This window comes from Bacteroides sp. 1001136B_160425_E2 (assembly GCF_015559655.1).
Taxonomy (GTDB): domain Bacteria; phylum Bacteroidota; class Bacteroidia; order Bacteroidales; family Bacteroidaceae; genus Bacteroides; species Bacteroides luhongzhouii.
This window is the reverse complement of record NZ_JADMQH010000018.1, coordinates 1-57,671: the sequence shown is the minus strand read 5'-3', so window position 1 is coordinate 57,671 and position 57,671 is coordinate 1. Positions and strand designations below refer to the sequence as shown.

Annotated in this window: 32 protein-coding genes and 2 pseudogenes (1 of these 34 running past the window's edge); 30 read left to right on the top strand and 4 right to left on the bottom strand. The window is 41.7% G+C overall.

Going from position 1 to position 57,671, the window contains the following annotated elements:
• The 12 genes from I2I04_RS17845 to I2I04_RS17790 form a co-directional block, all read left to right on the top strand.
• Positions 1 to 645: the 3' end of a PKD-like family lipoprotein gene (locus I2I04_RS17845; protein ID WP_195655545.1), read on the top strand. 1,050 nt of this gene lie to the left of the window's left edge; the window shows 645 of its 1,695 coding nt (coding positions 1,051-1,695); its start codon lies off the left edge, out of view; the stop codon is at positions 643 to 645.
• Between the two features lie 80 nt (positions 646 to 725).
• The gene (locus tag I2I04_RS17840) at positions 726 to 3,071 is read left to right on the top strand and encodes a S9 family peptidase (protein ID WP_195655544.1); all 2,346 of its coding nucleotides are present in this window, start codon (positions 726 to 728) and stop codon (positions 3,069 to 3,071) included.
• 13 nt (positions 3,072 to 3,084) lie between these two features.
• Positions 3,085 to 5,823: a prolyl oligopeptidase family serine peptidase gene (locus I2I04_RS17835; protein WP_195655543.1), complete on the top strand. Its 2,739-nt coding sequence runs from the start codon at positions 3,085 to 3,087 to the stop codon at positions 5,821 to 5,823.
• Positions 5,824 to 5,828: 5 nt separating this feature from the next.
• Positions 5,829 to 6,245 carry a lipocalin family protein gene (locus I2I04_RS17830; RefSeq protein WP_195655542.1) on the top strand — a complete coding sequence of 139 codons (417 nt, stop codon included), beginning with the start codon at positions 5,829 to 5,831 and terminating at the stop codon, positions 6,243 to 6,245.
• Between the two features lie 230 nt (positions 6,246 to 6,475).
• Positions 6,476 to 7,045: an RNA polymerase sigma-70 factor gene (locus I2I04_RS17825; protein ID WP_143256651.1), complete on the top strand. Its 570-nt coding sequence runs from the start codon at positions 6,476 to 6,478 to the stop codon at positions 7,043 to 7,045.
• An 89-nt stretch (positions 7,046 to 7,134) separates the two neighbouring features.
• Positions 7,135 to 8,319: a FecR family protein gene (locus I2I04_RS17820; RefSeq protein ID WP_229127010.1), complete on the top strand. Its 1,185-nt coding sequence runs from the start codon at positions 7,135 to 7,137 to the stop codon at positions 8,317 to 8,319.
• Positions 8,320 to 8,357: 38 nt separating this feature from the next.
• Positions 8,358 to 11,738 carry a SusC/RagA family TonB-linked outer membrane protein gene (locus tag I2I04_RS17815; RefSeq protein ID WP_143256653.1) on the top strand — a complete coding sequence of 1,127 codons (3,381 nt, stop codon included), beginning with the start codon at positions 8,358 to 8,360 and terminating at the stop codon, positions 11,736 to 11,738.
• 23 nt (positions 11,739 to 11,761) lie between these two features.
• Entirely contained in the window at positions 11,762 to 13,195 is a 1,434-nt protein-coding gene (locus I2I04_RS17810; protein ID WP_074705678.1) for a RagB/SusD family nutrient uptake outer membrane protein, read from the top strand.
• Positions 13,182 to 13,910, top strand: a complete 729-nt coding sequence (locus tag I2I04_RS17805; protein ID WP_317192948.1) for a DUF4843 domain-containing protein — start codon at positions 13,182 to 13,184, stop codon at positions 13,908 to 13,910. Before I2I04_RS17810 ends, I2I04_RS17805 begins: the two co-directional genes overlap by 14 nt.
• Before the next feature lie 19 nt (positions 13,911 to 13,929).
• Entirely contained in the window at positions 13,930 to 15,567 is a 1,638-nt protein-coding gene (locus I2I04_RS17800; protein ID WP_195655541.1) for a PKD-like family lipoprotein, read from the top strand.
• A 74-nt stretch (positions 15,568 to 15,641) separates the two neighbouring features.
• A complete protein-coding gene (locus tag I2I04_RS17795; RefSeq protein ID WP_195472423.1) occupies positions 15,642 to 18,227 on the top strand; it encodes a zinc-dependent metalloprotease in 2,586 nt (861 codons plus the stop codon).
• Between the two features lie 8 nt (positions 18,228 to 18,235).
• Entirely contained in the window at positions 18,236 to 20,842 is a 2,607-nt protein-coding gene (locus I2I04_RS17790; RefSeq protein ID WP_195472351.1) for a zinc-dependent metalloprotease, read from the top strand.
• Between the two features lie 176 nt (positions 20,843 to 21,018).
• Here I2I04_RS17790 and ybeY (I2I04_RS17785) read toward each other — a convergent pair.
• Positions 21,019 to 21,195: pseudogene (ybeY, locus tag I2I04_RS17785) on the bottom strand (rRNA maturation RNase YbeY); the annotation flags it as partial.
• Between the two features lie 27 nt (positions 21,196 to 21,222).
• Here ybeY (I2I04_RS17785) and I2I04_RS17780 point away from each other — a divergent pair.
• Positions 21,223 to 21,916: pseudogene (locus I2I04_RS17780) on the top strand (reverse transcriptase domain-containing protein); the annotation flags it as partial.
• 119 nt (positions 21,917 to 22,035) lie between these two features.
• Here the strand turns inward: I2I04_RS17780 and I2I04_RS17775 are convergent.
• Positions 22,036 to 23,580, bottom strand: a complete 1,545-nt coding sequence (locus tag I2I04_RS17775) for a family 43 glycosylhydrolase (protein WP_195655540.1) — start codon at positions 23,578 to 23,580, stop codon at positions 22,036 to 22,038.
• A gap of 465 nt (positions 23,581 to 24,045) precedes the next feature.
• Between I2I04_RS17775 and I2I04_RS17770 the strand changes: the two genes are divergently transcribed.
• The 12 genes from I2I04_RS17770 to I2I04_RS17715 all read left to right on the top strand — a co-directional run bounded on the left by I2I04_RS17770 (position 24,046) and on the right by I2I04_RS17715 (position 48,711).
• Positions 24,046 to 27,216, top strand: coding sequence for a SusC/RagA family TonB-linked outer membrane protein (locus I2I04_RS17770; protein WP_195655539.1), 3,171 nt, complete (start codon positions 24,046 to 24,048; stop codon positions 27,214 to 27,216).
• Positions 27,217 to 27,228: 12 nt separating this feature from the next.
• Positions 27,229 to 28,968, top strand: coding sequence for a RagB/SusD family nutrient uptake outer membrane protein (locus I2I04_RS17765; RefSeq protein ID WP_117809485.1), 1,740 nt, complete (start codon positions 27,229 to 27,231; stop codon positions 28,966 to 28,968).
• Positions 28,969 to 29,008: 40 nt separating this feature from the next.
• Positions 29,009 to 31,855, top strand: a complete 2,847-nt coding sequence (locus I2I04_RS17760) for a SusC/RagA family TonB-linked outer membrane protein (RefSeq protein ID WP_195655538.1) — start codon at positions 29,009 to 29,011, stop codon at positions 31,853 to 31,855.
• A gap of 19 nt (positions 31,856 to 31,874) precedes the next feature.
• On the top strand, positions 31,875 to 33,566 hold the full coding sequence (locus tag I2I04_RS17755) for a RagB/SusD family nutrient uptake outer membrane protein (RefSeq protein WP_229127009.1): 1,692 nt from the start codon (positions 31,875 to 31,877) through the stop codon (positions 33,564 to 33,566).
• Positions 33,567 to 33,594: 28 nt separating this feature from the next.
• Positions 33,595 to 35,019, top strand: a complete 1,425-nt coding sequence (locus I2I04_RS17750; RefSeq protein WP_195655536.1) for a DUF5013 domain-containing protein — start codon at positions 33,595 to 33,597, stop codon at positions 35,017 to 35,019.
• Positions 35,020 to 35,089: 70 nt separating this feature from the next.
• Positions 35,090 to 36,634 carry a family 43 glycosylhydrolase gene (locus I2I04_RS17745; RefSeq protein ID WP_195655535.1) on the top strand — a complete coding sequence of 515 codons (1,545 nt, stop codon included), beginning with the start codon at positions 35,090 to 35,092 and terminating at the stop codon, positions 36,632 to 36,634.
• A 73-nt stretch (positions 36,635 to 36,707) separates the two neighbouring features.
• Complete coding sequence (locus I2I04_RS17740) at positions 36,708 to 38,273, top strand: family 43 glycosylhydrolase (RefSeq protein ID WP_195655534.1); 1,566 nt, start codon at positions 36,708 to 36,710, stop codon at positions 38,271 to 38,273.
• 1 nt (position 38,274) lies between these two features.
• A complete protein-coding gene (locus I2I04_RS17735; RefSeq protein WP_195655533.1) occupies positions 38,275 to 40,005 on the top strand; it encodes a right-handed parallel beta-helix repeat-containing protein in 1,731 nt (576 codons plus the stop codon).
• 21 nt (positions 40,006 to 40,026) lie between these two features.
• On the top strand, positions 40,027 to 41,154 hold the full coding sequence (locus I2I04_RS17730) for a glycoside hydrolase family 43 protein (RefSeq protein ID WP_195655532.1): 1,128 nt from the start codon (positions 40,027 to 40,029) through the stop codon (positions 41,152 to 41,154).
• Between the two features lie 5 nt (positions 41,155 to 41,159).
• On the top strand, positions 41,160 to 42,899 hold the full coding sequence (locus I2I04_RS17725) for a right-handed parallel beta-helix repeat-containing protein (RefSeq protein ID WP_195655531.1): 1,740 nt from the start codon (positions 41,160 to 41,162) through the stop codon (positions 42,897 to 42,899).
• Between the two features lie 13 nt (positions 42,900 to 42,912).
• Positions 42,913 to 44,652, top strand: a complete 1,740-nt coding sequence (locus tag I2I04_RS17720) for a right-handed parallel beta-helix repeat-containing protein (RefSeq protein WP_195655530.1) — start codon at positions 42,913 to 42,915, stop codon at positions 44,650 to 44,652.
• 69 nt (positions 44,653 to 44,721) lie between these two features.
• Positions 44,722 to 48,711: a two-component regulator propeller domain-containing protein gene (locus I2I04_RS17715; protein WP_195655529.1), complete on the top strand. Its 3,990-nt coding sequence runs from the start codon at positions 44,722 to 44,724 to the stop codon at positions 48,709 to 48,711.
• A gap of 88 nt (positions 48,712 to 48,799) precedes the next feature.
• Here I2I04_RS17715 and ybeY (I2I04_RS17710) read toward each other — a convergent pair whose 3' ends face one another.
• The gene (gene ybeY / locus I2I04_RS17710) at positions 48,800 to 49,213 is read right to left on the bottom strand and encodes an rRNA maturation RNase YbeY (protein ID WP_195655528.1); all 414 of its coding nucleotides are present in this window, start codon (positions 49,211 to 49,213) and stop codon (positions 48,800 to 48,802) included.
• A 16-nt stretch (positions 49,214 to 49,229) separates the two neighbouring features.
• Complete coding sequence (locus I2I04_RS17705; RefSeq protein ID WP_195655527.1) at positions 49,230 to 50,462, bottom strand: nucleoside recognition domain-containing protein; 1,233 nt, start codon at positions 50,460 to 50,462, stop codon at positions 49,230 to 49,232.
• Between the two features lie 127 nt (positions 50,463 to 50,589).
• On the opposite strand from I2I04_RS17705, the gene ruvB reads away from it, so the two are divergent.
• The 5 genes from ruvB to I2I04_RS17680 are packed head-to-tail and all read left to right on the top strand — an operon-like array spanning position 50,590 to position 57,482.
• On the top strand, positions 50,590 to 51,621 hold the full coding sequence (gene ruvB / locus I2I04_RS17700; protein WP_004313748.1) for a Holliday junction branch migration DNA helicase RuvB: 1,032 nt from the start codon (positions 50,590 to 50,592) through the stop codon (positions 51,619 to 51,621).
• 38 nt (positions 51,622 to 51,659) lie between these two features.
• Entirely contained in the window at positions 51,660 to 52,436 is a 777-nt protein-coding gene (locus I2I04_RS17695) for a dienelactone hydrolase family protein (protein WP_185911580.1), read from the top strand.
• A 30-nt stretch (positions 52,437 to 52,466) separates the two neighbouring features.
• The gene (locus I2I04_RS17690) at positions 52,467 to 53,963 is read left to right on the top strand and encodes a polysaccharide biosynthesis C-terminal domain-containing protein (protein ID WP_143256658.1); all 1,497 of its coding nucleotides are present in this window, start codon (positions 52,467 to 52,469) and stop codon (positions 53,961 to 53,963) included.
• 2 nt (positions 53,964 to 53,965) lie between these two features.
• Complete coding sequence (locus I2I04_RS17685; RefSeq protein ID WP_143256659.1) at positions 53,966 to 55,321, top strand: TIGR00341 family protein; 1,356 nt, start codon at positions 53,966 to 53,968, stop codon at positions 55,319 to 55,321.
• Between the two features lie 19 nt (positions 55,322 to 55,340).
• On the top strand, positions 55,341 to 57,482 hold the full coding sequence (locus I2I04_RS17680; RefSeq protein WP_195655526.1) for a S46 family peptidase: 2,142 nt from the start codon (positions 55,341 to 55,343) through the stop codon (positions 57,480 to 57,482).
• The last annotated feature ends 189 nt before the right edge of the window (positions 57,483 to 57,671 follow it).

The following is a 57,671-nucleotide window of genomic DNA, read 5'->3' as shown; positions in this document are numbered from 1 at the left end:
GATAATGAAGGAGTAATTGATTCACGTTTCCAGAAGATGGAATATGAGATTATCACTATGGTGCCGGCAGCTACAGGAAACGATAACGGGTATGATAGTTGTACGCCGAGATGGATAGCCTTGATGAAAAAAGACGGTAATTATTATATGCGTAATTTTTCATTGAATACTTATTATGAGGATCCCCCTGTAAGAGTTGGAGATTATTTGGAGAAGAGCATCAAAGGAGAAATGTTTACTGATTATAAGGATATGGTGGTTTTTCAAAATAAGCGATATGCAGTGATCGCGAATGGTGCTGAATTATGGTATTGTTCAACTACTGATGAAGGGGACAGTGGTATGAAAATAAAGCTGGAAAATGGAGATACATTGCCTGGTGATATTGTTTCATTGTCTTATTTGGATATGAATTACTACTCACCGGAGAAATATGTGAACGGGCATTTGGGGGTTGCATTTGATAATGGTGAGTTCCGCATTTACGAAGTTATAGAGCATAAAACAGGTGGTACAGTTAATGAGGTTACTTTAAAGAAACTATATCCTAATGAAGTTTCAAATTCGCGGGGAGATAATAAATTTGGTACTATTGTTGATGCAATATACAAGTTTGGAGATTGTCTTAAAATCACATTATTGTAAATAAACTAAAGCAGAAAATAGGGTAAATATCTGTTCACATAGATATTCACCCCCTTTCTATTTTTATCAATATAAAAAGTATGACTTTAAAGAAAATAGTTTTTGTTGTTTTTGGAGTATGTCCTTTCCTGATACAACTACAAGCTCAAGAAATTGCACAGCGACAAGCCAACTATGAATTGACTGATAAATTCCAGGATTTCACTTTAGGAGGCAAATTGTCTAATATTAGTTTATTGGTTTACCCTCGAGAAATAAACAATACAGATAATTTCTGGTTTGAGTTTCAAACAACATCAGGCAAGGAATATTATTATGTGATGCCTGCTGCAGGAAAACGTGAACCTTTATTTGACAAAGGGAAAATGGCTATGCAGTTAAGTGAATTTACCAAAGGTGTAGTAGATAGAAATAAACTGGATATCTCATCTGTGACTTTTGCTAAAGACCAAGGCTCGTTTGAATTTGATTATAAGAGTAAACGATACAGCTATAATCGTCTGACGGGCAAGTTGACATTAGTAGAGAAGAAGGAAGAAAAGAAGGAGCCGGAAGAACCCGTATATAGCTGGATGACTTTTTCACCTGATAAAAAGTATATTCTGTATGCTAAGAATCACAACCTGTATGTAAAAGGAAATAAAGCATTGGGAGTGGATACAACCGAGGTACAGTTGACTACGGATGGAGTGGAAAACTTTTCTTATGCTCGTGAAGAAGAGGCCGGGGAGAACGGAGAAGTGCCGACAACAGCACTTTGGTGTCCGGATAATCGTCATATTTATGTGGTACGTGATGATAACCGTTTGTTGCGGGATTTTTGGGTAATTAATTCATTGGAAGATTCTCCTTCATTGATAAAGTATAAATATGAGTTTCCAGGTGACAAGTATGTTACTCAAAATGAATTGGCGATTATCGATATTGTAGAAAAAACGGTAAAGAAGGCGAAGATAGATAAATGGAAAGATCAATATATAAAGCCTCTTCATGTTACTTCGGATAGCAAATACTTGTTTTTTGAACGTACTAAGCGTACTTGGGATGAAGTAGATGTATGCTCTGTTAATCTGTCAACTTTGGAAGTGAAAGAAATTATTCACGAAGAAGATAAGCCATATCGTGACCCGCATGCTCGTAATGTTGCGATCTTAAATGATGGAAAAGATATTCTGTTCCGTTCAGAACGTACTGGTTGGGGGCATTATTATCACTATGATGGAGAAGGAAATCTCAAGAATGTGATGACTTCCGGTGAATGGGTAACAGGATATATTAATTCTATTGATACGTTGAAACGCAAAGTTTATCTGTATGGATATGGAAAAGATAAAAAAGTAAATCCTTTCTATTACATGCTTTATGAGGTTGACATTGACAGAGAAGGAGTAACTCCTTTGAGCACGGAAGACGGACAGCATAATGTGAATTTCTTGAAATCTCATAATTACTATGTTGATACCTATTCAAGAGTGGATATGGAGCCTAAGATTATGTTGAAGGATCGAAGAGGCAAGGTGATTATGGAACTGGCAAAACCGGACCTGGACCTGGTCTATGCGTCAGGTTGGAAAAAACCGGAACGTTTTGTCGTGAAAGCTGCTGATAATATTACCGATTTGTATGGGGTGATGTGGAAACCGTCTAACTTTGACCCGGAAAAGAAATATCCGATTATTTCAGTCGTTTATCCCGGACCTTATTTTGGATTTGTACCTACAAGTTTTACGTTGGATGATAGTTATTGTACTCGTATGGCGCAGCTTGGTTTCATTGTAATTACAGTAGGACATAGAGGTGATACGCCGATGCGTGGCAAAGCATACCACCGTTATGGTTATGGCAATATGCGTGATTATCCGCTGGCAGATGATAAATATGCGATTGAACAGTTAGCTCAACGTCATGCGTTTATTGACGGTAAGAAAGTCGGTATTTATGGGCACTCTGGTGGTGGATTTATGGCTGCGGCTGCTATTTGCACTTATCCGGACTTTTATACGGCTGCTGTTTCTTGTTCCGGTAACCATGATAATAATATCTACAATCGTGGTTGGGGAGAGTGTTATAATGGTGTGAAAGAAGTGGAAAAGGTAGTGAAAGACAGTCTGGGTAATGAGACAAAAGAGTACGAGTATAAGTTTAGCGTGAAGTCGAATGCAGAAATTGCCAAGAATCTGAAAGGTCATCTGATGCTTGTAACAGGAGATATGGATAAGAATGTGAATCCAGCACACACTTATCGTATGGCTAAGGCACTTATTGAAGCTGGTAAAGACTTTGATATGTTGGTGATACCAGGGGCTGGTCATGGATATGGTTCTGCTGATAAGTATTTTGAAAGGAAAATGTATCGCTTCTTTGCCAAACATTTACTGGGCGATGCTCGTGCAGACTGTTGGGAAGACATAAACCGTAGTAAATAAGACAATAAACTATATGAAGAACTCTTTCTTTAGCTATTTGTGTTTGGTAGTTGTGCTGCTATCATACACCTCTGCCGGAGCACAACAAAAAGCGAAAGATCAGCCTGCGGAACAACAGTCTCATTTATTGAAACCGTTGGATATAGCAGCTTGTATGTCGTGGAAGCGCGTTGAATCACCAGATATTTCCCCGACAGGTCGATGGGTGACCTATCGCATTGCTCCCATGGAATATAATCCGGATGACAAGGAGTCGAAAATATTGCATTTGTTTGATTCGCGTACACGAAAAGAAATGGTATTGCCTGATGTCGAACAGATCCAATATTATGATGCAGACCGAGCTGTTTATTACGAACAAGCGGATACTGCCGGAAATATGAAGACCATATTGATGTCGTTACCTTCCGGAGTGAAGACGGAGTGGACGTATAAAGAATCTTTCCGCCCTGTGGAAGGGGGTCCTTATTCGGTGTCTGTGACCAATGTACCGGAAGATACGGTCAACCATATTCCGTCTTTCGATTGTTTGGTGGTACGTCACCTTAAGACTGGAACTGCATTTCAGATTGATAGTATAGGTTATTATACGCTGTATAATCAGAATCGTTCGATTCTTTTTATTCGTAAACAAGCCAAAGGAAATGCTTTGTGTTATGGCCCGTTGGTAGGTCCCTACCGAACTATTTATCAAAGTTCTGTCAAGAAAGAACCTTCTTCTTTCAGTCTTGACAAAGAACGGATGACCGGAGAGTTTACGGTGAAGGATTCATTATGGTATAATTTCTCTTTGAAGAATAATACTTGCGACCTTGTATTCGACCGTAAGGGGATTGTCATTCCTGCGGGAATGGAACTTGTCCGGGCTAATCTGTCAAGTAGCCAGAAGTTTCTGACAATGGAACTCAGACCTTATCAGGAAAAAGTAAATAAAGCTAAGAAAGAAGAGGAAATAAAGCCGGATAAGAGTTTTGAACTGGAGTTGTGGACTTGGGATGAATATGAAGTACCTACTTTGCAGACGCGCGACCGTTATTCCCATCCTCAATATTCGAAATATATCTATGATGTTGCTTCCCAAAAATTGACGGAAGTAGCTCCCGGGCATGCTGATTTGTTGGAGCCGGATCGTGCGGAAGAGATTCATTATGTACTTTATACAGACGAAACGCCTTATCGTGCGCAGAAAGACTGGCTTAATGAAATGCCGTTTGACATCTATTCTGTGAATATACATACGGGAGAAAAGCAATTGGTAGGACGTAGCTACCGGACAAGACCGAGGTGGTCGGTGAACGGCAAATGGGCTGTGATGTATGATCCTGTTGCACAAGTATGGAATAAGTTTGATGGAAAAACGGGTGAGGTTACTGATATTTCAACAGCTATTGGTTATCCGGTATTCGAGGAAACTTATGACAAACCGAATCCTGCACCAGCTTATGGTATTGCTGGTTGGACTGCTGATGGTAATAATGTGTTGATTTACGACGCTTATGACTGGTGGAAGATAGATTTGACCGGAGAACGTCAGCCGGAATGTATCACTAAGGGGTATGGTCGCAAAAATCAGAGATCTATCCGTAAAATGACTAGCAATATTGATAAAGAAGTATTCAATCCGGACGAGACGATTATAGTTAGTGTATGGGATGAAAACACAATGGATGAAGGTATTTATTCACTTGACATGAAAGGTCGCTTGAAGAAGCTCACAGAAGGTCCTTATATCTATTCAATTCATCGTTTTTCTGACAATCAGAAGTATTGTATCTGGAATCGTCAGAATATATCAGAATTCCGTGATCTGTGGTGGAGTAAATCGGATTTCTCTGATCCGGTTCGTATAACGAATGCTAATCCTCAACAAAGTGAATACAAATGGGGTACTGCAAAGTTAGTGGAATGGACTAATTATGAGAATAAGCCTAACAAGGGAATACTTTACCTGCCGGAAGATTATGACGCTAAGAAAGAATATCCCGTATTGGTACAGTTCTATGAAACACATTCCGGAGGACTGAACACTTATCACGCTCCTATGTTGAGTAGCGCAATGGCGGATGTGATGTACTTTGTAAGTAATGGGTACATTGTATTTATGCCGGATGTGCATTTCACCATAGGAACACCGGGACAGAGTAGTTATGATGCAGTAGTGAGCGGTACGAAATACTTGATAGAGCAGGGGATAGCGCACCCGGGAAAGATAGGTCTTCAGGGACATAGTTGGTCAGGTTTCCAAACTAGTTATCTGGTGACGAAGACGGATATATTCGCTTGTGCTAATATCGGGGCTCCTATTACTGATATGGTAACCGGTTATTTGGGTATTCGTGGTGGAAGTGGTTTACCGCGTTATTTCATGTATGAAGAATGGCAAAGCCGTATGGGAAAGAGTCTGTGGGAAGCCAAAGATAAGTATTTGGCAAGCTCTGCTATCGTGGAAGCTGATAAGATACATACTCCATTATTAATTTGGCATAATGATAAGGATGAGGCTGTTGCCTATGAACAAGGTCGTGCACTTTATTTAGCTATGCGTCGTTTACAACGTCCGGCATGGCATCTTAATTACAAAGGTGAAGGGCATTTTCTTGGTAATCAGGCTGCACAGAAAGACTGGACTATCCGGATGAAGCAGTTCTTTGATTATTACCTGAAAGGAACAAAAGAGCCGCGTTGGATGAAAGAGGGTATTCATCTAAGAGAACGCGGAATTGATCAGAAATATGATTTACTAGAAAAATAAATAAAATGAAGAAACTATTAATGACAGTTATGGCTCTGTCTTGCTTTGCATTCAGCAGCTATGGACAGAAAGTGGAGAAACAAATTATTGGTAAATGGTGCAATCCTTATACCTATGAATCTACAGGGGAACTCAAAGGGTTTGAGTTTAAAAAAGGCGGTAAATGTTCTGCTATCAATGTACCGTCTTTAGACCTTAGAACATGGAAGATAGACAATGGCTATTTGATTATAGAAGGATTTAGCAAAGAAGACAACGGAAAAGTAGAAGTGTATAAAACACGTGAACGTATTGGTTATGTAACCTCAGATTCATTGGAATTGGTTGTTCAGGAAGCACAGCCGCGGCTAGCCTTTCTGTATCTGAACATGAAATCAATCAAGAAATTGGTTACTCCAGAAGTAGCCCCTGATAAGAAGTAATAAATCTCTCTCTTAAATATAATTTAGTGTTTAATATTAGCATGTTGTTGCTAATGAAAGCGCCTCGTCGTAGTGATTACGATAGGGTGCTTTTTATTTTTTTAGTATCAGAGTTGTAACTTATTATGTAAATCTTTATCGAATTCTTGCGATATGCTCTGAACGATTTTATAGTGTATTTAGTATGGAATATCGCTATTTAATTGTATTTTTGGCACAAAATACCCAAAATGGATAGCAAAGAGATTTCCATAGAACAGATAAATAAACTGGATGCTACAGCTTTCCGTATGCTTTATAAGACTTATTATAAGGCATTGGTTTGTTATGCAATACAGATAACAGGGGAATCTGGAGTTGCGGAGGATATTGTGCAAGAACTGTTTTCTACCATTTGGGAAAAGCAAATGTCATTTAAGTCATTGGTGTCATTTAAGGCCTATTTATATAATTCCGTTCGGAATGCTTCAATTGATTATCTCAAGCATAAGGATGTTGAATTTGATTATTTGCAAAAGATTATCGAATCACATCAGGCATACAGAGTCGGAGATGAGGAAGAAGATGATTTCTTCACAGAGGAGATTTTTCGTCAACTTTTTATGACCATTGACTCTTTGCCGGAACGTTGCAAGCAAGTCTTTTTGTTGTATATGGAAGGTAAGAAGAATGAGGAAATAGCAGCCGCACTTTATGTTTCTCTCGAGACCGTTAAGACACAAAAGAAACGGGCAATGTCTTTTCTCAGGAAAAAATTAGGCTCATATCATTTTGCACTGCTTTTGTCTATTCTTCCATAAAAAAAGATGTTTTCTGAAAAAAAATAGCTTTAACTTGTCCCTCATTTTATTTGTTTAGTCGTCTTTTATATAATAATGCAAAATATATAATGGAACGCAAAAGAAATATAAATTCTGTAATTCATGATCAGCTACTAGGACAGCTTTCAGAAGAAGAAAAGAAACGATTGCAGGCTTGGATTGAAAGTTCTCTAGACAATAAAAAGAATTATGAATGTCTAATGCAAGATACTGAGTTGTCTGAAAGATATCGTCAGTTTGCAACAGTAGACGAGGAACAGGCTTGGGAAATCTTTCAGGAAAAACATTTTCAAGTTCGTGGAATCTATCGCAGGATGCTTTGGAAATATGCGGCTATCCTTATGATACCTATAATTATTGGTGCTGCTATTTGGATGGGAATGTGGCGAAATGCCGATACCGGACCCGTAAGAGTACAGGACGATCAATTGGCAATGTTGCGGTCGGAAAAGATGGGAAAGCAGAAAGCTACTCTTGTATTGCCCGGTGGGCAGAAAATTGAATTGAAATCAGTTACCAATCAATCATTGCAGGACTCGGCTATCTTGTCGGTGCCGTCTCCTAAAGTTGTGAAAGAAACGCAATCAGAAAATGAAGAAGTCTCTGTTACTGACAATAATAAATTAGTCACTTACGATGATAGTGAATTTTGGCTCACCTTTGAGGATGGAACAAAAGTTCATTTGAATTATAATACGACTTTAAAGTATCCGTCGCATTTTAGCGCAGTTAGCCGTACTGTTTATCTGGACGGAGAGGCTTATTTTCAAATAGCTAAAGATGATAAACGTCCGTTTCGGGTTATAACGGCAAATGGGATTGTCAAGCAATATGGTACCTCTTTTAATGTCAATACACATGTAGCCGGAGTCACGAAAGTGGTACTGGTGGAAGGGTCTATCAGTGTTCTTCCTAATCAAGGAGATGAACATAAGATACATCCGGGAGAACTGGCTGTACTAAATGGAGTAACACAGGAGGTTCAAATCAGTAAGGTAGATATAGAGCCTTATATTGCTTGGAATAGTGGACGTTTTGTATTTGATAATTGTTCTTTGGAAACCCTTATGGAGGTGATATCTCGTTGGTATGATAAGAAAGTTATGTTTGAAGATGAAGATATAAAGACAACACGTTTTACAGGTGATCTTGATCGTTATGGTTCCATAATTCCTATATTAAAAGCAATTCAAAGAGTTACTCATCTGAAAATGGATGTTGAAGGCGAAGCTATTATTATTAGAAGAGAATAAACAATTATTAACCACATTTACTAAAAAAGGAGGAGTCCATGCAAATAAAAAGGGCCAGAGAGCGTATTGTGATGTCTCTCTGTATTATTTTTCTGTTGTTCGCACCGATATCGGCAACAGCGCAGTCTAATTCAATGAAAGTATCCCTTAATTTAAAGTCTGCATCAGTTAAAGAGTTTTTTGATGCAGTGAAAGCTCAGACAGGCTTGAACTTTATTTATAACACTGAGCAAGTAAAGAGTATGTCTCGTATCACGATCCAAAGTAAGGGGCAACCTATCACTGAAGTTTTGGATAAAGTATTGGCTAATACAGGCTATACTTACGAGATTGAAGGCAATATTGTGACTATTGTATATCAACAGCCAAAAGAGAAGAAAAAAACTTTCACTGGAGTTGTTGTAGACGAAGGAGGGGAACCCTTGCCCGGTGTTACTGTTCTGATTATAGGGAAAGAGAAGAATATCGGCACGATGACAGATGCGGAAGGGGCTTTTTCTTTGGGGCTGCCTAACAAGGAGGTTATTGTGCGTATTTCTTTCGTCGGGATGCAACCGATAGAGATTAATACCGCAAAGTTGAATTTGGACAAGACGCATACATTTCGGTTGAAACCGGACTCAAAGCAATTGGATGAAGTGGTGGTGACCGGCTATGCGAAAATCAGTAAGAACAGTTTTACAGGTACGTCTGTAACGGTATCTGCCGATCAATTGATGTCCGTTTCAAAGACAAACGTACTGGGTGCTTTGCAGGTGTTCGACCCTTCATTCCGTATTGCGGAGAACAATTTAGCCGGCTCGAACCCTAACAATGTCCCCGAGCTTTACATCCGTGGACGTTCCGGTATCGGGACAACAGAACTGGACGCGGAGAGTCTCTCAAAATCGGCATTAAAGAATAATCCGAATCTTCCTACGTTTATTATGGACGGTTTTGAAATCAGTGTACAAAAACTGTATGATATGGACCCGAGCCGTATTGAAAGTATAACAATTTTGAAAGATGCGGCCGCTACAGCTATGTATGGTTCACGTGCTGCTAATGGGGTGGTTATTATTACAACTGTGACTCCGAAGCCGGGAAAAATTAATGTAAATTATAATTTTACCGGTACATTGGAATATCCGGATCTAACGGATTATAATTTAATGAACGCCCGGGAGAAATTGCAGACAGAAGTTGCGGCAGGACTGTTTAAGGCCGACCCGGAAAGTAATACATTTGTTTCCGATCAAGCGTCATTGGATGGAGTTTATAATAAGAAATTGAATAATGTAGTTCGTGGTGTAGATACTTATTGGTTGTCAAAGCCCTTGCGTACTGTGTTTAACCACAAGCACAGTCTTTATTTAGATGGTGGAACAGATGATTTACGATGGGGAGTTGACCTTTCTTATAATAAGGATGCCGGTGTGATGAAGGAATCCTATCGCGACCGTATGTCTGCCGGTCTGTCATTATCTTATCGTTTGGGCTCTTTCCAGCTACGTAATTATTTCTCATATACTTACACGAATTCGGCAGATTCTCCTTATGGCAGCTTTTCTGATTATACGTCCAAACTGCCTTATGATGAATATCAGGATGAATTTGGAAATTATCTGAAGACAACTTATGGCTGGAACGGCACAAGCGGTTCGGAAAATCCTTTGTATGAGGCTACACTTGGTAATTATAGCCGCGATAAATCATGGGAGTTAATCAATAATGTTGAGTTGTTGTGGAATATTAATCACTATTGGCTGTTAAAAGGGCAATTTAGCATCACAAAGTCCAATTCGGAAGCAAACGACTTTTTGGATCCGCGTTCAAAAAAGAATGCTGAGATTCTAGGGCTTACCAATGTGATATCCGGACAGTTGGATGTTACGACAAATAAAAGTGTAGGATGGGATGCTACAATGACATTGTCTTATAATCGTACTATTAAAAAGAATAGTTTGAACTTCCTGGCAGGTGTAAATGCTACTTCAAGTACTGGAGACGGGCTTGCGATTTCTTATCGTGGTTTTCCTTCTGGTTCCCTTTCTTCTCCAGGATATGCGCATTCTATTTATGGTAACCCTTCTGCTTCCGATGCAAAGAGCCGTTTGTTAGGTGCGTTGGGGACTTTCAACTATTCGTACGATGATGTTTATCTGGCAGACGTATCTGTTCGTTTTGATGGTAATTCGGAATTTGGCTCTGATAAACGTTTTGCTCCTTTCTTCTCTGGTGGTGTTGGGCTTAATGTTCACAACTATAAGAGTCTGAAGGATTGGGAATGGCTTAATCGTTTCAAGATACGTACTACTTATGGTGTGACGGGTAAGGTTAACTTTTCTCCTTATGATGCTCAGACCATGTACCGGATTGTGAATGATAATTGGTATAAAACAGGTGTTGGCGCTTCTCTGATTGCATTAGGTAATTCCAATCTGGGATGGGAAAAAACAGGTAACTGGGATATAGGTGTTGATCTGGATTTATTCAATGGTTTGTTTCAAATGGATTTTTCTTATTATCGTAAGAAAACGGTAGATTTGGTGAACAATGTTACTTTGCCAAGTTCGACAGGCTTCACTTCCTATAAGGATAATATTGGTGAGGTGATGAATAAAGGTGTCGAAATTCAGTTGAGGAGTACAATTCTGAATACAAAAAACTGGTTTGTTGCTGTATTTGCGAACATCGCCCACAATAAAAACGAGATACTGAAAATCTCTGATAGTTTGAAAGACTATAATAACAAAGTGTTAGCTAAATATGACAACTATGATGATGCCTGGAACAGAACCAACGTAGATTATGCCAATACACATCTGCAGTATGTGGAGGGTGGCTCATTGACTTCTATATTCGGAGTTCGTTCTTTAGGTATTAATCCGGCAGATGGTCAGGAAATCTTTGTTAAGAGAGACGGATCCATAACATACGATTGGAGTGCAGCGGACCAAGTGGTTATCGGTAACGAAGAACCTAAGGCACAAGGTACATTCGGGGTGAATCTGCGATGGAAGAATTTTACATTATTTTCCACCTTTATGTATGAATTTGGCGGGCAGCGTTACAATTCAACATTGGTAAGTAAAGTGGAGAATGCCCGTATTTCTTCTCAGAATGTAGACCGCCGCGTATTGGACGGTCGTTGGCAGAATCTGGGTGACCGGACACCTTATGGTAAATTGCAGACAGAACTGATTGCAACGACACGGCCTACCAGTCGTTTTATTCAGGACTATAATGTTTTGTCGTTCAACTCATTGACGCTAGGGTATGATTTTAATACTTCTTGGTTGAAGAAGTATCATTTGGGCATGTTGCGATTGGAACTTTCAGGTAATGATTTGTTTCGGGCATCAACTGTTCGTGCGGAACGTGGGTTAGATTATCCTTATTCACGTTCATTTGCATTATCATTAAAAATGAGTTTGTAAGTTGATTTATTTTAAGTAGAACAATGATGAGTAGAAAAAGAAATATAGTGTGTTCGTTGTTTGTTATGTTACTGACGATGAGCAGTTGTAGCTGGTTGGATGTTTCTCCAAGTAATGAAGTGAATGAGGAAGACATGTTTAGCAAAGGCGATGGATATCGTAATGCGTTGAATGGGCTCTATTTGAAACTTAGCGAAAGTTCTTTTTATGGACGGAACTTGAGTTGGGGATTTATAGAGGTACTTGGTCAGCAATATCTGACAGATTTTATGGAGAGGACTTCTACCTACTATAAGGCTGCCGGATATAAATATGACGATGCAGATGTGAAGTCTGTTATTTCCGGTTTTTGGTCTACTGCTTATAATGGGATCGCCGGTTGTAATCACTTGATATTCAAGGTAAGTGAGGCGGATTTGTCTGTTTTCCAAGAGCGGGAAATGGAAAGAAATATGATTTGGGGTGAAGCATTGGCCTTACGTGCGTTGTTTCATTTTGACATCATGCGTTTGTTCGCTCCTTCTATGGAAACGGATGACGGGAAGAAATATATACCTTATGTAGACTCATATCCTGTGATTAGCACTACATATTATACAAATACGGAAATATTAAAGAAGATAGAGAGCGATTTGCTACAAGCAAGAGATTTGGTGGCGAAATGTGATATCGAAGAGCATCCCGAATGGATGGAGACTAGCTATCGCATGTTTGCTCGCGGTATGTCCAGTGAGCTTCCGGAAGAAGTGTTCTTTGCTTACCGTGGCTATCGTATGAACTATTACGCAATTACAGCTTTATTGGCAAGAGTCTATTTGTGGGAGAAGGAATATAAAAAGGCTTTTGATTGTGCGGAAGCAGTGGTGAAAGCTACTCATAATGATAGGCTTCTCTTTGGGTTTGTCGGATCATCAGAATTGGGAGGAGATGTAAAAGACTCTGAAAGTTTGATTTTTACAGTATCGAATGAAACGCTGACTGATGATTTCAAGCCTTTTATAACTTCTGATAGTAAAACACGCTTTCTCTTCAGCGGAAGCAGCATTTTTGAAGGTTCTCAGGAAGATCAGCGTGGAAGTTCTTCTATGATAGGAAATCAGGAAAGTGTTCAATATTCCAAGAAGTATACATTGGCAGAGGGAACAGATGGTTACGACATGATTCCGGTTATCCGTTTGAGTGAGATGTATTATATTATGGCAGAGTATTACGCTCGTAATGCAAACTTTATTGAAGCAGGAAAAATGCTGGATGCAGTTCGTTCTGCTCGTGGTATAATATCAAATACTTCTAATATTATTTCACTGGATGACTTCATCAGTAAATTATTGAAAGAAATCCGCAAAGAACTGATAGGTGAGGGCCAATTATATTTTCAGTACAAACGACTGAATAATAATTCTTTTGCCGATGGAGTGAAATTTGTGTTCGACCGTCCGGAGAATGAAGAAATTTAATAAGTTAATTATTTTGATTATGAATATACACATGAAACCCTTTATTTTATTATTGTTTTTGTCTTGCTGTCTTTTTTCTTGTTCAGAAGACGAGATAAAGTCTTATCATGGTGATCAGTATTTATATTTTAGCCAATTGAAAGGCACAGAAGACAAGTCTGTCAATGTGTCGTTCAATAATTATCCGCTTGATGATGAACTGACTGTAAAGATAGCTATGGGGTTGGTCGGTGATCCTTTTTCGAGTCCGGCTCCGTATAAGATCGGAATTCTTGCGGATAAGACAACAGCTTTAGCTGAAAATTATTCTTTGCCGGAAGCACCTAGTTTTAAGGCAAATTCTGCTACGGATGAATTGGAGGTTAAGTTAATAAAAACGGAAAACCTGACAGAAGATGTATCGCTTCTTCTGAAAATAGAACCTAATGATTATTTTGGAGGGAGTATCTTACATTATGATACAATTCGGATTGTATTCAACAATGTAGAAAGTCAACCGTTGTGGTGGGATAAAGAAGTGACGAATGTTTATCTTGGTACTTATTCTCGGGCAAAATACAGGGCACTGGTGCAATATGGAGGTGAAGAGGCTCTCAATTTCGGAGAACTGAATGCATCACAGAGACGTCGGTGTGCCCTGCGTTTGAAGGATGCTATTGCCGAATATGGCCTGAAAGAAGAGAACGGAAAGTCGATGACGGTACCTATTTATTAATCTGACGAATGAAATGAATATGAAGAGGATAAAATTGAAGTTAACGACGGCTATACTTTTAGGGTCGTTAATGTCATCTTGTTATGAGGATAAAGGAAATTATGATTACGAGCAAATGAATGATATTACAGTGGAAATTCCACTGGAAAGTAGCGATTGTGTATTAGGTGATGTGCTGAAAATAACTCCTGAATTGAAGTTCTCAACAGGAAAGGAAACGGAAAATTTAACTTATCTATGGACATTTGATGGACAGGAGATAGCGACAGAACGGGTATTGAACTGGACTGTTGATAAAGATGGAAAGTATAAAGATCTGCGTTTGGCAGTGAAAGACCAGACTACCGGAGTTACATATTTCGGATCTGCGCTGTTGTCTGTGATTTCCCCTTATACAACAGATGGTTGGGTAACGCTTTCCGCCAAGGAAGACGGGACTTCGATGTTAACGTATATGCGTCCTACTACGAAAGATCAAAAATACACATGTGTAGTGACAAAGGATGTATATGGTCTTTCTAATGGTGGGGCTACTTTGGGTGGCAAGCCGATTTTTATGAGCCAGCATTTTGTTTCTCCATGGGGGAGTGGTGAAGATAATACCAGTTGGTTATGGATTACTCAGCAAGGTGGGCAAGGCTGTGTCGATGTTTCCGGAAGTTCTTATCAAACGGAAGGCTATCTGCCTGCTATGTTTATTAATGGTGGCTATCCACAAGGATTTGAACCACAACGGGTGTATGATATGGTTTATCTTTCAATGGCTATCGGGAGAAACGGAGAGATTTATACTCGTGTGAAAGAGTCTCTGAATCTATTCAACTCCAATTACTTTTTGGATGATAGAGTTCTGTCATATAATGGACAGCCAATAGACGGTACAATGATAGCGATGACCCCAGAATTTTATGAACACGGAGGAGTACTGGCTTATGATAAAAATTCCAATCGATACTTGCATATAACAGACCTGAAAGCGAGTACTCTTGTTATTGGTAGTGGGATGGTAGATAAATATTATTCCGGTAATGTGTTAGCGTTGGAAACATGGGATAGTAGCGATCCTTTTGATGATATGACGGGGTATACGGTGCACTATATCGGAGCCTGTGTCGGTCCTTATGGACAAGGAGGTGGCTCTATTGGCTATATGTCTGTTATTGAAAAAGATAGTCGCTTTTTTATACAGCATTTTGAAGTTGATGATTGTAGCGGAAAATACGCTCCCGGTGCTTATATCACTACTCCTTTGCGGGAAGTCCCATTTGCGGATATCGTTAATGCAAGTACGAAAAATGTATATGCACTTTGTTATTATCAGAATTCCGGTCGTCCGTATTTATTGTTGAGTAGTGATAACGATCTTTATCTGTATTACTTTAATGGTGATAAAGGCAAACAATTAATAAAGTTTGCTACATTTGATGCCCCGATAACCGGTATTGATACTGGAGGGGGGGCTTATGAAGGCCATGCAGGAGTAGGGCTGGAAAATGGAGAATTTTATGTATTGGATTTGAGTTTATCTGTTTTGGAGGAAATCATTAAAGAAGGTGATAGTGAGAAGAAAGTCCTGTTTAAGGAAGAAGGTCTAGGAAAAATAGTACAGGTTCTGTATAAGCGTGAAAGAGCACGTGACTATGGTTCTTGGGATTAAAGAGAAAACATTGAAATTAAGATTATATGCGAAAGAAACTGTATTTATTTCTTTTAGTTGCATTGTGTGGGGCTATGATTAATCCCGCTGTAGCAAAGAAGAAAAACAAGAAGAAAGCTTCTACGGAGGCTACTGCAAAGAAGAAAGAGAAAAAAGAAACCAAGTACGACAAATTGTTTAAAGACAAGAAAGTAACGACAGCTAAAGGTTTCATTACTCTTCATCAGTTTGACAACAAGGTCTACTTTGAGTTACCGCTTAAAATTCTAAACCGGGACATCCTGTTGGGATCTACAATTGCAGAAACAACGGATAATCAGTTTGGATGCGTAGGTGAGAAGTCTGGTGATCCTTTTCTGATTCGTTTTGTGCAGCGTGATTCAACGATCACATTACGTCGTGTACAGGCAGGACAATTCTCGGATGATCGGGAGATTAAAAAACGTTTGCGAAGCAGCACAATGCCTGCTATCGCCGAGACATTCGAGATAAAGGCTTACAATAATGACAGTACTGCCGTTGTGTTTGATATGACCGGTTACCTGTTGAGCGATAAGAAAATGCTTTCTCCTTTCTCTCCTTATTCATTGATAGAAATGATGGGAGGGAGTATTGATAAGAATTTTGAAAAGGAAAGTTCTTTTATACAAGGCATCAAAGGCTTTGAGGACAATATTTGTGTCCGTTCTTTATTGACTTATAAAGTAAGCGTAGGGGCTAAAGGAAGTTATGCGATAAAAAATATGCCTTTCTCGGCTGTGATGAACCGTAGCTTTATCTTATTGCCGGAAAAACCGATGCGCCATCGTTATGCCGATCCGCGTATTGGTATTTTCGAACACTCTATTGTTGAGTTTGCTTCCGAAGGACGTGGATTACGTACTCGCCATATCGCTCATCGCTGGAATCTTGAACCGTCAGATTCTGCCGCATATCTACGTGGAGAATTGGTAGAACCTAAAAAGCCTATTATTTTCTATATTGATGATGCATTTCCGTTGAGTTGGAATAAATATATCCATAAAGGAGTTGAGGTATGGCAGAAAGCATTTGAGAAGATTGGCTTCAAGAATGCGATTGTGGCAAAGGATTTTCCTAAAAACGATCCTAACTTTGACCCGGAAAACATAAAATACTCTTGTATTCGTTATGCTCCTTCTACAGTAGCCAACGCAATGGGACCTTCTTGGATTGACCCTCGCTCAGGAGAAATTATAAACGCATCGGTAACGGTATATCATAATATTGTGCAGTTGGTTCAGTACTGGCGTTTCTTACAAACTGCCCCGGCAGATAAGGATGTTCGTGATGTGGTGTTGCGTGAAGACTTATTGGGAGACTGCATCGCCTACGTACTTTCTCATGAAGTAGGGCATACTTTGTCTCTGATGCACAATATGGCAGGTTCTTCTTCCATTCCTGTAGAGTCGTTGCGTGATCCGAAATTTACTCAGGAATATGGAACGACTTATTCTATCATGGATTATGCACGTAATAACTATATAGCACAGCCGGGCGATAAGGAAAAAGGAGTACGTATGACACCTCCTGAACTTGGTGCTTATGATTATTATGCGATCTCTTGGTTGTATAAACCAATATTTGAAGCAAAAACATCTGAAGAAGAAATTCCTATACTGGACAAATGGATCAGTGAGAAATCGGGTGATCCTAAGTATCGTTATGGTAAGCAGCAGTTCAAACGTCGTTTCGATCCGAGTTCCGTAGAAGAAGATTTGGGGGATGATCCAGTGAAAGCTTCAGAGTATGGGCGTCGTAATTTGCAATATATCCTGAAACATATTAATGAATGGGTAGCAGACAAAGATAAGGATTTTGAGTTTCGTACTGCCTTATATGATGAAATTGTCTATGGATATATACGCTATTTAAGCTTCGTATTGGCAGATATCGGAGGTATTTATTTGAATGAACGTTATGACGGAGATCAGCGTCCGAGTTATCAAACTGTGTCGAAAGAACAACAGAAGAAGGCTTTGAATTTCTTGCTGAATGAGTTGAAAGATCTTTCTTGGTTGGATGCGAATGAAACCTTGAAGGAGTTTCCTATCCGTACTTCTGTAGCTATGCAAATGGAGGATGCGATTATTGATGGTATTTTATCTCGTTGTGGTGCTGTTTCTATCTGTTCGAATAAGGCTACATCCGCTCCTTATACTCAAAAGGAATACTTGGCGGACATTGAACGTTTTGTATGGGCATCAACACGTGCTGGTAAAACTTTGACAGATACGGAGATGCGTCTGCAGATGAATTATTTGACAAAATTGATAGAGGGCTCTGTAACTGGGGTTGCTAAAAATGCGACTCGTAAAGGTATTACGGACATGTATGACATTATTAAGGTTCCTGAATGGCTGAAGGCTGCTTCGCGTGAGCGTTTTGGTATCATTTCAGAAGAATTTATGGGATGTTTTAATAATAAGCATGCTGAGATGCAGGCAGCCCGTTTGGAGGAAATTAGCGGTTTTGAAGATGATGTTGATTTAAAGGCTCCGTTGGAACCGATGGAACACGTTTATTTCGGTGAGCTGAAGAAAATCCGCAGCTTGGTTGCAGCAAGCGCTTCTACTGGTTCTGCTGATACGCAACGTCATTATCGCTTATTGTTGTACAAAATTGACCAGGCATTAAAATGATAGGAAGTATGAGAAATAGATATAGTAAGATACTTTGTTTATTGCTTCTTTTTATGTGTTGCCTGCCACAAGACGGAAATGCGTTTTGGCCTTTTAAAAAGAAGAAAAAAGAGGAAAAAAAAGAAGTATTAACACCTTATCAGAAGCTTTTCAAGGATAAGAAGGTACAGACAGCTCATGGGCTGATGACTATTCATAAGGTGGAAGATAAAGTGTATGTTGAGTTTCCGGTTGCTATGTTAGGGCGGGAACTGTTGCTGACTTCCTCTATAGAAAATACGAGTGACGGTGGGGAAGGTGCACCGGGACAGTTGGGAGGAACAGATGTACGTTTGCGTTTTGAGATGATCGATTCTACAATCGTGGCACGTATGCCTTTGTTGAGCAAACCTGTCAATACAAGTGGTGACTCTGATATTGCCCGTGCACTGAATAATTCACATAATCCGGGTATCTTCAAGAGTTTTAAAGTGTTGGCATGTACACCGGATAGTTCGGCTCTTGTAGTGAATATGAAAAGTTTATTCTTGGAAGGTTCGGCTTTTACTAAACCTTTCCCATCGACTTCAGCTAACGGCTATTATGGTTTTGTATCTCGCGACCACTCATTAGAATCTGATAAATCGTCTATCTTGGGTGTTTCCGCTTCAGGAGATAATATTACCGTTCGTGAAGAACTGGTATATAAGGTAAACCATACCTTGATGGGAGCTTATAGTATGTATGAAAATGTTCCGTTGACGGCTGTGGTAAATAAGATGTTATGTGTCTTGTCGGAAGAGCCGATGACTCCCCGTCTGGCTGATTCACGTCTTGGATTGAATACACAGTTGAAGAGTGACTTTGTCGGAGCTGGGCAAGAGGTGAAGAATATACGTTATGCAAAACGTTGGCGGATTGAACCTTCGGATTCTGCTGCTTACCGTCGGGGGGAACTGGTGGAACCGAAGAAGCAATTAGTATTCTATATTGATAGCTTGCTACCTATTAAGTGGCATTCTTATGTTAAAGCTGGAGCAGAATCTTGGAATAAAGCTTTTGAAAAGGTTGGTTTTAAGAATGTGATTTGTGTGAAGGAGTTTCCGAAAAATGATACTTTGTTTAATGCGTACAGTTTGGATTGTATGACCATCCGTTATTCTGCTTCGTGGATGAATAGTGCACAAACGACGCTTCATGTAGATGCTCGTACAGGGGAGATATTGAATGCTTCTATTCTGATCAATTCAAATATGATCAGTGTGCAATATATGGATCGTATTGCGGCAACTGCTGCGGTTGATCCTCGCGTCCGTACTGATATTTTCCCACAAGAGATACAGGGCGAGTTGATTCAGGCTGCTATTGCTCAAGCTGTAGGGACAGGATTGGGACTTGCTCCGAATTGGGGAGCTTCTGTTGCTTATCCGGTAGATTCTTTGCGTTCTGCCAGCTTCACACAAAAGTATGGTTTGGCTTCTTCTGTTATGGGAGGGGTAGTGATTAATGATGTGGCTACGGCAGATGATGTACGGAAAGGAGTGCGTTTGGTTAATACGAACCCTGGACCGTATGATGAGTTGGTTATTAAATATCTGTATCAGCCTATTTACGCTTCTTCATTACAAGAAGAGAAAGCTATCTTGGATAGCTGGATTCGTCAACACACAGGAGATCCTCGTTATGCTTATATACGTAGTCAGTCTCGTTTCGATTCAGATCCTCGTAATAGTCGTGGCGGCTTGGGAGACGATCATTTGAAGTCATTTGATTATATGCTTTCCAATATCCGTACCGGTTGTGAGAATTATTATACTTGGTTTTCAAAAGGAGACAAGGATATGACAATGCGTAAGCGGGTATATTCGGCACTTTGCGAACGATTGAACAGTCGTGTATATGCGGTTCTTTCGTATGTCGGTGGTATTTATCTGAATGATATTCGTGAGAAAGATGTGATTCCGAGTTACTCGATGGTAGACCGTGAGAAACAAAAAGCAGCATTGAACAGGGTTTTGAGCCTGGCAAAAGATCTGGATTGGATAGAGAATACAGCTCGTGCTACAGATTTCACAATTGCTGATAAGAAGACCGATATGATGCGTTTGGATATATTCAAGAATATCTTTAATCGTTTGCCTTATATCGAAGTGTGTACGGAACGTTTCCCGGAAACTGCTTATACGGCTTCCGAATATTTGGATGACATTTACAATGTAGTATGGGAAGGAACCCTGAAACATCGTCCGTTGGATAATGTTGAGAAAGCTCTGCAGACAGCTTTTCTGGAAAGTATTATTTCCACCTCTACGGTAACTGCACCTATTGGTAGCTTTAAGGCTTCAAAGACGTCATTTGCTGATAACTGGAAGTCGGAAATTAATCTGACAGCTTTACGTGAAGGAGAGAATGTAGAACATCGTTTGCGTTCTTTGCAGGCTCCTGAAGAAATAAGTGGTTTCTCTTCTGTTCCGCCTATTTATACGAATCAGACCAAAGTTGCTGCATATTATTTCGATCTGTTGATGCGTACGAAAGAGATGTTGGAAAAGAGTATTTCGGCTATGCCTGAAGCTGATCGTTCACATTATGAGCTTTTGATATATCGTATAAATAAAGCGGTAGAGATAAAATAGTAAATTTCTCTCTCTCTTAAATAAATTAGTGTTAGCATTACGTTGCTAATGAAAACGCCTCGTCGTAGTGATTACGATGAGGCGTCTTCGTTATACAGTATTTATACAGTATGTTGCAGTATAGTCTGTTTTAGTAAACCGTTTGTTTATTGAAATCGTTTGCAGTTGAGGCTTGCTTACGCTTGTCGCATAGCCAATGCCTTATTCTCCGCAGCTTCCATTATCTCCCGTTCTCCGGGACCTTTATCGTTAATGCCGCACAAGTGAAGAATTCCGTGGATAATCACACGATGTAGTTCGTCTTCGTATGAGGCACCAAACTGTTCCGCATTGGTAAGTATCGTATCCAGGCTTCGAAGAGCGCAGAAGACAGTGGCACGGGCTACAAATATGTAGTCGACCTCGACCTAGAACGTTTCTTCGATACGGTAAGCCACAGCAAGCTGATAGAAATACTCAGTCGCACCATAAATGACAGAAGGGTGGTCAGTCTGATACACAAATACTCCGTAGCGGTATAATAAACCGAGGATTGTTCGAAACCAGTACGGAAGGCACTCCTCAAGGAGGTCCTTTAAGTCCGTTGATAAGCAATATCGTGTAGAACAAGTTGGATAAGGAGCTTGAAAGTAGAGGGCTTCTATTCGTTCGTTATGCTGATGATGCTATGATATTCTGCAAATCCAAACGTGCCGCAAATCGTGTCAGGGAATCAATAATCCGATTCATAGAGGGAAAACTCTTTCTGAAAGTGAATCATGATAAGACAGTGGTGTCTTATGTAAGAGGTGTAAGGTTTCTTGGCTACTCTTTTTATGTAATGAACGGTAAATGTCTCCTGACGGTACATTTCAAATCCAAGTCCAAGATGAAATCCAAACTTAAGGAGTTGATAAGTCGAAGTAATGGATGGGGACATGAATATAGAAAATAGAGACTTAAGGAATACATAAGAGAATGGTCGGTTACTATCACTTTGCACAGATAAAACGTCTTTGTATTGAAAGCGACAAGTTGTATAGGGCTGGATATGTCAGCCTGATGGATTATTATCTCGAATGGTATCCAAAATAGGAACCGTTACGTGCTGAACCGCATGCGTGGTGGGAGAGGTCTGAAAACGAAAGTAAGAAGAAAACTACTTCGTTTTCCTCCTACTCGATTATAAAAACAATTTATGCCAAATGTATGTCTTAAGGCTTCGCACAATCTACAAGTCCTATATCAATGTATGAATAAGGAGCTTTATTCTCAAAGACTACGGCTATAATGTTGTTGCCTATTTGGAGGCATTCTTTATTAATAGTTTCTTTTGTATATTCTATTAGATTGTTTTCACTTGAATAAATTAATTTTTCATTGATCCAAATATTAACGGAGCCTGTATGGCGAAGAAATAGAGCGGGTTGCTCAGGAAGTGTATCAATGGAGAAGTCTTTTCTCATCCAAAGTTTATCAGAGGAATATTCTGAACCAACGTCACTGAATGTGCCGTGGTTCATGACTTCCGGATTTCCGAATGCGCCTTCTTTTTTATCCCATTTCGTATCCTTAAAATACATAGACTGCCAGTTACCTTTTGGCTCTGTAGTTGTAATATACCATATAGGGCGTGGATATGAGCGTTTGATAGATAAGGCTCCTTCGGGAGAAACTTCAATTGGAATAAGGGCAGGTTCGATTGCTTTCTCCATATGTGGTTGTGGGTGAAACTGCGTAGACCACCAGTTACCTTTCTTGTCTTTAAAGATATTATTATGTCCGGCATAAGTGATGGCACGATGACGATTATTGTAAGGTCCATAGATTGACCCCGATGATGTGGCAGAAAAACAGTCATACGTGCGTGCTTCTTTTCCATTGATTGTAGTGAAGGTATTCGAAGAGTTATACCATACGTATTTTTCTCCCACTTTAAGCATATTAATACCTTCTCCCCAAGGTGGAGTGGGATTAAACTTCAGTTTCCTCAAGGGCTCTGCTAGCCCACTCATATCGTCTTTCATACGGGCTATGCTATATCCGTCGCACAAATAGTAAACTGTGCCGTCCGTATCTTCGAATAGTGCTACGTCAATGTGTCCTGGTAGAGGCCCATCGGTCTTTATATCGACATAAGGACCTTCCGGTTTGCCACTTGTGCTTTTTAGTATTCCTATTCCGCCGTAATTCATTGAATAACCGATCCAGTAAGTACCTTTCAGATAATGAATCTCAGGAGCCCAGATACAACGTACCGGATCGTTATTGGGTGTTTGGGTATTAGGAGAGAGTTTGAATTCTTTCGACCAGGTAGCATCTTTTTCGAAAGTCCATACATATCCCATTGTTTCCCAGTCTTTCAGATTCTTTGAACGCCAAAGTGGGATGCCGTCGTTATACCACCAGCCGTTTGATTCGGGACTGCTTTTCAAAGGTGCAGGCAAGGTCGTGGATTTCGGTGTTCCTACCATATAATAATACTCATCTGGTGCATTCAGAATAAAAGGGTCGCGTACCCAGTTATTAAAAAGAACTCTTAGTGGAACTCCACTATATGAGTTATAATCTCGTGCTGCGGGAAGTATTATGGTAGCGTCGATAGGCTTGTCTGCCGGCTGCGGGACAGGATACCATTTTATATTATTTTCTATGTTTTCTCCCGTGTTTACATGGCTGTTTTTGGTGTTATTCTCAGCACAACCGGGAATGGACAGGCTTGCTAGAATTATTAAACCTGTGAGATGTTTCTTTTTCATGGTAATGATTTTAATTAGTAATGGATATGTGCAAATATAAGCTATTGTTATATCAGTATTTTCCTTTCTTGTAACAAGATTATTCTCTATGGTAACTAGCCCGTTTTTGAAAGATAATTTCCTTTTTTATGTTTGTATAAGGCTTTTTGAAGGGAATTGTAGGTTAAAAAGGTTTGTGGATAGGGTGATTTTAAGACAAATTTTTATGTTTGTTACAATATCGAAGTATCATGTGACAATAGGGAAAGTCGTTTGAGCAAAACACCTTTACATTTGCAATCAGTTAAGTTGACGAAAATACTAATTAAAAACACCAAGGCTTATGAAGAAACACATTGAATCGGGCTAATCATCTCTCTTCTCAGTAGGCAATCTTCTTCGGATATATGTCTTACTATACTCGTTAAAATTATTTCTAATCATTGCATTTACCGTTCTCACGGGACTTGCTAAATTAAAAAACTCATGGAAAAAGATATGAATCATTATATCTTGAAATGGCGAATATCAACGTTTACAAGATGTTACTTGCTATGTTTGGTATCCTTTATGCTATGCTTTGCCATGAATGTCTTCTCTCAAGGGTCGCCAAAAACTATCTCAGGGAAAGTGACCTCAAACGATGGAGAAGCGCTCATTGGAGTAACTATCCAGGCAGAAGGTACGTCAGCCGGTACTATTACAAATGTGGACGGTGCATTCTCGTTTAAAGTACCTTCCACTGCCAAGACTCTAATTTTCAGCATGATAGGTTTTAAAGAACAAAAGATACTGATTGGTACTAAAACTCACTTCAATGTACTTATGCAGGAAGATGCCATTGCGATAGGAGAGGTCGTGGTGGTAGGCTATGGCGTTCAGAAAAAAGCCACTGTTACCGGAGCTATTTCAGTTGTCGACACGAAAGACCTCCTTCAGTCTCCACAGGCAAATATTAGCAATGCGCTTGTAGGACGAATGCCGGGACTTCTTTCCGTACAGAATAGTGGTGCACCTGGTCAGGATGCTTCCACATTAAGAATACGTGGTGTGGGAACATTTGCCCAATCTACGGAATTGTTTGATCCATCCGCCCCATTGATTATGGTAGACGGTATTGAGGCGGCAACATTCAATAATATCGATCCGAATGAGATAGAGTCCATCTCTATTCTGAAAGATGCGTCGGCTACGGCGGTGTATGGAGTACGTGGTGCGAATGGTGTTATTATTATTACTACCAAACGGGGAACTGAAAGTGCTCCGAAAGTAAGCCTTTCCAGTAATTTTGGACTGGCTACCTTCACCGAAACCCGTGAGAACATGGGGAGTTATGAGTGGGCGAAAACCTTTAATTCTGCTTTGAAGAACGACGCCTATTTTAAAGGAGTTTATATTCCTAAATTTACAGATTCGGAAATAGAGCGTTACCGACTCAATTCTGACCCACTTTTCTATCCGAGTACCGACTGGACAGATGTGATTCTGAAGAAATGGGCATTTCAGACGCAGCATAACGTGAATATCAGTGGTGGAACCAAGCGGGTGAAGTATTTCGTTTCATTGGGATATTTCAATCAGGAAGGTTTGTATAAGAATACGGATATCATGTCCGACGTAGACTATAAACTTAAATATGACCGATACAATATCAGGGCGAATTTTGATTTTAAGGTAACAGATGATTTGGGTATCAAGTTGAGCTTGTCTGATCAGTTGGATACTCGTTCCGGACCGCGAAACAGTGTGGAATATGTGCTTTCCACTGCCTATAAGGCGGCTCCTAATCTAGCACCGGGCATTGTTGACGGCAAACTGACTGTACTTAAAAACAGGGACAATAGCATTGTCAACAACCCGTTGGGCAACCTGCTGAGAAGCCCTTATGATAAAGATCAGGGAAATAATTTGAATGCTCAGGTGAGAGCAGACTACAAACTGGATTTTCTGACCAAAGGACTCTCTGTACACGGAACGGTGTCTTATCAGAACTACTACTGGTATCAGCGTAGCTATCATCCCGAACTACCTTATTACTATTTGGTCTATGATCAGGAAGGGGGACCAAAACATGTGAAAGCAAGTCAGGAACGGCCGCCTTCACTCAATACGGATTCCCGGAAAACCCGTAAGGTAGATATTGAATTCGGACTGGATTATGCCCGTTCTTTCGGCGGTGATAAAGAGCATAACGTGAGTGCTTTGTTGCTTTATAATCAACGGAAGTTATATGACCCACGTCTTAAATATGGAATACCGAATGCTCATCTCGGATTTGTAGGTCGTGCTACTTACGATTATAGACAGAAATATCTTATAGAATTCAATATGGGCTATAACGGTACGGAAAATTTTGCAAAGGGACATCGATTCGGTTTCTTCCCGGCTTTTTCGCTAGGCTGGGTAGTGTCCGAGGAGAAGTTTTTCCCAAAAACAGAAGCAGTTTCTTTCCTCAAGATACGCGGTTCTTACGGTGAAGTTGGTAATGACTGGGTGGGGGATGATCGCTTCCTCTTTCTACCGACTTCTTACACCAAGGATGGTGGCGGTGATTTTGATATCGGCTATTGGTTTGGAGAGGTTGGTGTCAATGCAAACAAGCATGGCTCTGCTTCCGAAGGGATTTTGGGTAATCCTGATCTTACTTGGGAGCGTGCTCGTAAAGCAAATGTAGGTCTTGAAATCAGGCTGTGGGATGATAGAATCAGCCTGACCGGAGATTATTTTTATGAGAAGCGTAGCAATATCCTTACCCGTATGGGAACAGCACCTGTCATCACCGGTGCACAGCTTCCTGCATACAATCTCGGTATTATGCAAAACCAAGGGTTTGATGGGGAGTTGACTTTCCGTGACCGTGTTGGTCAGTTATCTTATTGGGCAAAAGGAATCTTTACCTTTGCACGTAATAAAGTTATAGAAATGGATGAAGTAGCACCGAGATACCCTTATCTGAGAGCCACAGGACAACGTAGCGGTCAGTACTTCGGACTTATTGCAGAGGGCTTCTATAATACTTGGGAGGAAGTTAATGACCCTAATCGTCCACGTTCTATTTGGGACAATAACAAGATACAGCCCGGTGATGTGAAATATAAGGACGTGAATGGTGATGGTGTTATTAATGAAGACGACCGTGTACCTATCGGTTATTCCGGTTTCCCTGAAATCATGTATGGGATTTCTTTTGGTGGTAATTGGAAAGGTTTCGACTTCTCCGTATTATTTCAAGGGGCAGCCAATCAATCCCGCCCAGCATCCATTACTATGAGTCGTGGTTTCATCACTGACGGCGGTGCACCCGCTTATTTGAATGACTATTGCTGGACTCAGGAAAAGTATGATAATGGCGAAGCGATTAAGTTCCCTCGTCTGTCCATTTCGAGCGACCACAATTATCAGCGTTCTACACTTTGGGTGCGCAACTCGAAATATCTCCGTCTGAAAAATGTGGAACTGGGCTATACGTTCAATGGCAGTATTCTGAAGAAGCTGGGACTGAGTTCTACCAGAATCTATGCTAATGGCAGTAACTTGTTTACATGGCACAATCTATTGAAAGGCGAAGACCCTGAAATTCCCTTTGTGGGTGATGGCAATTATGAGCCATATCCTACAACGATGGTGTTTAACTTTGGACTAAATGTGAATTTTTAATATGTATACGATATGAAAAGGACAGTAATATATGTGATATCTTTTGTGTTGGTCGCCTTTTTAGGTACATCTTGTGAAGATTATCTCGAAAAGCCTCCTGGAGTTGATCTGACGGAAGATATGATTTTCGATAACGAACAAAACCTTGAGGAGTTTATCAACGGTACATATTGGCTGGGTGTTACTTCCGATCTTGGATGGCAGGGTAGGGAAGGTGGCGGTGGTTACGCGCCATGTTGCGACGAGGGAGAGATTTCGATGGCGTGGTATTTCCAGCATGTGTGGAACAGAGGAGCGCTCAATGCCTCAACCGGACCAACTACGCATGATACACGTTGGGATGACCGTTGGAAAGCATTACGCCGGGCTAATATTTTGATAGAACGGATAGGTAGTATTACTTTCGAACCTACCAACCGTGAGTATGACTACAAGAACCGTGTAATGGGGGAAGCTCTTTGGATACGTGCCTATAATCATTTTGAATTGTTTCGTAAGTTCGGTGGAATTCCCAAAATTGACAAACGTTTGAATATGGGTGACGATATGAAGATTCCCCGTTCTTCGGTAGAGGATATAGTGAAATTCATCGTAAAAGACTGTGAGGATGCTGCCGGACTATTGCCCAGTTCGTATGCTTCCAATGAGCGTGGGCGCATTCATAAAGGTGCAGCACTGGCTTTGAAAGCACGAACACTTCTTTATGCGGCAAGTCCTCAGTTTAATACGGGTAATCCTTACATGAGTTTGGGAAGTGACAATAACCTCATCTGTTATGGTAATACTGATGTTAGTCGCTGGGAGGCTGCTGCCGATGCTGCTTTGGCAGTTCTCACTTGGGCCGAGACAGAAGGAAAGTGGTGCAAACTCATCGATACGGACCAACCTGATAAAGATTATCTAACCTCTTGGAATGTTTATGATAATTCGGAGATAATTCTTGCTCAGAAGGCTTCAGGAGCAGTGGGACCTTGGCATTGGCCTTTCGAACCGATGACTCCCAAAACACAGGGACAAGGAGGAATTTCTGTTCCATTGAATTTTGTAATGCTTTATCAGAAGAAGGATGGAACCGATCAAAATTGGGATTTGAAGAACGGAGGAGATGATTTACTAGCCAAATACTCAGAACTCGATCCGCGTTTTGCACAAACGCATGCTTATCACACAAGCCGTTGGAACAATCAGATTGAAAAATTGGATATGACTTCGGGAAGTGTTAATAACCCTCTTGAACAACCTTGTTGGGGAGGAGTAATGGCACATAAACCAGTACCATACGACCTTTCGTCCGACCATCCAATTATTCCGAATGTTACGTTGTTCCGGCTTGCCGAGTTTTATCTCAACTATGCTGAAGCGCTGAATGAGGCAGACCCCGGTACAGTTGTTCCGGAACCTGCCAGACTGAAAGCAAACGTTATCAGAGATCGTGCCGGTATGCCGGAATTTCCGGCCGGAATGTCAAAGAGCGATTTTCGCAAAGCTATAAAACGCGAGCGTGCCATTGAATTAGCTTATGAAAACCATCGTTTGTGGGATTTAAGACGCTGGTTGGATTGCGAACAGGACGGAGTGATGAAAGGTGATATGTACGGTATAAAGATATATCCGTTGGAAAACAACCCGGCAGATTTCAAGTACGTACCTTATGTCTTTGAGAAGCGGTTCTTTCCGAAGTATATGTATCTTAATCCTTTCCCGCAGAGCGAAGTGAACAAGGGGTATATCGTACAAAATCCTGGTTATTAGAATCATTACCTATTTATTGTATAATAAAACAGTAATTACTATGGCTTTAAAATACACTACAATATTTCTGAGTACGTTTCTGCTTCTCGGTTCGGGATTCGCTTCTGCCCAATCGTCCTTCAAGGATGTTACGCAGTATGACGATTCCGTACAGATAGGCTATGAGAAACAGCCGTTTTGGAAGGTGACTTCTGCCATTTCTACGGTAGAAGGAGAGAAGTTGCAGAGGACATTCACAACGAATGTTGCATCTACGTTATATGGGAGATTGCCCGGCCTTACACTGATGGAAGGTAGCAATGAGCCGGGATTCAGTATTGGTTCCAACAGTATGTTTGCACGAGGCATCGGGACTTTCCGCGATGATGCGCAGAAGATGCTTTTGCTTGTTGATGGGTATGAGTGCGATTTCACTCAACTTTCGTCTTTTGAAATAGAATCGGTTACTTTACTCAAAGATGCTTCTGCCACTGCCATATATGGCGCCAGGGGAGCCAATGGAGTACTATTGGTGACTACAAAGAAAGGAAGTACTTCTGCCCTGCAAGTTAGCTTGCGTGCTCAAGTGGGTTTCCAACAGGCAAAGCGGATGGAGGAATTTATGGGAGGTTACGATCATGCACGCTTTTACAATGAGGCTTATAAGAATGACGGTAAAGGAGATTACTATTACTCACCGGAAGATCTCGAAGCCTATCGCACAGGGAGTGACCCTTATTTTCATCCGAATGTGGATTGGGCTTCTCAAACATTGAGAAAGGTAAACCCTATAATGAACTACGATCTTAGTTTCCGTGGAGGAGGTGAGCGTGTACGCTATTTTGTGATGCTCAATGTTCTGAATAGTAAGAATTTAGTCAAGCCGATGGCAGACCGTTCGGATAATACGAAGAATGCCGACTTTACCAAATATAGTTTCAGATCGAATATAGACATTGATATTACACGCTACCTTACCGCAGAAGTGCTGTTGGGCGGTATGGTGCAAGATCACACTACTCCCGGTTGGGAGAGTGACAGTAATCTTTTTAGCATGATTAACGGTATTCCTCCTATCTCATTTCCGGTTTATAATCCCGATAATTCGTACGGAGGAACTGCATTAAGCGGAAATCCGTTGGCAGAGATTACCGATATGGGGTTTTATTCGAGGAACTCCCGTTTGCTGAATTCTGCTATCAAACTAACTGGTAAACTGGACTTCATTACTCCGGGATTGAGCGCTTCAGTAGCTCTTTCTTACAATAATTATTTCAAAGGATATACTATCCGTGGACGTAGCTACTCCAGATATTCGATAACAAAGGGTGCTGATGACAATCCGCTTTATCATCAGCATTCGGTAAATACCGATTTAGGAAATGATGAAAACCGTGCCGAAGAATGGAATAATGTAACTCTCAGGGCGTTTCTGAATTATGGGCGTACTTTTGGACATCATGATGTGAATGCATTTATGTTGTTCAACTATGATGAACTTGCAATTTCACGTAGAAATATGCCCGATGGTTATCAGAATGCATCAAATTTCTATAACTGGAATAGATATAATATTCTTTCGGACAATCTACCTGTGAAGCATGCAGGTTTTGCAGGTAGAGCGACCTATGCATACAATAAGAAGTATGTGGCGGAAGTGTCGTTTAGTTATGAAGGTTCGGACAAGTTCCCCGGACATGGCCGGTTTGGTTTCTTTCCTGCAGCCTCGTTGGGTTGGATACTGTCACGTGAGAGTTTTATGAAGAATGTCACATTTGTTGATTTTCTGAAGGTCAGAGGTTCTTATGGTGTGGTAGGAAATGATGCAATTGGTGGTGAACGTTATATGTATGACCAAACGTTTAATAGTGCCGAAGGTTATTTGTTTGGCGTTGCACCGACCGATCCCGGTAGTCTTCGTGAGTGGCGTGTTGCCAATCAGGATGTGACATGGGAGAAAGATAAAAAGTTCAATATTGGCGTTGAAGGACGATTCTTCGATTGCATAGATATGTCTTTCGATTACTTTCAGCATAAGCGTAATAACATCTTGGTTGTACCGGATGCAACGTTACCTTCTTTTTTAGGGATGATTCCTCCTTATCTGAATCAGGGGCGGATGACTAACAGTGGATTTGAGGCTATGTTGAGATATACCAACTCAGCAAAGAACCCTTTCCGATTTTATGTAGAAGCCAATGCATGGTTTGCTCATAACAAGATAGATTTTATGGCGGAAGAGGTAAAACTTTACGATTACCAGCGGCGTACAGGTCAATCTTATGGCAAATCTTATGCACTTATTGCTGAAGGTTTTTTCAACTCTCAGGAGGAGATTAATGCTAGTGGACTGACTTACGAATGGGGAACTATTCGTCCAGGGGATATCAGATATAAAGACATGAACGGTGACAACGTAATCAATGACAATGACTTCTACCCGGATGGATATAACAATATTCCGGAGATTACGATGAATCTTGAATCGGGCATTAGCTGGAAAGACTTTGATTTTAGTTTTCTATTTCAGGGAGCAGCACGAAGAGATGTTTATTATTCCATTTCAGCATTTGCCGGTGATAGCAGAATCCCGGAAATGGCTAGAGGGCGATGGACTCCGGAGACGGCTCAGACAGCTACTTATCCGAGGCTTACGACTGAAGTGGATAATATAAACTTCCGTACTTCTACTTTCTGGAAACGCAATGGCAGTTTCTTGAAACTGCGAAATGTAGAGCTTGGCTATACGCTGAAAAATTTTATTCGTAAAGGAAGTAATCTTAGAATATTTGCCAACGGGACGAACTTGTTTTCCCTTGACTATATGGACGGAATGACTGACCCGGAAATTTTTGGAGGTTATCCTACTCTCCGTACTGTCAGTCTTGGTGCTCAATTAACGTTTTAATTTTTATAAATTCTGAATGATGAAAAAGTCAGTATATATTATAGCACTTACCTCTTTATGCTTGTTAGGCAGCTGTGACCTTGATAGAGAGATACAAACGGACATCAGTCCTCAGTATGCTTATCGGAACTTCGATTATACCATGATGCGAGCGAATGGACTGTACGGACCGTTACTGCGTGGATTTAAGTATATAGACGATGCAATGATGGCATCTGCTACAGATGAGGCTGAATTTGTTGTACAGTGGGCCAATGTGCAGAACTTTAATCAAGGTTCGTGGAGCGAACGGTTGAATCCGGACAATAAGTGGGGGCATTATTTCGATGCTATACGCAGATGTAACCTGTTTCTCGAAAATTGTGATAATGTAGACTTCGACCAATGGAAAATGGATCCCGACGAGAATCAGCAAATCATATACCGTAAGAATCTAGCCAAATTAGAGAACCGGAAAAAAGAAGCGCGTTTCCTACGTGCGTTCTATCATTTTGAACTGATGAAGCGTTATGGTGGCATTCCGGTGATGGATCGTACTTACTCTTTGAAAGATGATTATACAGTATTGACCCGTCGCCCTTTGCAGGATGTAATCGATTTTATAGTCGGTGAATGTAAAGAATTGGCAGGTGATGAAGGGCTTCCGGTAAGTTATGAAGAGAATCTTGATTACGGCAGAATAACCAAAGGAGCCGCTCTTGCATTGAGAAGTCGTGTATTGCTTTATGCGGCGAGTGATCTTTATAACAATTCTGCATGGACAAAAGGTTATGAACATCCGGAATTGATTTCACTTACTGGAGACAGGCGTACTAAGTGGGCGGAAGCTGCACAAGCAGCCAAAGATTTGATTCTGATGCCCGAATCACCTTACTCGATTTGCAATGATTATAGCAAAATAGGGAAGGATGCTAATATTTCCGAATTGATACTGTTCAGGATAGAAAGCCAGTCTAACGACTTGGAAAGAATTAACTATCCGATTGGTTATTTGGGAGGAGGTACAGGGAATATGCCGTCCGGCAATCTTGTAGATGCTTATCAGAAGTCAAATGGAGAAATGTTCGACTGGACTAAGTTGGCAAATGATGCTGATCCCTATGCCGATCGCGATCCGCGCCTCAGAATGAGTATCATCACTAATAACGATACCTATAAGGGGCGTCCGGTAGAAATATGGGAAGGTGGTAAAGATGGGCAGCCGATTGAAAGAAGTACCCGTACCGGATACTACTTGAAGAAGTTTTTGGATGAAAATATCAATTTGCTCGAGAATGGTACATCTGTTCATGTGTGGCCTTATTTCCGGTTGGCAGAGATTTATCTTAACTATGCGGAAGCTTTGAATGAATGTGATCCGGGAAATGCTGATATCAAGAAATATGTTGATATGGTACGCGATCGGCAGAATGTAAAAATGCCCGGAATGACAGTCACGGGGCAGGAAGATGTCCGTGAATTTATTCGTAACGAACGCCGGGTGGAATTGGCATTCGAAGATCATCGTGCATGGGATACCCGTCGCTGGATGATTGCAGATAAGGTGGAGAACTTGAAACTGAGAGGAGTAAGAGTTACTAAATCTCCAACAGGTTTCGTCTACCAACCCAATGAAGTAGAAACCCGAGTCTTTGAGCCGAGGATGTATTTCTATCCCATTCCTCTGAATGAAATAAATGTGACTGGCTGGCCTCAAAACCCGCTTTGGTAATAGTGAACCCAGATAAAATCAAATGAAGATGAAAAAGATAGGTAAACAGATATATGGTATATTTCTCCTTTTGGGTATCATCCTGTTTTTGTATTCGTGCGAATACAAGGAGATAGCAGACGCTGACTACCCTCAGCAGAAAATATATTTAACGACGGCTTCTTATGGAGTCTATGATGTGAACACTCCGCCTGCTTCTGAAAATGAGGCTTATCGCTTTAAACTCGACTTCGAGAATGGCAAGTTCATCATACCTCTAAGCGTTTCACGTGGGGGAATGGACAAAGGAGGTGAAGTACGCGTGAATATCTTTGTACAGAATGATACGATAGCCAAAATGGTGGAGGCGGAGACACTTAAGTATGCGGATGAAAGCGGCAATGTGCGAGAAGTCAAAGTGTTGCCTGAGGGAAAATACACTTTGCCGTCTGGAGTAGCGATCCCATCCGGAGAAGATATAGGTAAGTTCACATTGGATGTTGATTTTGATTTCCTCGAAAGCAATATTAATGAACTATTTGCTATCGCCATTCATATCGACAGCCAGGATAGGGAAGTTTCGAAAGGCTTGAATACGACAGTTGTAGTGATAGATACCAAATTTATGGAGGTTGTTTCCTCATTCACTTACAAGCAGGATGACGTTAATCCAAATCGGATTATATTTACCAATACATCCAATGGGGCAGTATCTGTTTTGTGGGATTTTGGAGATGGAGCTACTTCGACAGAGATGAATCCTACACACGTCTATGCAACGAAGGGACGTAAGATGGTAACTTTGAAATCGACGGGAATACTAGGAACAGGTGATATGAAAGAAGGTAAGGTGGAAATATGGGATAAAAAAGGTGTCACCTGGTTCTTCCCCAACGGAGTACGTCCTTTCCAGAATGATGGTGTTTTCGTGGGTCCTTTCAGTACGCTGAAGGATTGGAATATGAATTCAAGCGTACGTTATATCACTGAGGGGACTATTTCCGTAGGAGGCTGGGGACCGGGTGATGATGGTATCATCCATATGGAGCCTTCTCCATGGCCTGACGGCGTGAAAGCAAGCAATGCTCATATCTGGTGTACCAAGAAGCTGCCGCGTGGAGAATACTATGTTAATTTCAATGTTGGTGCAAGCGGTATAGAACCCAATGGAGTGTCGGAGGGAAGCCCCTGTTTTTTGAATTTGAATTTCATCGCTGTGAAAGGAAATACAATGCCCGATATTACGGACATCGACAATAATCCCAATGTATTGGGTGGACTCAAGTTCCGTAAAACAGCTGAAGAAACCGGATATAAAAACTGGTATATTCAGGAGAAAAGTTGGGAATGGGATTTTAAGTTTACGGTGGAGGAGGAAATGGAAGTATCTATCGGCTTTGTTGCCAGCTTCGGAAGAGCATCTTTTTTCCGTATCTTCAATATTAATCAGTTCAACCAGTTGGCTTTTGACTAGATGGAAGCAAAAGGTCTCTGCCTGCTGACTAATGCAGGTGGAGATAATAATTATTAAAACATAAAGAAAGATGTTCAAAAGAGTAATATGTTTATTGGGGGTGTTAACCTTGTTCACTCAGTTTTCGATAACCAGTGCACAGAAAGACAGTACTTCTCATATGGAGAGGCGTTATAAGGCGGACACGGGAAGGGGGACTTTTCTTAATCCGGTGATGTGTGGTAATTATGCCGATCCTAGTGTGATACGCGACGGTGAAGACTATTATATGACTCATTCTTCGTTTACTGATATGCCGGGGCTTACTATTTGGCATTCCCGTGATTTAGTGAATTGGGAACCCGTTGCACATGCTCTTAATAAATTTGTAGGTAGCGTTTGGGCTCCTGATATGATTAAGCATAAAGATATCTATTATATTTATTTCCCGGCAAATGGTAAGAATTATGTGGTAACGGCAAAAGATCCGCGTGGTCCTTGGAGCGATCCGGTTGACTTGAATATAGGTGAGATAGATCCCGGACACGTTGTTGCACCTGATGGAAAACGCTACTTGCATATGTCGGGCGGCAATATCGTTCCGTTATCTGATGATGGGTTGAGTGTAACGGGTGAGATGACACATATTTACGATGGCTGGAAGTTTCCTTCCGACTGGATTGTAGAATGTTTCTGCCTCGAATCTCCCAAACTGACGTATAAGAATGGTTGGTATTATCTCACTTCCGCTCAGGGTGGAACGGCAGGACCGCCCACTAGTCACATGGTTATTTCTGCACGTTCTCGAACTCCCTTCGGGCCGTGGGAAAACAGTCCTTTTAATCCTATTATCAGGAATGCCCGCCGCGATTCTAAATGGATTTCTACAGGGCATGGTACATTGGTTGATTCTCCGGATGGTAAGTGGTGGATTATGTTCCATGGTTATGAACGGGAAAACCGCACTGTCGGTCGACAGACGCTACTATTACCGATAGAATGGACAGAAGACGGTTGGTTTCGCGTACCGAACGGGGTGGATGTAGATCTTCCGATTAAAAAGCCTCAGGGTACTGCGGTGCAACATGGTATGCAGCTTTCAGATGATTTCCGAGGAACGGTATTGGGGCGCCAGTGGTCGGTCATAGAAAACGCTGACAAGACAAAATTTACTGTTGCTGATAATGCTTTGAATATAAGATGCGATAGTAAATTTCCTTCCGAAACTTATCCATTAGTGTTGATGCCACAGAATAATTTTTATGGAATAGAGGCTGAGATAATAGCTCCGAAAGGCACTGAAGGTGGACTGGTATTCTATTACAACCAACGTTACTATGTGGGCATGTCGTTGGAAGATGGAAATGTATGTATGCTTTTTCCGCATGGTGGTAAGTCGAAGTTTGCCGGAGGGTTGGGTGAACATGTGTGGCTGAAGATTGTCAATGACCATCACGACTTGCTTTGTTTTTGGAGTATCGACGGGAAGGAGTGGACGAGAGCCGATTTTGTTCGAGATTTGTCCGGTTTCCACCATAACGCATTGTCGGATTGGGGAATATTACGTCCTGGGGTATTTGGCTCGGGTAAAGGAATGGTAAAGGTAAAAAGTTTCAGATATACAGGTCTAGATTAGGTAATTAATTCAAGTTCAGCAAGTGCTTTCTCTGAAAGGAGTTGGAGTGCACTTGCTGAATGTAAAAATCAGGATGATGAAAAGTAAAATGAAGTTTCTATCAGCAGTCTTTCTGACGCTTGTTGTAGCAACACATATTAATGCACAGCCACAGCAGTCGGACAGAATGATAACGGTCACTGAGAATCCCTGGCAGGCAGATCAGGGTGACGGTTATTATATGAATCCCATTCTCAAGGGCGATTGGGGGGACCCGACAGTGCTGCGTGTCGGTAAAGATTATTATATGACTAATCATACGGCTACTCATAGTACCCCCAGTATGCTGATATGGCATTCGCGTGATTTGGTGAATTGGGAACCGTTGACGTACGCTTTGACCGAAGATTTTGGAACTCCCGTATGGGCAGCTGATTTCATTAAGCACGGTGAACTTTATTATATCTATCTACCGGTTCCGGATCGTGGGACTGTGTACGTAATTACTGCCAAAGCTCCTGCCGGACCATGGAGCAAACCGGTAGATGTGGGAGTATCTGGCATCGATCCCGGACACATCGCCACACCGGATGGCAAGCGGTATCTCCATGTAGATGCAGGATATATGGTAGAGTTATCCTCCGATGGCTTGAAAGCTGTTACCCCTAAGAAAAAGGTTTATGAAGGATGGCAATACCCGAAGGACTGGATTGTGGAATGTTTCTGCCTTGAATCGCCCAAATTGACTTACCGGAATGGTTGGTATTATATGACAGTGGCGCAGGGAGGGACTGCGGGGCCTCCCACAGGACACATGATTACCACCTCCCGTTCGCGTACTCCTTACGGGCCTTGGGAACATAGTCCTTACAATCCTATAGTTAAAACATCCGATCGTTCAGCGAAATGGGCTTCGATGGGACATGGTACACTGATTGATACTCCGGAAGGGGAATGGTATATCATCTTTCATGCATACGAAAATAAATTGCGCAGCATGGGGCGGCAAGTGCTGATGCTTCCTGTGGAGTGGACAGCAGACGGTTGGTACAAAATACCCGAAGGGGTTGATCCCGCCGGACGAATAAGAAAGCCGGTGAACGGTAGCAAAGTCGGTACGATGATGAGGTTATCGGATAATTTTGGAGAAGATAAACTGGGACTCCAATGGAAACTTATTAAAGGAGATAGTCGTAAGAGAGTGACTGTCGGCAATGGCTCTCTTCAACTGAAAGCGGAAGGTGATTCACCATCAGACAGTCGGCCTTTGGTTATAGATCCGGTGAATGATTACTATCAGGTAGAAGTAACTGTGCAATCCTCGGAAAAAGTACGTAGCGGACTTATTCTGTATGCCGGAATCGATGATTATCTGGGACTTGAGGTAGATGGCAATACACTATATCGTCTTGCTGGAGGAGATTATCATCGTGAAAAGATTGCTGATGTGAATCGTGGGGACGTAATTCGATTCAGGCTTTCCCAAGATCATGGTGATTTACTCTATTGGTATAGTAAGGATGGGGGAGATACATGGAAGCGCGTCGATTTTGTTAATAATCTGACTAGTTTTGGTGGAATGACCATACGGCCCGGTATTTATGCTTTGGGAACAGGGAGTGCTATTTTCAGAAATTTCTCGTATAAAGGAATCAAATAAGATGAAAAAGAATGTGATAACAAGAATTCTTACCGTGTCACTCGCTGTGCTTCTCTGTATGGCTTGTACATCTGTTCATAAACAAGGCGAAACAGTTGATGCTTCTGTTTTCGGGCTGAAACCTGATACTGGTGAAGATGCTTCCGGCTTCATGCGCAAAGCATTAGAGTATTGTACCGGACATCATGTGGCAAAGCTTATCATTGAACCGGGAAGATATGATTTCTATCCTGAACAGACCTTTGAGACATATCTGTTTATTAGTAACAATCATGACGGTTTGAAAAGTGTTGCTTTCTTGCTCAAAGGAATGGCGGATTTCGAAATTTCAGCTCCCGGAGCACAACTCGTGTTTCATGGATATACCTTGCCTTTTGTGCTTGAGAACTGCCGGAATGTAAAGTTGACGGGTTTTTCTATTAATTTTGCTAGAACCTTTCAAAGTGAAGGAGATATTTTGAGTGTGGGAAATGGTAAACTGGAAGTCTCTTTTTCCGAAGAATACCCGTTCAAAGTGGAGAATGAACGTCTGAAGTTTTATGATGAAACAGGAAAAATCGAATATCCGTTCGGTAATCTGTTAGAGTTCGATCCTATACGTAAAGAAACTGCTTACATGGCACGGGATTATTATATCGGCAATAATCTCAAAGCCGAACAGACCGGACCATGTAGCGTCCGTTTGCACATTCCCGATATTCAGGGTACACCGGGAAACAAAATGGTTTTTGCTCCTAATCACCGCTTAGTTCCTAACATTGTAGTACATCGGTGTGAAGACATTGAGGTGGACAGTATAACAATGTATAATAGTGGTGGTATGGGATTCATTGCTCAAATGAGTAAGAATTTGACTGTCAGTAAAATGGTAGTGACTCCGCCTTCAGGTAAGGTCGTGAGTTGTACTGCCGATGCTACCCATTTCTCCAATTGCACGGGAAAGATACGGATCGAAGACTGTCTGTTCGAGAACCAAATGGATGATGCCACTAATATACACGGAATTTATATGCGGATTAAGAAGAAAATAAGCCCATATAAATTACTTGTGCAACTGGTTCATTATGAACAGTTAGGAATGGATATATTTAACCCGAAGGATTCTGTTGAGATGGTAGATGCAAAGACTATGGTTACTTATGCACATGCTCAAATAGACTCGGTGAAACGGCTTAATAAAGACTTCACAGAAATTACCTTTTCCGACAAATTGTCGGAAAAGGTAAAGATAAACGATGTTGTCGGTGCTACGGTAACCCCCGATATTGTTCTGCGCAATACCGTTTGTCGGCGAAACCGTGCAAGGGGAGTCTTGTTGGGATCGCGTACCAGCATATCGGTAGAGGGATGTACATTTCATATCGGTGGAGCGGCAATAATGACGGGAGGTGATTCGCAATATTGGTTTGAGCAGGGTGGAGTAAGCAATATGACCATACGTAACAATATATTCGATAACTGTATGTTCGGTAACTGGGGAAGGGCAATTATCTCGTTGGATGCAGGAGAAGAACCGGAACCCGCAGATGTACCTCGTTTCAACCGAAATGTGTTGGTGGAGAATAATGAATTCCGGTTAGTCGATTCCCGGATAGTGAGTGTCGTTTCGGTGGATGGGTTTGTGTTCAGAAATAATAAAATTATCCGTTCGGACGATTACCCGTTCTCCTCACAACAGGCAGAACCTTTCATTATGGAACGGTCTGTTCATGTAGACATTGAGAAAGAATAATAAACTAAACAAAATCTGATTATGAAAGTATTAAAGGCTTCTACATTACTGGTTTCATGCCTGTTTGGCATTATTCTCTTTACCAGTTGCAGCAATGCTAAAGGCGAAAAAAATGAAGATGGACAATCACAAACACAGCTGCCTTTCACGTACCAGAATCCTCTTCCATTTTCGTATCCCTATTTCAACGGGCAAGAGGAACAAATAAAAACCGAATTGCGTGACCCGTGTATTATGCGTGACGGAGATACATATTATCTTGTATATACTCATTTTCCGTTTACTCATCACACCAGCCGCAATCCTGCGTTGCCGGACATGAATTCATCTCCGGGTATCAGGCTTTACTCATCGAAAGACCTCAAGAACTGGAAGTTTGAAAATTGGATTGTCAAGTCGAGTGAACTACCGGAAAACTGTCCTTATAAACATCGTTTTTGGGCTCCTGAATTACGCAAGATGAATGGTAAATATTACGTTATATTTTATGCTGATAATTGGATAAAAGATGAATATAATGTGCGTGGTGAAATGGGATATGTCGGATTCGTCGGTGTAGCAGATAAACCTACCGGTCCTTATGAACATATTACCTGGCTCCCCGGTTCGGGGTGTGATACACATCTCTTTGCTGATACGGATGGCAAGTTCTATTCGGTAATGCCCTTCAGCGACACATTTGTTCAAGAAGTCGACCTGTCGGGTATAAAGAAGGGGGACATTAAGTTGGTGGGCGAGCGATGGAAGGTGGTGAACAGGGATAATGCCGATATCGGTCTGTCTTTCAGTCCCGACTATATGGAAGCCCCGTGGATGATTAAGCGAGGAAACAAATATGTTCTTTTCACCGGTTCGCCTTATAAGAAGGAACAAGAACCGGCGAATAACAATAGTGGACTTACTACCGGTTATTGGGTGGGAGTATCGATGGCAGATAATATTGGGGGACCTTATGTGAAACAGCCACAAATTTTCTTAGGCGGGCATATTGCCGTATTTACCGGACCTGATGGAAAAGAATGGTTTTCTTACCGTGGCGAATCGGGTGGTAAATCACAGGGAAAACTATGCATTGATCCTATCCCTTTCGGGGAAGATGGAAGCCTCCGCCCATTTACTCCTTCTACTGAAAAAATCACTATAAAATAAAAGCGATGAGTTTCTATAAATATTTGGTGGTAGCGTGCTACTCTTACTGTTTTTTATCTGTACTTAATGCACAGGAACTGAAAGTGCAGGAAAAAGACTTTGCCGATATAGTCTATGAGTCTCTGCGTACAGGAGAAAAAGAAATCAGTATTCCGGGAGGAATCTATTATATGGCATTGGAAGGAGGCGAACCGCTTCATTTAAAAGGACTTTCCGGAGTAGTCATTGATTGTAATGGTTCGGAAATAATCACCAGAAAGGCTTCGCAAGCTATACAAATTACAGAATGTGAAAATGTAGTGCTGAAGAATCTCAGTATAGATTGCCAACCCCTTCCCTTTACGCAAGGCACGATTGTCGACATGGACAGAGAACGCCGTATGTGGTGGGAAGTAGAGATTATGGAAGGGTATCCGATGGAAAGTTTGCTTACCACTGTACCCGATCGCATACAGGTATTTGACCCTGCTACCCTTACACTTCGTAAGAATCTCTACACTTATTGGCGGGGAAACTTTGCCTCTGTAATACGTGTCGGTGACCGTCGTTTTCGCTTTACAAAGAAAGATTCCAATGCCGACTCTAACGAGCAGGTAGGAGACTATCTGACGATGACACTGGAAAGTGGGGCAGGTACGCGCCCTCATTCTATTGTACTGTACAAATCGAAAAAGGTACATTTGGAAAATATCACTATATGGTCGGGCAACTGTTTTGGTTTTTTTGAAGACCAATGTGAAGCGAACTCTTACCACAGATGCGTTATAGACCGCAAGATGAATGACCCTCGTGTCTCTTTTCCGCGCCTGAGAGCCATCAACGCAGACGCTTTTCATAGTAAGGCAGCAGTGGTAGGACCTACTGTAACCAATTGTATCTTCCGTTACCATGCGGATGATTGTATTGCCATTAATACAAGTTTCTACAAAGTGATGACCGCTAAAGGAACTATTGTCGACGTTGTTTCATCTGTCGGTCAACTTAAGATGAGCCCGGGTGATACACTTCGTTTTGTGAGATACGACGGAAGTATTGCGGGTGAAAGTGTATTGCTGAAGATGGAAACAGCCACCGATTTTTCGCAGCAAGACCTTGATACAGTCAACAGTAAGTATCATTTTACGATAGATAAACGTAAACACTCCGATGTCACTCGTTTGACGTTGAGTAGTAAAGTTGATGTAGATAACGGCGGAGTAGTCAGTTCTCTCACAAGAGGAGGAAATGGTTTTATACTTCGCAATAATATATTGGGGCATACACGTGCCCGGGGTATTCTCATTAAAGCTTCTAACGGAGTGATTGAGAATAATGAAGTAGTAGGCTGCGAGTTAGGAGGAATCGTTTTGGCACCGGAACTGGTTTGGCTGGAGGCGGGATTTTCCCACAACGTGCTTGTACAGAACAACCGGATTATCGATTGTATGTTTGCCAACTCATCTTATGGCATCGAACAGGCAGCTCCATTATGTGTAGTAGCCATCAATGCCCGTAATGAAGTGGTTCCGGCAGGAGGTTTCCGGCAGATTTGTGTGCGTCACAATATTATCATTAACAGTCCGGAGCCTGCTATGATATTTACCTCTATAGTTGGAGGAACAGTGGAACACAATACAGTAGTGGTGAGTGATAGCATTCGTAGAACGCATGGGCGGATATTGAAAAATACCCAAGCAGGTACAGTATGGCTGATAAATAACAAGAATTTGGTTTACAAGGATAATTTTATTAAGATAAACAAATAAAGGCAAGATGATAATGAGAACAAAGATAATGTTGATAGGGGTACTCCTTTTTGTGTGGAGTGCTTCCTGTTTGGGAAGTAAAACGGTCAATATACTCGATTATGGGGCTTCATCTGGTGGCAGTGATTGTGTACAGGCTTTGCAGAAAGCGCTTGAAGAATGCCGGCATTATCCGGGTTCTACTTTGTTTTTTCCGAAAGGAGATTATCATTTTTATCCGGACTATGGGAAGGATAAGTATGTCTTTGTCAGCAATAACGACGAAGGTTTGAAGCGTGTAATATTCCTGTTGGAGGATTTCAGGGAGTTGACTATTGAAGGAGATGGTTCACAGTTCGTGTTTCATGGATTTGTGAATCCTTTTATTGTGGAACATTCTTCGAACATTCTCCTTCGTAATTTCTCGGTAGATTGTAGCCGTTCTTTCCATTCGGAATCTATCATTCTTTCCAATCACGCCCGTGGTATTGATATAGAGATACCGGAGAACTATCCTTACCGGATTAGCAATGGGGTACTTCTGTTTACAGACGGACAGCGTGAGGAACAGCGGAAAACCACCGTAAGTAAGGTGAGCGTTTACCCCTATGGCTCTCTACTGGAATATGATCCGGTGAAGAAAGAAACCGCCTATATGGTGCATGATTATTATCTTGATGGTAATCCGTTACCTGCTGACTCATTGGGAGGCCGCAGAGTTCGGATATATCTTGACGGGCTTACAGGAACACCCGGTAATGTGATGACTTTTGCTCCGTCTCACCGCAATTATCCGGGTTTTATCCTGACCGACAGCAGAAATATAAAGTTCGAAGAAGTGACAATATACCATTCGGGTGGAATGGGAATAGTGGGGCAACGAACAGACAATGTGTCTGTTCTTCGTTGTCGGGTCACTCCGTCTGAAGGGCGGTTGGTAAGTTGTACAGCCGACGCGACTCACTTCTCCAATTGTACAGGTAAGATTGAATTGGGGAATAATCTTTTTGAAAATCAAAAAGACGATGCTACCAATATACACGGTATTTATGTGCAGATTGTTGCCGTTGAGGCGCCGGATATAGTCGTTACTGAACTCAAACACAGCCAGCAATTCGGTTTTGATTTCTTGAAAGAAGGGAAGGAAATAGAGATAGTAGGCGGGAAGAGTCTTATCACTAAATCAAGAAATAAGGTGCTCGAAGCGGAACGTATAAATAAAAGCCTTACCCGTATAAAGCTCACTGAACCTTTGCCTGTCGGCACAGGAATGGGTGATGCAATAGCCGAGATACGTGCCTATCCGGAGATACATATTTATGGTAATATTATTCGCCGGAACCGCGCACGTGGTATGCTGCTCAACTGTCGTGGTAAGACAGTGGTGGAGAACAACTACTTCCATAATCCCGGTGCAGCGATACTGTTCGAAGGGGATGCCAGTTTCTGGTTCGAGCAAGGAGGGGTGAGTGATTGTGTGATTCGCAACAATATCTTTGATAACTGCCTTTATGGAGTTTGGGGAGAGGCTGTGATAGATGTTGCCGCTGGTATTCATGAAGAACGTGAGAAAAGTCGTTATAATAAGAACATACGCATAACGGATAATACTTTCCGTACATTTGATAAAGGATTGTTGTTGCATGCCTATGGAGTAGATGGATTGGTATGGAAAAACAATAAAATAGAGAGAACGACGGACTATTCTCCGGTAAGAACCTATGAATCTCCTTTTAAAATCAGCGATTCTGACCATATTAACATACAGGAATAACCAGAATAGGGGAGAATTTATTATATTTATCGCCAGGAAAACATAGCTCATTTTATAAGTAGACTTTCAATGAAACCTCTTTATCGCATTATCCTGCTGATGACAGCAATTATCACCAGCTTTTATGTTTCTGCCGACAGTCAGGGACAACTGAAGTTCCATTCCCTCAGCGTGAATGACGGACTTTCGCAGCATGATATTACCGATATCGTGGAAGATTCATTCGGCTTTATTTGGATTGCTACTTATGATGGTTTGAACCGTTATGATGGCAAGCGGATACGTATTTTCAGACATAGTACAGGCGATGAGAATTCCTTGTCGGGGAATCGTATCATGTGTATCATGGAAGATTCGAGGCGTCACTTGTGGATAGGAACCGACGGATATGGTATTAACTATTACTCTTTGGCAGAAGAACGCATTGTGCGGGTAAAAACTCCATCAGATTGCAAGGTTATCTATTCTTTTGCCGAAGATAAGAATGGGAATATATATGCAGGAACTAACAATGGACTTGTTCGTATAGACGAAAATAGAGGCACGGCAGAATTGCTGCAACTTCCTATTGCCGGCTTGATGGTTTCCAATATTGCAACGTTAAAAAATGACTTGTATATCTCTACAGAACAAGGTATTTGGACTTTTGACGGCAAAAACTGTGAGCTGCTAAGTTCCATACCTCAGGATAATTATGTTTTCGTAGAGTCTGACGGGAAAGAGAATATTTGGTTTGCGACTCGGGTGAATGTAATCAAACAGACGCTTCCGACAACTTCCGGCGAGAGCAAAACATTCGATATAAGAGTGAACAACATTATTCGTTCACTTCATTATGACCATTCGGGACAACTTCTTGTTGGAACTGAAACGGGCGGTATTCTTACCTATGATGCCCGGAGTATGTTGCTCTTAGATTCGGTGGTGGCTCGGGCAGACGACCCTCGCGGACTGAAATCGAATTGTGTCACTGCGTTACTGGTAGATGCACAGCATATTATGTGGGTGGGAACCAACTCCGGTTTTTATTTTACCAACCTTGATGGCTTACCTTTCCATACTCTTCCCCAGAATGGGGGAACCGGGCAAATAGGCTTTGTTTATGCGGGAAAGAATTATGTATATGTCAGTCGGGGAATAAAGGAGAGTACCTGCTATCTTTCTACTCCGGAGGGATATCAGTCTGTTCCCGCTTGTCTACCGCTTGATATGAAGAAGGTAGTTGGGATTGGCGGAAGAAATTATATCGCAACAGGTTCCGGAATTTATATTCAAACTTCCGCCGATAGCCATGACTATATTCCTTATACACTCAGTACACGTAACGAAAAAGGACGTTCGAATCTCTATACATCTCTGGTTGTCGATGATTTTGGTAATAAGTATATAGGGACTTGGCGCGGGTTGATTATTGAAAAGATGGATGGGCGGACAGATTGGGTCGATTATTGGAATACCAAAGCGGAAGTATTGCGCAATGAAGGGATATACGACCTTTATTATGATGCCCGTTCAAAAAGCGTATGGGTAGGTACTGTTTCGAGCGGGCTGTTTAGAATTAATCTTGATGCTTCCGGTGATATACTAGGGTTACAAAATTTCAGTGTGACGGCTAATGGCAGTTTTTACATCCCCTGCAATCAGATATGGACTATCTTTTGTTCTGCCAGCGGCACTTTGTGGTTGGGGACGGATGCAGGATTGCTATGTAAAAACAGTGACAATGAAAGTTTTGAGCATATACAGAACGAAGAAATCCTTGATAAAAAAATCATGTCTATCCAGGAAGATGCTGTCGGAAATCTTTGGATGGGGAATACACAAGGGCTTATTAAATATTCTCCCTCCACCAATCAGGCTCAGCGTTTCACCTATGACGATGGGCTACAGTCCAATACCTTTACCGAAGCCTCTTCCAAATCGGAGGAAGGTATTTTATTTTTCGGTGGACTGAATGGAATAAATTGGTTCAATCCTGCCGAGATTATTCCGAATAATCTCCCTACTCATATCCTGTTTACCGGATTTATGGTGAATAATGAGTATGTTACTCCACTTGTGGAAGGGCATAATAAAGTACTGCTCGACACCACTATCAATATGAAAACGTCTTTGACACTGGCTTATTTTCAGAATGATTTTACGCTGGAGTACACTACTGTTCCCTTTAACAGCATACAGAAATACAGAACTAGATATATGCTGCAAGGAATGGATAAAGACTGGGTGAATGCTTCACATACTGATATGATAGTATGGTACAAGAATTTGCCTCCGGGGAATTATACATTTATCGTAGAGGGTTACGATGCCAATGCAGCGGGCAAAGTAGTTTCACGAGCTATAGATATTTGCATAAAACCTGCTCCGTGGAATACATGGTGGGCATATCTTTTATATTCCGTAACTTTCCTTTCCGTTGTGTTCATTGTGTGGCGCGTTTATGACCGTCACCGGAAATTGAAATATCAGTTAGAACAAGATAAATCACTGATGGAACAGGAAGAGAAAATGAATGAGATGAAGCTGATGTTCTTCACTGACATAGCTCACGAGTTTAAAACTCCTCTTTCACTGATTGTAGGGCCGGTTAATGATTTGGTGGAGAAAGGGCCGGTAGATGAAGAACAGAATTTCCGCTTCAAAGTTATTTCCCGAAATGTTCGCCGTATGATGTTTCTGGTGAATCAGTTGCTGGATTTCAGAAAGATAACGAAAGGACGTTATTCACTTAGAGTGGCAGAAATGGATCTTGCTGCGTTTGTCCGTCAAGTGGCAAAAGCTTTTGCATGGGAAGCCGGTAATGAACAGGTGAACTTTAATGTGAATACTCCCGAAGAATTGATTTGTTGGTTCGATCCCGATATTATCGAAAAGGTATTGTACAATATACTGTCCAATGCTTTCCGCTATACTAAAACCGGAGGAATTGTAGAATTGACACTCCGTAGCGTATGGAAAAACGGTCAGTTGGTTGCCGAAATAGCTGTGGCGGACAATGGGCCCGGTATAGCCGACGACATGAAGCCACATGTGTTCGAGCGCTTCTATCATGGTACCAGCCGTTATTCCTCAGGCATTGGACTACATCTGAGTGACACATTGATGAAAGAGCATCATGGCGGAATCAACATTGCCGATAGCGTTTACAATGGCGTGGAGTTTATCATCAGCTTTCCCGGACTAGCCGATGCTTATAGTGAGAAGGAGTTCCAGCCTTATCAGGAAGAAAAACGGATGTGGCTTTCTGAAGAAATGATTTCAAAAGAAGAAATGACCGGTACTTCCGCAACCGATTTGAGAGATAAACTCCTGATTGTGGAGGATGATATGGATCTTCGGTTATATCTGCGTAAATGCCTTGAGTCACGTTATATTATTTCCGAAGCTCGCAATGGGGTGGAGGGATTCCGAAAAGCATTGGAGGTTATACCTGATCTGATTGTTAGTGATGTGATGATGCCCGAAATGGACGGTCTGGAGATGTTGCGGAAAATAAGGGAGGAAGAATCTCTATCGCATATCCCTATTATTTTGCTGACTGCGAAAACAGATATTGATAATCAGACAGAGGGTTTCGAAGCAGGAGCTTTTGACTATATTTGTAAACCTTTCAATACCAAGATACTTCTCAAGAAAATAGAAAACTTTATCGAGCAACAAGCAGCGTATAGAAATCATATTCTCACCGGAAAAGTTGTGATGGAGATAGAGACAAACTTTACTTCTTATGACCGTAAGTTAATGGACAGATTAAACATATTGATCGAGGACAATCTGGATAACAGTGAAATGACAATCGACTTTTTGAGCAAGGAATTGGGTATCAGTCGTATGCATTTGCACCGGAAAATCAAGGGAATCACTGGAGAAACATCTACTTCTTATGTAAACCTGATCCGGATGAAACATGCCCGTAAACTGTTTGACGATGGATGTGACCGTGTACAGGAAGTGATGGATGCTGTTGGCATCAGTAGTAGCTCTTATTTTAATAAATTGTTTAAAAGCTACTATAATGAAACCCCTTCATCTTATCTGGCGAAGAGAAAGAAGTAAAACATCTTCTTTTATAGAGAAAAATGCTTCACGGAAGAGTCTAATTTTAACAGGCTTTAAATAAGAACCATGTATAAGTTTTCCTGTTTTACCTCATAGCCAATGCCTTATTCTCCGCACCTTCCATAATCTCCCGCTCCCCGGGACCTTTATCATTAATGCCGCACAAGTGAAGAATTCCATGGATAATCACACGATGTAGTTCGTCTTCGTATGAGGCACCAAACTGTTCAGCATTGGTGCGTATCGTATCCAGACTGATGAATAAGTCACCTGATAAACGATCGCCTTCACAATAATCGAAAGTAATAATGTCCGTGTAGTAGTCATGTTGCAGATACTGACGGTTTACTTCCAGAATCTTTTCGTCCGAGCAGAAGATATAAGCGATTTCACCGAGTCTTTTCCCATAAGAAGCTGCTACGGTCTTTATCCATTCCGTAGTCTCACGTTTCTTGATATCAGGCATTTTTACGCCTTCTGTTTGATAAGTTACAGCCATAATTGAATGTTATGATTTAAAAGAAAAATAAATAACTGATTAAGATAGCGGCTATGATACCCGAGAAGTCTGCTATCAGACCGCAAGTCACCGCATTACGGGTCTTGGTAATCCCTACACTGCCGAAATAAACGGCCAGAATGTAGAATGTGGTGTCCGACGCTCCACGTACTACACAACTCATACGTCCTACAAACGAATCCGGTCCTAGTTCTTTCATCGTATCGATCATCAATCCGTTCGCACCGCTACCGCTAAGCGATTTCATCAATGCGGTAGGCAGTGCACCTACAAAGCTCGTGTCAACTCCGCATGAACCTACTATATAGCCGATGCCTCCCACCAGAAAATCCATTGCTCCCGAAGTGCGGAACACTGCAATTCCTACAAGAAAAGCAACCAGATAAGGGATGATGCGTACAGCCGTCGTAAACCCCTCTTTAGCCCCCTCCACAAACGAATCGTATACATTGATTTTTTTCCTGACTCCCGTCAATATAAACAGGATGATGACGCTGAACAGCAAAATATTCGCTATCAACGTAGAATAGGTGCCCATATCCTCTCGTGAGACACTTAGGAACAAGTAAATCAAGCCGGAAAAGAGAAGGCAAATAATGCCCGTTAAAATGAGAATAGGCTTATTGATTAAATTTATCTTTTGAGCGATGCTCACTGCTATGACTCCTACCAGAGTTGAAATGAAAGTACTTATCAGAATAGGAATGAATACATCCGTAGGCTGTGCAGCCCCCATTTGCGCACGATACACCATGATACTGATCGGAATAATAATGAGACCGGATGTATTAATCACCAAAAACATAATCATCGGGTTGGAAGCAGTGTCCTTTTTCGGGTTCAGTTCCTGCAGCTCTTTCATAGCTTTCAGCCCTAATGGAGTGGCTGCATTGTCGAGGCCAAGCATATTGGCAGACATATTCATGAAGATGGATCCTAACACCGGATGCCCTTTAGGAATATCCGGAAACAGTCGGCAAAGCACCGGACTAAGAAAGCGAGCCAGTGCGTTAATCAATCCACTGTTTTCTCCGATTTTCATGATGCCCAGCCAAAGAGCCAGTACGCCTGTAAGTCCCAGAGATATCTCGAATGCTGTTTTTGAGGAGTCGAATGTAGCGTTCATGATAGCCGTAAATATCTCCGTATCTCCCAGAAAAATCACTTTTACAAGGGCGATGATAAAGGCGACGACAAAGAATCCTATCCAAATGTAATTTAGAACCATAGTTGATAGCGTGTATATAGATAGTGCAAAAGTAGTTATTACGTTTCAAATAAACTAAATCTTCGTCTTTCTTATACTGAAAATGAATGTAAATCTCTATCTTTGTCTCCTACTTTTCAAGAAATAAATGGAACAGGAAGATTTTAACATACGCGAACATCAGCTTACTTCAAAAGAACGGGATTTCGAGAATGCACTCCGTCCGTTAAGCTTTGAAGACTTCAGCGGGCAGGACAAGGTGGTGGAAAACCTTCGCATTTTTGTGAAGGCGGCACGCTTGCGTGGCGAAGCACTCGACCATGTGCTGTTGCATGGCCCTCCCGGATTAGGAAAAACAACTCTTTCAAATATTATCGCCAACGAATTGGGAGTCGGTTTTAAAGTAACTTCCGGTCCGGTGCTAGATAAACCGGGTGACCTGGCAGGTGTGTTGACTAGCCTCGAACCGAACGACGTACTTTTTATTGATGAAATTCATCGTTTGTCGCCCGTAGTGGAAGAATATCTTTATTCGGCCATGGAAGATTATCGCATTGATATTATGATCGATAAGGGACCTTCGGCACGCAGCATCCAGATCGATTTGAATCCTTTCACGCTGGTTGGTGCAACCACGCGTAGCGGTCTGCTGACGGCTCCGCTTCGTGCACGTTTTGGTATTAACCTTCATTTGGAGTATTATGACGATGATATTTTGAGTAATATCATCCGCCGTTCTGCATCCATACTGGATGTGCCTTGCTCGGTACGTGCAGCATCGGAGATTGCTTCCCGCAGTCGTGGAACACCCCGTATTGCCAATGCTTTGCTCCGCCGGGTACGTGACTTCGCACAAGTGAAAGGCACCGGTTCTATCGATACGGAGATTGCCCAGTTTGCGCTGGAAGCATTGAATATCGACAAATACGGGCTGGATGAGATAGACAACAAGATACTCTGTACAATTATAGACAAGTTTAAAGGCGGCCCTGTCGGTATAACGACCATTGCTACGGCTTTGGGAGAAGATGCGGGAACCATCGAGGAAGTTTACGAACCTTTCCTGATAAAAGAGGGATTCATGAAACGTACTCCCCGTGGACGTGAGGTGACCGAACTTGCCTATAAACATTTGGGAAGAAGTCTTTATAACAGTCAGAAAACGCTGTTCAATGACTGATGCAAACGGTATAAAAGAACTTTATAAAGCATAGTTGGATGATGAAGCAATGGACTACTTTATTTGTTTTTCTCTTTTTGAGCCTTTCTCTATCGGCTCAACAGGGATATGGAAGAGATATTTTTGTTTCTTCTAAAGGAGATTCCTTACCTTACCGGATGATTCACCCCGAATCGGTGAAACCGGGTGAGAAGTACCCCCTCGTGCTGTTTTTGCATGGAGCCGGCGAACGGGGAAATGATAATGAGAAGCAATTGACTCATGGCGGGCAGATGTTCCTTAATCCGGTCAATCAAGAAAAGTATCCTGCTTTTGTTCTGATTCCGCAGTGTCCGACAGATGGTTACTGGGCTTATACGGAACGTCCGAAGTCTTTTATACCAGCTGAAATGCCGGTAGGACAGGAGATCAGTCCTATATTACAAACACTCAAACAGTTGCTCGATTCCTATCTGGTGATGCCCGAAGTGGACACGCAACGGGTTTATATTATCGGCCTTTCAATGGGAGCGATGGGAACGTATGATTTAGTAATACGCTATCCGGAGATTTTTGCTGCTGCAATTCCTATCTGCGGTATAGTCAATCCGAGCCGGTTGTCGGCTGCCAAGGATGTGAAGTTCCGTATCTTTCATGGAGACGCGGATGATGTCGTTCCGGTGAAAGGTTCTCGCGAAGCATATAAAGCATTGAAAGCTGCCGGTGCAGATGTGGAATATATTGAATTTCCCGGTTGTAATCATGGAAGCTGGAATCCGGCTTTCAATTATCCCGGATTTATGGATTGGTTGTTCAAGCAAAAGAAGAAACGTTGAACCAATCTGAATGATAATTACTAATAAAACATGGCTGGACTAAAATCATTAGCTAAAGATACTGCAATTTATGGGCTGAGTAGTATTGTCGGACGATTCCTTAACTACATGCTGGTACCCCTGTATACAGCCGTATTGCCGGCTGTCACCGGAGGTTATGGAGTGGTGTCAAACGTGTATGCGTTTACAGCCCTGATGCTCGTACTGCTTACGTTCGGTATGGAAACGGGATTCTTCCGTTTCGCCAATAAATCGGGGGAAGATCCGATGAAAGTATATGCCAACTCCCTATTGTCAGTGGGAGGCGTATCTTTGATTTTCGTTCTCCTTTGCCTGTTGTTCCTGCAACCTATTTCCAATTTGCTGGATTATGGCGATCATCCGGAATTTATAGCGATGATGGCTGTTGTGGTAGCTTTAGATTCTTTTCAATGCATTCCTTTTGCCTATTTGCGATACAAGAAACGTCCTGTCAAGTTTGCGGCTATCAAACTGCTCTCTATCATTGGCGGCATCGGTTTGAATCTGTTTTTCCTGTTGGTGTGTCCGTGGCTGAATGTACATTGTCCGGCAACCGTCTCTTGGTTTTATGATCCGGACTATCTGGTGGGATATATCTTCATTAGCAACCTGATAATTTCGGTTGTTCAGATGTTCTTCTTTATTCCCGAACTGACAGGATTTGCTTATAAGTTGGACCGGGTGTTGTTGAAGCGAATGGTAGTATACTCTTTTCCGGTATTAATCTTAGGTTTGGTAGGTATTCTGAATCAGACTGTAGACAAGATGATCTATCCGTTTCTCTTTGAAGATCGACAGGAAGGGTTGGTACAACTGGGTATCTATGCGGCAACCAGTAAAATAGCGATGGTGATGGCCATGTTTACACAGGCTTTCCGTTACGCTTACGAACCGTTTGTATTTGGCAAAGACCGCGAGGGGGATAACCGGAAAATGTATGCGGCTGCGATGAAATATTTTCTTATATTCTCGTTGCTGGCTTTCCTTGCTGTAATGTTCTACCTCGATTTGCTGCGTTACCTCGTGGCAAAAGGTTACTGGGAAGGTCTTGGAGTAGTAGCTATTGTGATGCTTGCAGAAATCTGTAAAGGGATCTATTTTAATCTGTCCTTTTGGTATAAACTGACGGATAAGACCTATTGGGGAGCTTACTTCTCGGTGATCGGCTGTGTCATTATTGTTGTATTGAACATATTATTTGTGCCGGTTTACGGCTATCTTGCTTCGGCATGGGCTTCTGTTGCAGGATATGCGGTAATCTTGCTGTTATCCTACTGGATAGGACAGAAAGAATACCCGATTCGTTATGATTTGAAAAGCCTCGGGCTTTATGTTCTGCTGGCAGCGGCACTCTACGTTATTGGAGAACAGGTGCCTATCTCTAATCTAGTGCTTCGTCTCGCTTTCCGTACCGTACTCTTATTGCTATTTATAGCTTATATTATCAAGAAGGATTTACCATTGAGTCAGATTCCTGTTATTAATCGCTTTATAAAGAAGAAATAACTATGAAGACAGATGAACGTAATAAGTTTGCTATCAAGTCCTTTCTGGGAGAATATCTGGACTTGAAAAAAGACAAGGATAACGAACTGGCCACCGTAGATTCTATCCGTAAAGGTGTAGAGTTCAAAGGTGCCAATTTATGGATCCTGATTTTTGCCATCTTTATGGCATCACTCGGATTGAATGTAAACTCTACCGCAGTAATTATCGGTGCCATGTTGATTTCTCCGCTGATGGGGCCTATTATGGGAGTAGGACTCTCTGTCGGACTGAACGATTTCGAATTAATGAAGCGCTCTTTAAAGAGCTTTCTCATAACGACCGCTTTCAGTGTGACAACGGCTACTATCTTCTTCCTTCTTGCTCCTATTGCCGGTTCACAGTCAGAGCTGCTGGCACGTACATCGCCCACTATTTATGATGTATTCATCGCGCTTTTTGGTGGTTTGGCAGGCGTGGTAGCTCTCTCTACCAAGGAAAAAGGAAATGTGATTCCGGGTGTTGCCATTGCTACTGCATTGATGCCACCGCTTTGCACGGCCGGTTACGGATTGGCTTCCGGTAATCTTATTTATTTCCTGGGTGCTTTTTATCTTTACTTTATCAACTCTGTTTTTATTAGTCTGGCTACTTTCCTCGGGGTTCGTGTGATGCATTTCCAACGGAAAGAGTTTGTAGATAAAACCCGTGAGAAGACCGTACGTAAATACATCGTTCTGATTGTGGTGCTTACCATGTGTCCGGCTGTTTATCTGACATTTGGAATTATAAAAAGCACTTTCTATGAGGCGGCAGCCAATCGTTTTATTAGCGATCAGTTGAGCTTTGAAAATACACAGGTACTTGATAAAAAGATCAGCTATGAACATAAAGAAGTGCGGGTTGTTTTGATTGGTCCTGAAGTGCCCGATGCTTCGATTTCTATTGCTCGTAGCAAGATGAAAGAATATAAGTTGGAAGATACGAAGCTGGTTGTATTGCAAGGGATGAACAATGAAGCGGTAGATGTGACTTCTATCCGTGCCATGGTCATGGAAGACTTCTACAAAAACAGCGAGCAGCGACTTCAGCAACAAGCGGTGAAGATTTCCCAACTGGAGACAACGCTGGAGCAATACAGAACATACGATGCAATGAGTCGTAGATTAGTGCCCGAACTGAAAGTGCTTTACCCTTCCATCACTACGCTCTCCATTGCTCATTCACTCGAAGTACGGGTTGACTCGATGAAGACCGATACGGTAACATTGGCTGTTTTGAAATTCGACAGACATCCGTCTGCTGCCGAGAAACAGAAAATCAGCGAATGGCTGAAAGCCCGTGTAGGTACGAAAAAGTTGAGGCTGATTACCGAATAATGAATCTAAAAATAGCAATATGAAATTCAGACTAACCGTCTTGATAGTCTTTTCCTTCTGTCTGTCGAATGTATTTGCCGATGAGGGAATGTGGCTACTGGGAAATCTCCGCAAGAACAAACAGACAGACCGGGTAATGAAAGAACTTGGTTTGCGGATGCCTGTGAATAAAATATATAATCCGAAGAAACCCTCTCTTTCAGATGCTGTTGTCAGCTTTGGAGGTTTCTGTTCGGGAGTGGTGGTTTCCGAAGACGGTCTGGTATTTACCAATCATCATTGTGGTTTTAGCAGTATCCAGCAACACTCTTCTGTGGAACATGATTATCTGAAAGATGGTTTTTTTGCACGTAGCCTTGACGAAGAGCTGCCGAATCCGGAGTTGTATGTCCGTTTTCTGCTTCGTACGGAAGACGTTACCAAACGGGTATTGTCTGCCGTCCGTCATGCTAAAACGGAAACAGAACGCCGTGTAGCTGTCGATTCGATCATGAATGTAATCGGTATGGAAGTTTCCGAAAAAGATTCTACGCTGACCGGTATCGTAGATGCCTATTATGCAGGTAATGAATTCTGGCTTTCCGTTTATCGTGATTATAACGATGTTCGTTTAGTCTTTGCACCTCCTTCTTCTGTCGGGAAGTTCGGATGGGATACGGACAATTGGATGTGGCCGCGGCATACGGGCGATTTCAGCGTATTTCGTATCTATGCCAATACGAAGAATGGTCCGGCCGATTATTCTCCTGACAACGTCCCTTATCACCCTGAATATGTAGCACCCATCTCATTGGATGGATACAAAGAAGGTTCTTTCTGTATGACGCTTGGTTATCCGGGAAGTACGGAACGGTATCTTTCTTCGTATGGTATCGAAGAGATGATGAATGGAATCAACCAGGCAATGATTGATGTGCGGGGAGTAAAACAAACGGTTTGGAAACGGGAGATGGATCGTCGTCCGGATATTCGTATCAAGTATGCTTCAAAATACGATGAAAGCTCCAATTATTGGAAGAATAGCATCGGAACAAACAAAGCCATCAAGCATCTGAAGGTATTGGAAAAGAAACGGGCGGCTGAAGCAGCCCTTCGTGACTGGATTCAGTCTCATCCGGAAGAAAGAGAGAAACTGATTCGTTTATTTTCTTCTTTGGAGTTGAGTTATAGTAATCGCCGGGAAACAAATCGTGCGTTGGCTTATTTCGGCGAATCGTTTATCAATGGTCCCGAATTGGTGCAGCTTGCTCTTGAAATTCTCAATTTCGACTTTGAGGCCGAGGAGAAGCTGGTGATTACCCGCATGAAGAAGCTATTGGAGAAATATGATAATCTCGATCTTTCCATTGATAAGGAGGTTTTTGCTGCCATGCTCAAAGAGTATCAGTTGAAAGTGGATAAGAAGTATCTGCCTGCTATGTATGAAAAGATAGATACGCTCTATAACGGGAATATTCAGGCTTATGTGGACTCTTTGTATGCAACTTCCTGTATAACATCCCCTAAGGGTTTAAAACGTTTCCTGGAACGGGATACTACGTATAATCTGATAGAGGATCCGGCTGTTTCTTTGAGTCTGGATCTGATCGTGAAGTATTATGAGATGAATCAGAGTATTTCCGAAGCTTCCGAGCAGATAGAGCAAGGGGAACGCTTGTTCAACGCTGCCATGCGCCGTATGTATGCCGATCGGAATTTTTATCCGGATGCCAATTCCACCATGCGGCTTAGTTTCGGAACAGTTGGGGGATATACTCCCTTTGATGGAGCCACTTACGATTATTATACCACTGTGAAAGGCATCTTTGAGAAGGTGAAGGAACATGCGGGTGATATCGACTTTGCCGTCCAGCCGGAGTTGTTGAGTTTGCTTTCTTCCGGTGATTTCGGAAGATATGCTAATGCACAGGGAGATATGACTGTTTGTTTTATTTCTAATAATGATATTACAGGCGGTAATTCCGGCAGTGCCATGTTTAATGCCAAGGGAGAATTGCTTGGGCTGGCTTTCGATGGTAACTGGGAAGCAATGAGCAGTGATATCGTATTTGAACCTGACTTGCAGCGTTGCATCGGAGTAGATGTGCGGTATATGCTCTTTATTATGGAGAAATACGGTAAGGCGGGCAATCTTGTTCAGGAGTTGAAGATAGCCCGATGAAACCGGGCTATTTTCAATTTGTGCTAAAATCCTGAATAGATTAGTCACTTTATTTACAAAATAGGGATATTTCTAAAATAATAAAATTTAAGGCAACTAATTCATCGCGAGCTAGTTGCCTTTTTTGTATCTTTAAGCATTCCCCCCAAAAAACGGTTTGACGGCCAAAACGGGGGTAATCTAAAATAA

What these genes read in the sequence shown, in the direction of transcription:
- I2I04_RS17840 (WP_195655544.1), top strand. Translation starts at nt 726, where the DNA reads ATGACTTTAAAGAAAATAGTTTTTGTTGTTTTTGGAGTATGTCCTTTC.
- I2I04_RS17835 (WP_195655543.1), top strand. Translation starts at nt 3,085, where the DNA reads ATGAAGAACTCTTTCTTTAGCTATTTGTGTTTGGTAGTTGTGCTGCTA.
- I2I04_RS17830 (WP_195655542.1), top strand. Translation starts at nt 5,829, where the DNA reads ATGAAGAAACTATTAATGACAGTTATGGCTCTGTCTTGCTTTGCATTC.
- I2I04_RS17825 (WP_143256651.1), top strand. Translation starts at nt 6,476, where the DNA reads ATGGATAGCAAAGAGATTTCCATAGAACAGATAAATAAACTGGATGCT.
- I2I04_RS17820 (WP_229127010.1), top strand. Translation starts at nt 7,135, where the DNA reads ATGGAACGCAAAAGAAATATAAATTCTGTAATTCATGATCAGCTACTA.
- I2I04_RS17815 (WP_143256653.1), top strand. Translation starts at nt 8,358, where the DNA reads ATGCAAATAAAAAGGGCCAGAGAGCGTATTGTGATGTCTCTCTGTATT.
- I2I04_RS17810 (WP_074705678.1), top strand. Translation starts at nt 11,762, where the DNA reads ATGATGAGTAGAAAAAGAAATATAGTGTGTTCGTTGTTTGTTATGTTA.
- I2I04_RS17805 (WP_317192948.1), top strand. Translation starts at nt 13,182, where the DNA reads ATGAAGAAATTTAATAAGTTAATTATTTTGATTATGAATATACACATG.
- I2I04_RS17800 (WP_195655541.1), top strand. Translation starts at nt 13,930, where the DNA reads ATGAAGAGGATAAAATTGAAGTTAACGACGGCTATACTTTTAGGGTCG.
- I2I04_RS17795 (WP_195472423.1), top strand. Translation starts at nt 15,642, where the DNA reads ATGATTAATCCCGCTGTAGCAAAGAAGAAAAACAAGAAGAAAGCTTCT.
- I2I04_RS17790 (WP_195472351.1), top strand. Translation starts at nt 18,236, where the DNA reads ATGAGAAATAGATATAGTAAGATACTTTGTTTATTGCTTCTTTTTATG.
- I2I04_RS17775 (WP_195655540.1), bottom strand. Translation starts at nt 23,580, where the DNA reads ATGAAAAAGAAACATCTCACAGGTTTAATAATTCTAGCAAGCCTGTCC.
- I2I04_RS17770 (WP_195655539.1), top strand. Translation starts at nt 24,046, where the DNA reads ATGGAAAAAGATATGAATCATTATATCTTGAAATGGCGAATATCAACG.
- I2I04_RS17765 (WP_117809485.1), top strand. Translation starts at nt 27,229, where the DNA reads ATGAAAAGGACAGTAATATATGTGATATCTTTTGTGTTGGTCGCCTTT.
- I2I04_RS17760 (WP_195655538.1), top strand. Translation starts at nt 29,009, where the DNA reads ATGGCTTTAAAATACACTACAATATTTCTGAGTACGTTTCTGCTTCTC.
- I2I04_RS17755 (WP_229127009.1), top strand. Translation starts at nt 31,875, where the DNA reads ATGAAAAAGTCAGTATATATTATAGCACTTACCTCTTTATGCTTGTTA.
- I2I04_RS17750 (WP_195655536.1), top strand. Translation starts at nt 33,595, where the DNA reads ATGAAAAAGATAGGTAAACAGATATATGGTATATTTCTCCTTTTGGGT.
- I2I04_RS17745 (WP_195655535.1), top strand. Translation starts at nt 35,090, where the DNA reads ATGTTCAAAAGAGTAATATGTTTATTGGGGGTGTTAACCTTGTTCACT.
- I2I04_RS17740 (WP_195655534.1), top strand. Translation starts at nt 36,708, where the DNA reads ATGATGAAAAGTAAAATGAAGTTTCTATCAGCAGTCTTTCTGACGCTT.
- I2I04_RS17735 (WP_195655533.1), top strand. Translation starts at nt 38,275, where the DNA reads ATGAAAAAGAATGTGATAACAAGAATTCTTACCGTGTCACTCGCTGTG.
- I2I04_RS17730 (WP_195655532.1), top strand. Translation starts at nt 40,027, where the DNA reads ATGAAAGTATTAAAGGCTTCTACATTACTGGTTTCATGCCTGTTTGGC.
- I2I04_RS17725 (WP_195655531.1), top strand. Translation starts at nt 41,160, where the DNA reads ATGAGTTTCTATAAATATTTGGTGGTAGCGTGCTACTCTTACTGTTTT.
- I2I04_RS17720 (WP_195655530.1), top strand. Translation starts at nt 42,913, where the DNA reads ATGAGAACAAAGATAATGTTGATAGGGGTACTCCTTTTTGTGTGGAGT.
- I2I04_RS17715 (WP_195655529.1), top strand. Translation starts at nt 44,722, where the DNA reads ATGAAACCTCTTTATCGCATTATCCTGCTGATGACAGCAATTATCACC.
- ybeY (WP_195655528.1), bottom strand. Translation starts at nt 49,213, where the DNA reads ATGGCTGTAACTTATCAAACAGAAGGCGTAAAAATGCCTGATATCAAG.
- I2I04_RS17705 (WP_195655527.1), bottom strand. Translation starts at nt 50,462, where the DNA reads ATGGTTCTAAATTACATTTGGATAGGATTCTTTGTCGTCGCCTTTATC.
- ruvB (WP_004313748.1), top strand. Translation starts at nt 50,590, where the DNA reads ATGGAACAGGAAGATTTTAACATACGCGAACATCAGCTTACTTCAAAA.
- I2I04_RS17695 (WP_185911580.1), top strand. Translation starts at nt 51,660, where the DNA reads ATGATGAAGCAATGGACTACTTTATTTGTTTTTCTCTTTTTGAGCCTT.
- I2I04_RS17690 (WP_143256658.1), top strand. Translation starts at nt 52,467, where the DNA reads ATGGCTGGACTAAAATCATTAGCTAAAGATACTGCAATTTATGGGCTG.
- I2I04_RS17685 (WP_143256659.1), top strand. Translation starts at nt 53,966, where the DNA reads ATGAAGACAGATGAACGTAATAAGTTTGCTATCAAGTCCTTTCTGGGA.
- I2I04_RS17680 (WP_195655526.1), top strand. Translation starts at nt 55,341, where the DNA reads ATGAAATTCAGACTAACCGTCTTGATAGTCTTTTCCTTCTGTCTGTCG.